General features: G+C 37.4%; 42 protein-coding genes and 1 riboswitch (1 of these 43 running past the window's edge). Of the genes, 22 read left to right on the forward strand and 20 right to left on the reverse strand.

The features are described 5' to 3' along the window. The 7 genes from rsgA to P256_RS07050 form a co-directional block, all read left to right on the forward strand. Positions 1-158: the end of a ribosome small subunit-dependent GTPase A gene (gene rsgA, locus P256_RS07020; protein WP_023272992.1), read on the forward strand. It extends 901 nt beyond the left edge of the window; only the last 158 of its 1059 coding nucleotides appear in the window; the start codon falls outside the window, past its left edge; it ends in the stop codon at positions 156-158. A 93-nt stretch (positions 159-251) separates the two neighbouring features. Continuing rightward, positions 252-659, forward strand: a complete 408-nt coding sequence (locus P256_RS07025; RefSeq protein ID WP_023272993.1) for a rhodanese-like domain-containing protein — start codon at positions 252-254, stop codon at positions 657-659. A gap of 15 nt (positions 660-674) precedes the next feature. Next, positions 675-932, forward strand: coding sequence for a glutaredoxin 3 (gene grxC, locus P256_RS07030; RefSeq protein WP_155756750.1), 258 nt, complete (start codon positions 675-677; stop codon positions 930-932). Positions 933-963: 31 nt separating this feature from the next. Then, positions 964-1422 (forward strand): protein-export chaperone SecB, encoded by a 459-nt coding sequence (gene secB, locus P256_RS07035; RefSeq protein WP_023272995.1) that lies wholly within the window; start codon positions 964-966, stop codon positions 1420-1422. Positions 1423-1612: 190 nt separating this feature from the next. Further along, positions 1613-2971 carry a sensor domain-containing diguanylate cyclase gene (locus P256_RS07040; protein WP_023272996.1) on the forward strand — a complete coding sequence of 453 codons (1359 nt, stop codon included), beginning with the start codon at positions 1613-1615 and terminating at the stop codon, positions 2969-2971. Positions 2972-3065: 94 nt separating this feature from the next. After that, on the forward strand, positions 3066-4370 hold the full coding sequence (locus P256_RS07045) for an ABC1 kinase family protein (protein WP_023272997.1): 1305 nt from the start codon (positions 3066-3068) through the stop codon (positions 4368-4370). Between the two features lie 65 nt (positions 4371-4435). After that, positions 4436-4771, forward strand: a complete 336-nt coding sequence (locus tag P256_RS07050) for a HopJ type III effector protein (protein ID WP_023272998.1) — start codon at positions 4436-4438, stop codon at positions 4769-4771. 48 nt (positions 4772-4819) lie between these two features. Here P256_RS07050 and crcB read toward each other — a convergent pair whose 3' ends face one another. The 3 genes from crcB to P256_RS07065 form a co-directional block, all read right to left on the reverse strand. After that, a complete protein-coding gene (gene crcB, locus P256_RS07055) occupies positions 4820-5200 on the reverse strand; it encodes a fluoride efflux transporter CrcB (protein WP_023272999.1) in 381 nt (126 codons plus the stop codon). A 69-nt stretch (positions 5201-5269) separates the two neighbouring features. Next, positions 5270-5335, reverse strand: a riboswitch (Fluoride riboswitch). 32 nt (positions 5336-5367) lie between these two features. Next, positions 5368-6561, reverse strand: coding sequence for a TIGR03862 family flavoprotein (locus P256_RS07060; RefSeq protein WP_023273000.1), 1194 nt, complete (start codon positions 6559-6561; stop codon positions 5368-5370). Then, on the reverse strand, positions 6558-7187 hold the full coding sequence (locus tag P256_RS07065) for a class I SAM-dependent methyltransferase (protein ID WP_023273001.1): 630 nt from the start codon (positions 7185-7187) through the stop codon (positions 6558-6560). Before P256_RS07065 ends, P256_RS07060 begins: the two co-directional genes overlap by 4 nt. An 88-nt stretch (positions 7188-7275) precedes the next feature. Between P256_RS07065 and P256_RS07070 the strand changes: the two genes are divergently transcribed. Further along, positions 7276-7458 carry a DNA gyrase inhibitor YacG gene (locus tag P256_RS07070; protein ID WP_023273002.1) on the forward strand — a complete coding sequence of 61 codons (183 nt, stop codon included), beginning with the start codon at positions 7276-7278 and terminating at the stop codon, positions 7456-7458. Position 7459: 1 nt separating this feature from the next. Here the strand turns inward: P256_RS07070 and P256_RS07075 are convergent, their stop codons facing one another. The 5 genes from P256_RS07075 to P256_RS07095 all read right to left on the reverse strand — a co-directional run bounded on the left by P256_RS07075 (position 7460) and on the right by P256_RS07095 (position 11806). Continuing rightward, positions 7460-8104 (reverse strand): MBL fold metallo-hydrolase, encoded by a 645-nt coding sequence (locus tag P256_RS07075; RefSeq protein WP_023273003.1) that lies wholly within the window; start codon positions 8102-8104, stop codon positions 7460-7462. A 16-nt stretch (positions 8105-8120) separates the two neighbouring features. After that, positions 8121-9137, reverse strand: a complete 1017-nt coding sequence (gene hemH / locus P256_RS07080) for a ferrochelatase (protein WP_023273004.1) — start codon at positions 9135-9137, stop codon at positions 8121-8123. 127 nt (positions 9138-9264) lie between these two features. After that, positions 9265-10245 carry a DUF4062 domain-containing protein gene (locus P256_RS07085; RefSeq protein WP_040331944.1) on the reverse strand — a complete coding sequence of 327 codons (981 nt, stop codon included), beginning with the start codon at positions 10243-10245 and terminating at the stop codon, positions 9265-9267. Between the two features lie 39 nt (positions 10246-10284). Beyond that, positions 10285-11130 carry a glutamate racemase gene (gene murI / locus P256_RS07090; RefSeq protein ID WP_023273006.1) on the reverse strand — a complete coding sequence of 282 codons (846 nt, stop codon included), beginning with the start codon at positions 11128-11130 and terminating at the stop codon, positions 10285-10287. A gap of 64 nt (positions 11131-11194) precedes the next feature. Beyond that, positions 11195-11806 carry a DUF1285 domain-containing protein gene (locus P256_RS07095; RefSeq protein WP_023273007.1) on the reverse strand — a complete coding sequence of 204 codons (612 nt, stop codon included), beginning with the start codon at positions 11804-11806 and terminating at the stop codon, positions 11195-11197. A gap of 188 nt (positions 11807-11994) precedes the next feature. Here P256_RS07095 and P256_RS07100 point away from each other — a divergent pair, with 188 nt between their 5' ends. Next, positions 11995-13704: an electron transfer flavoprotein-ubiquinone oxidoreductase gene (locus P256_RS07100; protein ID WP_023273008.1), complete on the forward strand. Its 1710-nt coding sequence runs from the start codon at positions 11995-11997 to the stop codon at positions 13702-13704. Positions 13705-13739: 35 nt separating this feature from the next. Here P256_RS07100 and tusA read toward each other — a convergent pair whose 3' ends face one another. After that, positions 13740-13997 (reverse strand): sulfurtransferase TusA, encoded by a 258-nt coding sequence (gene tusA / locus P256_RS07105; RefSeq protein ID WP_023273009.1) that lies wholly within the window; start codon positions 13995-13997, stop codon positions 13740-13742. 165 nt (positions 13998-14162) lie between these two features. Between tusA and P256_RS07110 the strand changes: the two genes are divergently transcribed. The 6 genes from P256_RS07110 (at position 14163) to hslO (ending at position 22675) form a co-directional block, all read left to right on the forward strand. After that, positions 14163-14942, forward strand: a complete 780-nt coding sequence (locus P256_RS07110) for a hypothetical protein (RefSeq protein ID WP_023273010.1) — start codon at positions 14163-14165, stop codon at positions 14940-14942. Between the two features lie 161 nt (positions 14943-15103). Further along, positions 15104-15943 carry an HlyC/CorC family transporter gene (locus P256_RS07115; protein ID WP_023273011.1) on the forward strand — a complete coding sequence of 280 codons (840 nt, stop codon included), beginning with the start codon at positions 15104-15106 and terminating at the stop codon, positions 15941-15943. Beyond that, positions 15940-17487 (forward strand): apolipoprotein N-acyltransferase, encoded by a 1548-nt coding sequence (gene lnt, locus P256_RS07120; RefSeq protein ID WP_023273012.1) that lies wholly within the window; start codon positions 15940-15942, stop codon positions 17485-17487. The genes P256_RS07115 and lnt overlap by 4 nt, the downstream gene beginning before the upstream one ends. 92 nt (positions 17488-17579) lie before the next feature. Then, positions 17580-19802: a primosomal protein N' gene (locus tag P256_RS07125; protein WP_023273013.1), complete on the forward strand. Its 2223-nt coding sequence runs from the start codon at positions 17580-17582 to the stop codon at positions 19800-19802. A gap of 108 nt (positions 19803-19910) precedes the next feature. Further along, a complete protein-coding gene (locus P256_RS07130; RefSeq protein WP_023273014.1) occupies positions 19911-21752 on the forward strand; it encodes a monovalent cation:proton antiporter-2 (CPA2) family protein in 1842 nt (613 codons plus the stop codon). Positions 21753-21802: 50 nt separating this feature from the next. Then, positions 21803-22675, forward strand: a complete 873-nt coding sequence (gene hslO / locus P256_RS07135) for an Hsp33 family molecular chaperone HslO (protein ID WP_023273015.1) — start codon at positions 21803-21805, stop codon at positions 22673-22675. Positions 22676-22716: 41 nt separating this feature from the next. On the opposite strand, the gene P256_RS07140 is transcribed toward hslO, so the two are convergent. Continuing rightward, positions 22717-24081 carry a hypothetical protein gene (locus P256_RS07140; protein ID WP_155756751.1) on the reverse strand — a complete coding sequence of 455 codons (1365 nt, stop codon included), beginning with the start codon at positions 24079-24081 and terminating at the stop codon, positions 22717-22719. Between the two features lie 383 nt (positions 24082-24464). Between P256_RS07140 and P256_RS07145 the strand changes: the two genes are divergently transcribed. From P256_RS07145 to P256_RS07160, 4 genes are all read left to right on the forward strand, one after another. Beyond that, positions 24465-25217 (forward strand): MipA/OmpV family protein, encoded by a 753-nt coding sequence (locus P256_RS07145; protein ID WP_023273017.1) that lies wholly within the window; start codon positions 24465-24467, stop codon positions 25215-25217. A gap of 105 nt (positions 25218-25322) precedes the next feature. After that, positions 25323-26702 (forward strand): aspartate aminotransferase family protein, encoded by a 1380-nt coding sequence (locus P256_RS07150; protein ID WP_023273018.1) that lies wholly within the window; start codon positions 25323-25325, stop codon positions 26700-26702. A 9-nt stretch (positions 26703-26711) separates the two neighbouring features. Next, positions 26712-27785, forward strand: coding sequence for a GNAT family N-acetyltransferase (locus tag P256_RS07155; RefSeq protein ID WP_023273019.1), 1074 nt, complete (start codon positions 26712-26714; stop codon positions 27783-27785). Continuing rightward, positions 27782-28672, forward strand: a complete 891-nt coding sequence (locus tag P256_RS07160; protein ID WP_023273020.1) for a hypothetical protein — start codon at positions 27782-27784, stop codon at positions 28670-28672. The genes P256_RS07155 and P256_RS07160 overlap by 4 nt, the downstream gene beginning before the upstream one ends. Before the next feature lie 7 nt (positions 28673-28679). Here P256_RS07160 and P256_RS07165 read toward each other — a convergent pair whose 3' ends face one another. The 4 genes from P256_RS07165 to P256_RS07180 are packed head-to-tail and all read right to left on the reverse strand — an operon-like array spanning position 28680 to position 30986. Beyond that, positions 28680-29084, reverse strand: coding sequence for a DMT family transporter (locus tag P256_RS07165; RefSeq protein WP_040331946.1), 405 nt, complete (start codon positions 29082-29084; stop codon positions 28680-28682). Beyond that, the gene (locus P256_RS07170) at positions 29081-29440 is read right to left on the reverse strand and encodes an EamA family transporter (RefSeq protein ID WP_023273022.1); all 360 of its coding nucleotides are present in this window, start codon (positions 29438-29440) and stop codon (positions 29081-29083) included. The genes P256_RS07165 and P256_RS07170 overlap by 4 nt, the downstream gene beginning before the upstream one ends. An 8-nt stretch (positions 29441-29448) precedes the next feature. Beyond that, positions 29449-30282 (reverse strand): alpha/beta hydrolase, encoded by an 834-nt coding sequence (locus P256_RS07175; protein ID WP_023273023.1) that lies wholly within the window; start codon positions 30280-30282, stop codon positions 29449-29451. After that, complete coding sequence (locus P256_RS07180; protein ID WP_023273024.1) at positions 30279-30986, reverse strand: MtnX-like HAD-IB family phosphatase; 708 nt, start codon at positions 30984-30986, stop codon at positions 30279-30281. The genes P256_RS07175 and P256_RS07180 overlap by 4 nt, the downstream gene beginning before the upstream one ends. 345 nt (positions 30987-31331) lie before the next feature. Here P256_RS07180 and P256_RS07185 point away from each other — a divergent pair, with 345 nt between their 5' ends. Together P256_RS07185 and P256_RS07190 are read left to right on the forward strand one after the other, a co-directional pair. Then, positions 31332-32252 (forward strand): DnaJ C-terminal domain-containing protein, encoded by a 921-nt coding sequence (locus P256_RS07185; protein ID WP_023273025.1) that lies wholly within the window; start codon positions 31332-31334, stop codon positions 32250-32252. 11 nt (positions 32253-32263) lie between these two features. Next, positions 32264-32590 (forward strand): chaperone modulator CbpM, encoded by a 327-nt coding sequence (locus tag P256_RS07190; protein ID WP_023273026.1) that lies wholly within the window; start codon positions 32264-32266, stop codon positions 32588-32590. Positions 32591-32608: 18 nt separating this feature from the next. Here P256_RS07190 and P256_RS07195 read toward each other — a convergent pair whose 3' ends face one another. Next, a complete protein-coding gene (locus P256_RS07195; RefSeq protein ID WP_023273027.1) occupies positions 32609-33460 on the reverse strand; it encodes a Cof-type HAD-IIB family hydrolase in 852 nt (283 codons plus the stop codon). A gap of 240 nt (positions 33461-33700) precedes the next feature. Here P256_RS07195 and P256_RS07200 point away from each other — a divergent pair, with 240 nt between their 5' ends. Then, a complete protein-coding gene (locus tag P256_RS07200; protein WP_023273028.1) occupies positions 33701-35881 on the forward strand; it encodes a TonB-dependent siderophore receptor in 2181 nt (726 codons plus the stop codon). Between the two features lie 56 nt (positions 35882-35937). Here the strand turns inward: P256_RS07200 and P256_RS07205 are convergent, their stop codons facing one another. The 5 genes from P256_RS07205 to P256_RS13375 form a co-directional block, all read right to left on the reverse strand. After that, positions 35938-37161, reverse strand: coding sequence for a magnesium transporter CorA family protein (locus P256_RS07205; RefSeq protein ID WP_023273029.1), 1224 nt, complete (start codon positions 37159-37161; stop codon positions 35938-35940). Positions 37162-37243: 82 nt separating this feature from the next. Then, positions 37244-39334 (reverse strand): polyribonucleotide nucleotidyltransferase, encoded by a 2091-nt coding sequence (pnp, locus tag P256_RS07210; RefSeq protein WP_171068518.1) that lies wholly within the window; start codon positions 39332-39334, stop codon positions 37244-37246. A 241-nt stretch (positions 39335-39575) separates the two neighbouring features. Beyond that, positions 39576-39845 carry a 30S ribosomal protein S15 gene (gene rpsO / locus P256_RS07215; protein WP_023273031.1) on the reverse strand — a complete coding sequence of 90 codons (270 nt, stop codon included), beginning with the start codon at positions 39843-39845 and terminating at the stop codon, positions 39576-39578. 1033 nt (positions 39846-40878) lie between these two features. Beyond that, positions 40879-42657, reverse strand: coding sequence for an exodeoxyribonuclease V subunit alpha (gene recD, locus P256_RS07220; RefSeq protein WP_407637987.1), 1779 nt, complete (start codon positions 42655-42657; stop codon positions 40879-40881). Between the two features lie 109 nt (positions 42658-42766). Beyond that, a partial coding sequence (locus tag P256_RS13375) for a 3'-5' exonuclease (RefSeq protein WP_023273033.1) occupies positions 42767-44656 on the reverse strand: 1890 nt, incomplete at its 5' end.

A 44656-nucleotide genomic window follows, 5' to 3' on the forward strand; every position in this document is an offset into this window, starting at 1 on the left:
CACTCATTGGGTCATGCCAATTTAGAAACTGTACGCATAAAAATGCAAAAAACTGCGCACTCGAAAAGGCTGCTCAAACAGGTGAAATTCTACCAAGACGCCTAGAAAGTTTCTTACGTTTATGCGATGAAATTCAGACAGCAAACCAAAAAACTTAATTTTATTCACAATTACCCTTGAACCGCGCTTTTTGATCACTATTAATATAAGCTATACTCTAGCTCAATTTTTGATGGTTAATAAGGTGAATTGTGGAACGTTGGTTCGAATTCATGGGGCATCACCCCTTTTTATTTGGTCTGCTTGCGGTTCTTATCGTACTGTTTTTCGTAATTGAAGGAAAACGCAATGGCCGCAAAATTTCCCCACAATCCCTTGGTATTTTGGTGAAAGCACAAAATGCAATGCTGATTGATTTAAGAGATGCGAAAGACTACCGAGAAGGTCATATTAGTGGTAGCCGCAATATTCCATACAGCAGCTTGGCAAATCATACTGAAGAACTACAAACAGCAGGCCGACCGCTTGTTTTCATTTGTAATCTTGGTCAAGTTGCAGGCAGTGCAATTGCACAGGTGGGATATGCCGACAGCTACCGCTTAGATGGTGGTGTCTCAAATTGGAAAGCTCAAGGCTTACCATTAATTAAAGCAAAATAACGTTTAGCGAGAAGCATTATGGCAAATGTCGTCATTTATTCTACAACAGTATGTCCTTACTGCGTTCGTGCAAAACAACTTCTAGAACGCAAAGGGATTTCATATAAAGAAGTTAACCTTTCAAATGAAGCACCAGATGTACGTATTGAACTGATGCAACGTACAAACCACCGTACAGTGCCACAAATTTTTATTAATGATCAATTCATTGGTGGATTTGATCAGCTTTATGCATTAGATCGCGAAAGCAAACTTGATGAATTAATTGATTAATTAGTTCTATACATTAAAGAAGGATTTAATAATGAGTGAAGAAAAACAACCGCAATTAGCTTTGGAACGCCTTTATACTAAAGACGTTTCTTTTGAAGTTCCTGGGGCACACGTTTTTACAAAAGAATGGCAACCTGAGTTAAATATCAACCTATCTTCAAATGCAGATAAAGTTGATCCAACTCACTTTGAAGTTGCTTTAAAAGTTGTTGTAGAAGCAAAAAATGCAGGTGAAACTGCATTTATCGTTGATATTACACAAGCAGGTGTATTCCTTGTAGATGGTATCGAAGAAGATCGTTTACCATATATTTTAGGTGCGTACTGCCCAAATATTTTATTCCCATTCTTACGCGAAGCGGTAAATGATTTAGTAACAAAAGGAAGTTTCCCTCAGTTACTACTTACACCAATCAACTTTGATGCTGAATTTGAAGCAAACTTACAACGTGCTCAAATGGAATCTGCTGAAGCTGAAGGCAAAGCATAAATATATTAAAGTGGAATAGTAGATATACTGTTCCACTTTCTTCTCTTTTTAATATAATAAAATACAACAGCATTTAATATCATTTAAAAAAACTTTCATTTATAATTACCCTTATTAAAAATAATTACACATTAATATCTGTATAAAATTATTTTAATTTATATAAATTTCCTTGAAAAAGGGTAAGTAAATGAATAATACATCACACTTTAACCTATCAGGTGAAAAATTACTCACATTATCTCAGGAAATAGATAAACATAATCTTCCTCAAGAAATTATTAATACATGTAAACATTTACTCATATGTGAGAATATTAGTTTTTTAGAGTCATTTCATCAGGATTCATATTTTCACTACCAAGATATTGACCATGGTATGTTTTCAAAAAACGAAGCTATTCAATATATTCAGGAAATACCTCGATTTAATCAATTAGAAAATTTCTCTTTCTACGTTAGAAATAATAAAGAACCATTAAATTACCTAAATAACTGCCTTACTATTAAAATTGAAAATAGTCATCTATCTCAGGAAATATTTATTTTTATAAAAGGGAGTTTTTTTACTTCTCAAATTATTCACAATACCCACTTCTTAATTTTATTAAATCTAATTAAGCTTTATTTTGCAAATACTGCATATTTACAGAAAAACTTAATAGATATTATTAATCTAAACCCATTTTATAAAAATTTAGCTGAACAGGCACCTATTCTTATCAATATTATTGGTCCAGACTTAAAATTTACACTTTGGAATCAGGAGTGTGAGCAAGTTTTTGGTTGGAAACATACCGACCTACAAAAAATGCCGAATGAACTAATTTGCTTATTCTCTAATGATTTAGACTATCAAAAAATTAAGAAATTCTTTTCAAATAAACCTCAAAAGCATTCCAAACTTTATGAAGTCAATCCTATTTGTAAAGATGGCTCAATACTGAATACATTATGGACAAGTATTCTTTTGCCTAATCAGTCCTATATTAATATTGGTATCAATATCACTGAACAACGTAAGTCTGAAAAGCTTTTACAAGAGCGGGCAAATATAGATACATTGACCCAATGTTTTAATCGAGTTGCTATTTTTGATGCCTTAGATGTTCAACTGAAACAATGCAGAGATATTAATCGTAAGTTTTGTGTATTTCTCATTGATATTGATCATTTTAAGTTGGTAAATGATACATGGGGACATATGGTTGGTGACAAAGCATTACAACACTTTTCTCGCCTACTCCAACTTGATCAAACAAGAAAAATACATGTTGGTCGTTTCGGAGGAGAAGAATTCATTGTTATTTTAGAAACCAACTCCATTGCTGATGCTTTTGCATTTGATGAGCAAATACGTCGTACTTTGTCTACCCACCCTCTGTATGAAAAACATGAGAAAATAAAGCTCAATTATAGTAGTGGTTTCACAATGATTGAGAAAGGTTTTTGCTCAAGAAACTCTCTACTTTCGAGTATAGACAATGCTTTATACCGTGCAAAAAAACAAGGGCGTGGTCGTACATATCAATCACATACCTCATATTAAAAAGTAACAATTATCTGGCACAATTCTTATGTAAAGGTCGTTATTATCAAAACATATTTTGATTTTTTAGCATTTCTCATAGGCGAAATAGCACATGGCACAGTCAGTCAATTCTCCAAGTAAACGTTTTTTAAAACTTGCAAGTATGACCGCCAGCATTGCAACAAAAACAGTATCTAACTCTATTCGTAGTTTTACAGCAGACGAACAACACAAAGATCAAGCTCGACAAAAACTCTTTCAAGATATTGGTATGCAAATTGCCAATACCTTAGGTGAAATGAAAGGTGCAGCCATGAAAGTCGGGCAAATTGCATCGCAATATAAAGATATTTTTCCACCTGAAGTATCTAAAGCAATAGAAAAACTACAACGCCAAGCACCACCAATGCCATTCAAAGAAATAAAATTACAAATTGAAAAAGAACTTAAACAACCTTTAAATCAAGCATTTTTATCCTTTGAGGAAAAGCCCTTTGCTGCTGCATCAATTGGGCAAGTACATAAAGCTCAACTCAAGACAGGTGAACATGTGGTGGTTAAAATTCAATACCCTGGTGTAGATGAAGCCTGTGAAAGTGACTTAAAACAAATTCGTTTAGCCCTAAAGATGATGGGTTTACTTAAAATTGATAAAAAACTTCAAGATAAGCTCTTTGGTGAAATTCAAGAAAGTTTAGCCAATGAGCTTAACTATGAAATTGAAGCACAAAATTTAGAGATTGCACGTTCATTCCATCGAACCCTAGACCCTCAAATTATTATTCCGAAAGTATTTAAAAATTATTCTACACGCCATTTACTCACACTCAGTCTTGAAGTTGGAGATGACATTTCAACAGCAAGTACTTGGAACCAAGAGGTTCGTAACACTCTAGGTAGACGACTTGTGAAAGCCATGGGACAGGAAATATTCTATTTGAAGCGTTTCCATTGTGATCCTCATCCCGGTAACTTTTCATTTCGAGAAAATGGTGATGTCATTGTATATGACTACGGCGGTGTAAAGATAATTTCCTCTTATGTGATTCAACAGTTTAAAGACCTTATTCAAGCCTCCCGCGATCGGAACATTCCACAATTAGAAACAGCCTTATTTGACTTGCAAGCACTGACAGAAAAAGGAAAATTCCCTTCAAACTTATATCATGAATGGCTTGATGTCTTGCTGCGACCACTTACTCAACAATATGACTTTAAAGAAAACTCAGCTCACCATGACAGTGTAAAACTGGCAAAACAATCTTTAAAATATTGGGACTTATTTAAACCATCACCTGATACACTTATGATTAATCGAACGATTTCAGGTCATTATTGGAATATGATCCATTTGCAAGTGAATGATAACTTAAGTGATATATTTGAGGAAATTATACCTGATCAACATCAGAACTAAGTATTTGTATATGATGCCATTTGTTGTAGGATAAGATTTTATCACTTACTTATATAGGGCAGAAAATGGCACAGCATCTATTAGCACAATTAAATGCAAATACAATCAAATTTATAGATGTGATTTCTTACATTGACCGTCACTATACACATACCCCAACAGCTTTCGTCAATGGCGCTCAGAAAAACCAAGCCACAGAAAACCAAGGCAGTGCAAAAGTCCTATCATTTGCAAAATTACACGGCTTAAATGAACAAGAAACACTTCAACTATTTGCAGAACATTATGCAAAAGTTCAAGCAACGCCAAATGAAGAAGACCACCAAAATATTCGCCAGTTCATGAAAACAGGATGGCAAGGTGTTTCTTTTGACGCAAATGTACTTCAACCAAGAACTTAAAATATGCGTTTCCGATATGCTTGTAAGCATATCGGAAATCACTTGTATTTAAGCACCATGCCACCATTGAAAAACAGCCATCCCTGCCATCGTACATAGCAATGCGCCAATCACATGAATAGAAATAACCAGCATAGCAGTAGAAATTCGCCCTTGCTGTAACAAGGTAACAACCTCTAAAGAAAAGGTAGAAAAGGTTGTTAAACCACCACAAAAACCTGTAATTACAAATAATTTATAATTTTGACTAAGTTGACTTTGTGCAAAAAATGCAATTGCAAAGCCAATAATAAACCCACCTATCAAGTTTACGGCAACTGTTCCTATAGGAATAGATGGATGCAGGCTATTCATTTTTAGACCAACCCACCATCTAGACCAACCACCTAAAATTGAGCCTAAGGCAATCGCAGCTAATGAATAATACATATACTCTTCCTATTTATTCTGATTTTATATAAACAGAGTACGCACACCTACGTACCCTGCATTCGTCAAGGTTACGTAGGCATCATTAGCCATATTGGCGGTTTTTAAAAGGAAGATGCCATTTCCTATATCTCAGATGACTATATAATGATAGTTGAATAAAAATTTCAACTCTTTTCACATAAAAATAGATGAACACCCTCACCTGCTATACGTCCTGTAGCAAAACAAGCCGTCAGTAAATAGCCGCCCGTTGGTGCATCCCAGTCAAGCATCTCACCACAGCAGAAAATACCTGATTGTGATTTTAAAGCGAGCATTGGTGAAAGTGCGCCTTTTTTTACCCCACCTGCACAGCTAATGGCTTCCTCTATCGGTCGAAAACCTTGAATAGAAATCTCTAGATTTTTAATCTGATATGCCATTTTCTCAGGCTGTTGCCAGAGGTCTTTCTCAACCATTTCACGCAATAATGCAGTTTTTGTCTGATCTAGGCCTGCTTTCCGCCAAATATTGGCAAGTGATTGCTTTTTATTTTGACTCAGTTTCAATACCAATTCATCTTCTGAAAGATGAGGCAGTAAATCTAAATAGAGTGTCTTTGATACACGTAATGTACGATTGAGACGGTAAATCACACCACTTTCAAAACCGTAATGTGTAATCACAATATCACCATCTACTTTATGTTGAGATGATGTCCATGCCTGAATACGCTTTAATGGCTGACCAAAAATAGGTTCCATATACTTCGACCAAGAAAACTCAATCCCGACATTACTTGCGACAAAAGGATTAATTTCTTGTTGCTGTAACCAAGTTTGCCATCGACCATCACTCCCAAGTTTTGGCCAAGATACCGCACCACATGCCAAGACAATTGCATCAAATACTTTTTCAGATTCGATGGTTTCTTTTGATGATGTATCGATATACCTTAGTTTTTTTTGTTCGATACCTATACATTTATGCCGATAATGAAACTGAACACCTGTATTGGCTAATCTTTTCAGCCATGCACGCAATAACGGCGCAGCCTTCATTTCTAATGGGAAGATACGCCCTGAACTTCCCACATAGGACGTTACACCTAAACCATCCATCCATGCACGTATCCACTGTGCATTAAATCGAGTAATCCACGGCTTCAACCATTCGACTTGATCATAACGGTGAATAAATTTTGAAAGATCTTCTGCATGAGAAATATTTAGACCTGTTTTACCTGCCATTAAAAACTTTCTTGCAGCTGAAGGCATTTGTTCAAATACATGAATATCGTAGTCATATTGACTCAAAACTTCTGCTGCCATTAAACCAGCAGGCCCTGCACCTACAATTGCAACAGACTTTTTACTCATACATGACCCTGACCGTTTAAAGGTTCAAAATCATCAAACCGCGTTTTATAACCTTGTGGTTTGCGAATAATGAGTTGCTGACACAGCTCACCACGTTGTAAGTATTTCAGTTCGAAATGTGTTCTTTCCGAGTCACTTGGAATAATTTGCTTTTCATATGGCAGTTGCCATAGCTCTTTTAACTGTTGCTCTGCTTCTTCAATATAACTTTCAATATTACTTGCAAGTGTAATTGTGCCCTCATCTGCCAAACGAGAAAGTAAAAACTCAAAAAATGGCATATTTAACCAACGCTGCGCAGAATTATGAGGCTCAGGGTTTGGGTAAAGTAAAAAGAATTGTGTAACCTGTTTCGGATACAGTGCGTGTGTCACCCACGGCAATGCATCTGCGTGAATATCGACTAAGTTTTCTGTTGGGTGTAGCTGAGCCTGTTTATGCATTGCATCGAATTTCTCACGAGTACGTTCAATGGCATAAAGGATCTGTGTTGGATGCAACGTACAAAATTGTAATGCATGTTTTCCTTTTCCTGCCCCAATTTCCACCGCAATCGGTTTATTTTCAATAGGTTGAAATTGACGAGGGGCAACCATCCGTTGTGCCTGAAATTGACGAATTTGCATAATCAGATCAAACTAGTAAAAATTGGCATAAGTCTAACAAGCAGAAGACTTATTGCCTACTTTTACTCTCATATTTGGATGTTTTTTTATGACACGCTATATCCCATGTCCGCGCTGTGGTGAGCCTGCGAAATGGCAAGACAATGCATTTCGTCCATTTTGCTCAGAACGTTGTAAGATGATTGATCTTGGCGCATGGGCAAATGAAACATACCGTTTACCCACACAAGATGCACCACAATCTGAACTCTCAAGAGAAGAAGATTTCTAAACTAACCTATTCGACCCGATACAAAGGGATTGAGTTTTTTCTCATGACCAATGGTACTCATTTCACCATGTCCGGGAATAAATTGCGTTTCATCAGGCAACGTAAAACATGTGCTATGAATGGAGTCGATAAGTTGCTGATGATTCCCTCTTGGAAAATCTGTACGACCAATCGATTCTTTAAATAGCACATCTCCTGCCCACAATAAATTATGTTCAGCATTATAAAAAATAACATGCCCCGGTGTGTGCCCCGGTGCAAATCTCACTTCAAACTGATGCTGACCTAGTGTGAGTACTTCATTGCCCTCAAGCCAAGTCGATACATGAACAGGTTCAGGAATCGGGAAACCATATTGTGCAGAGACATCTTGAAGCATATCTAACCAAAACTGATCTTCCTTATGTGGGCCAATCACAGGAATGTTCCACACACGTGCAAGCTCACCAACTGCCCCTGCATGGTCAAGATGCCCATGTGTCAGCCACAATTGCTTAACCTGAATTCCAAGGGCTTGTACCTCTTGTTGAATTCTTTGTGCATCGCCACCCGCATCAATAATAATGGCTTCTTTACTTTTACTGTCCCAAACAATTGAACAGTTTTGTGCAAATGGCGTCACAGGTACAATCTTAACTTGTAGCATGGGCATCCCTTCTTATTTATTCGTATTGCGCCAATGTTACCTTGATCGCGTCTAAATGTGCGGTCAATAATGTTTGGAAAAGTGTTAAATGCATTTCATCTGTATTCAATGCAGGAATATAGGCATAAGATTCACCACCTGCTTTTTTGAAGTTTTCCGCATTTTCAACAGCCAACTCTTCTAAAGTTTCCAAACAATCTGCCGAAAAGGCAGGACTCATAATTTGAACAGATTTAATACCGCTTTTACCCCATTCATCTAACAACTCATCGGTATAAGGACGCACCCATTCTTGCGCACCAAAACGTGATTGGAAGCTAATTGCCCACTCACTCTCTTGTAAACCAAGCTCTTGTGCTACCAATTTAGCAGTTGTACGACAACGCTCTGGGTATGGATCGCCTTTATCTGCGAATGGCTGTGGAATACCATGGAAAGACATTAAAAGTTTATCGGCTGTACCATGTTCGGCACGAAACCGTTTTACACTTTCTGCAAGCGCACGAATATATAACGGGTGCTGGTAATAATCACGAATAATACTAATACCCGGTAAATTACGCTGTTTTAATGCCCACTTTGAAAGCAAGTCATACTGTGGTGCAGTAGATGTTGCAGAGTATTGCGGATAAAGTGGGAACAATAAAATATGATCCGTTTTACTGCCATCTAAATCTGCAAGCAATGCTTTCATACCCGGATTACCATAGGTCATGAGTGGGACAATATTTAAGTCAAACTCAGGATATTTCTCAGGTAACGATTTTTTTAAATAATCTGCTTGATCAAATAAGATTTCACGCATTGGCGAATCTTTCCACCAAATTGAAGCATATGCTTCTGCCACACGCTTCGGACGGCGTGGCAGTACAAAAAGGCGTAAAATAATTTGCCAAATCACTTTAGGAATTTCAACAACGCGTTGATCTGACAAAAACTCTTTTAAATATCGACTAACAGCAGGTGCTGTTGGTTCATCTGGCGTGCCAAGGTTAGCGAGAATTACTGTGATTTTTGGTTTATCTTGTTTCATTTTCACTCATACGCTCGAAATATTTTTATCTACTTTAACGGTTTTGAATTTTAATTAAAATAATATGGTTACTGGTTTTTTTTGCTAAAACTTATCGTTATTCACAATCATTCAATAAATTTATATTTTATATAATTTTTTTCAAAATATTCTGAATATCTTTACTCACTTGCCAAAGAATACGCTGTCTATGATCTCGACCAACAGGCATAATCCAGTGGCTTTGTTTCACGTGGAGCTTAATTAAATATAAAGCACGCATATGAATTGCAACATTTGTAATATGGCTTAAATGTGGGTTTTCTTTGCTCAATATTGGCCATGCAACTTGCATTAAGTGCTTATTCAAACACTGGGAAAATACCTCTTCAGTTTGGGGTTTAAAAAAAGAACGTCCTAATATTTGAACTATTTCCAACCATGTTAAACATACTGTTCTTACAATCACTTCAAATGAATCATTTTCATAGGCATAAACCTGATAATCCAATGCAAAAATATCCGACAGTTGTGCAGATTGATGACCATGCATCGGCTGCTGCTGACTTTCAAAGTGAAGTTCAAATTGTGCCACCTTGCTTTTAAGGCGCTGTATCTCATCTTGTAAAAGCCTTGTATTATATGCACGTACCCAACCTTGAGTTGGATAACGATTTGACATCATAGGTATATATTTTTTTACTTGTTCAGTAAGCTGATCTAATGTGTCATATTCAAATATATCTTTGACTTCTTGCTTAATGAGTTCACGAAAATTATTAAACTTTTTATGTACTTCATTCACCAAAGATGCACTATTTTCTTGTTCTATATTTTTATGTATAAAAACCATCATCGGTTTTTGTCTTGCCAAGGCATAAATATATTCTAGTTGCACATAACTTACACCTGAAGCCGACTGCTGACCATATTCATCACCAAGCAATAAAATAACATAATCACATTCATCTATTTGGCGACGTGCTAAAGTCGTTGTTATTTCACATCGTTTTTCCACACCCCAAACAAAATACCCCATTGCGACAAGCGTCTGACAAATCAGTCGATTTTCAGCAGACATCTCTTCTCCAGAGGTTGAGATAAATATCTGATATCGCTTATCGACCATGTGTGAACTCAATTGTTAATCACTGCTAAAAGAAAGAAATTAATCCGATAAGTAACTTACTTTCCAATCAATATCTTCCGCAATTAAATGTTGTAACACTATTTTGATTTGAGGTGTATACCCACCTGTAAAATAGCAGGTCATTTGTGGGCTTTTTGTTATTGGAACAACTTCATTTATTAAATGATGATGCGAAAGCACATGACTTAATTGCCTTGCAACAGCTTGACCTGAGTCGACCAATTCAAACTGATTGGGAAAAACATACTCGATACTTGCTTTTAAAAAAGGATAATGGGTACAACCTAAAACCAATTGATCTGCTTTTTTATCTACCGCAGGCTGTAGAATTTCTTTTAACAATCTATGCATTTTAGGACTGTTTTGCTGACCTGCTTCTACAAGTGGCACTAGCTCTAAAGAAGTAATCGGTAAAACACTTACCCCCAAAGGTTCAGCAAAACGTAGCATCACATCTTTAATCAATTTGCCACGAAATGTTGCAGGTGTCGCAAGCACAGCCACGACTTTATTCTTCGTATTTAAAACAGCAGGTTTTAGGGCAGGAACTAAACCTATAATTGGAAAATCACTGCCATAGTATTCTCGTAAGTAATCTAAACTAAAGGCAGATGCGGTATTACATGCCACCACAACAGCTTTACATCCTTGTTGGTATAACCAATCTACTGCTTGTGCTGTTAAATGACGAATGTCATCATCTTCCCGTGCGCCATAGGGCACATGGGCAGTATCTGCAAGGTATTTTATATGTTCATGTGGCAAATGCTTTAAAATATCATTTGCAATAGACAGCCCACCTACCCCTGAATCAAACACACCTATCGGTGCATCAGCAGATGCCTTTTTTCGGTTCATTTGCATATGTAATGTGGCTCATTCATGGGATATTTATTTTAAAAGTTCATTATCATGTAAATGTTAAACCTCAAGCCATTAAATGCAAGCGAAAATCTCCACTTTGCAGGATAAGCTCCGTCTGTCCTTGTTCGTTTTCTACTAACTCACCTGCATCAATCAGGTGGAAAAATGCAGACCGTTGGATTAGAGCATACAAGCCATATCGAATATAAATATATGGGCGTACTTCACCTTCAAAATCCTTCATCACAATACTATTTTTTTCATTTAAAACAACAATATCATCATCTGTTGTATACGCATAAATCCATACGCTGTCATTCTCGACAACTTGCTCAATGCGATTCACAAAAAGTGGTGCATCTTCAACTTGAATTTCTACTTTCTCAGCAGGTGTTTTAAGGTAATACTTATTTTCTTCCTTACATAAAATATGCGAAAACAACTGAATCATAGATGCTCGCTGAATTGGTACACCCTCATGCCACCATGTACCATTGGCACGAATACATAAATCCATTTTCCCACAACTTTGGGGATTCCATTGATCAAGAGGTGGAATTTGTTTTTTTTGTGAGGTCTGCTCTGCTTTTACACTTTGTAAAATTGAATCTAAACTTTTATTGTTTAAATTTGACTGTTTTTTATACATACTGAGAGAAATATCACCTTTTCCCATCGCTTTTATCCCCCATTTGACAGAAAATACACACATATCAGCCAATAGGCTATTCTATACATCTAAATTGATTATATCTCAGGCATATCATTTCATATATGTCTTAGGTTTGTGTCTATAGAAAACACTCATGGCAGCACCACAATGTACCGTTTGGTTGCCACCCTTTTCAATATGAGGAGTCCTACATGGAACACATCGAACGCGAATCGATGGAGTTTGACGTTGTTATTGTTGGTGCAGGGCCTGCTGGTCTTTCTGCTGCAATAAAAATTCGTCAGTTAGCAATTGAACATGACTTATCCGATTTAACCGTTTGTGTCGTAGAAAAGGGCTCCGAAGTCGGTGCACATATTCTTTCTGGTGCTGTCCTTGAACCACGTGCATTAAATGAACTTTTTCCAAATTGGAAAGAGGAAGGTGCACCACTTAACGTACCTGTTACAGAAGACAAAACTTTCTTCTTAATGTCGGATACAAAACATCAAGAAGCACCTCACTGGATGGTTCCAAAAACCATGCACAATGACGGAAACTATGTCGTTTCACTCGGTAATGTTGTTCGTTGGTTAGGTGAAAAGGCCGAAGAATTAGAAGTTGCGGTTTTTCCGGGGTTTGCTGCCTCTGAAATTTTGTATCATGAAAATGGCACAGTAAAAGGCATTCAAACGGGTGACATGGGTGTAGGTAAAGATGGTGAACCGACAGCTCACTTTACGCCTGGTTATGAGCTGCATGCAAAATATACCATTTTTGCAGAAGGCTGCCGTGGGCATCTTGGTAAACGTCTTATCGAAAACTTTAAACTAGACAAAGATGCAGATCCTCAACACTACGGCATTGGAATTAAAGAGCTTTGGGAAATTGACCCTGAAAAGCATAAAGAAGGTTTAGTTATGCATGGTGCAGGTTGGCCATTGTCTGAAACAGCATCTTCAGGCGGTTGGTGGTTATACCATGCAGAAAATAATCAAGTGACTTTAGGCATGATTATTGACCTTTCTTATACCAACCCAAATATGTATCCATTTATGGAAATGCAACGTTGGAAAACTCACCCTCTTATTAAACAATATTTAGAAGGTGGTAAACGTATTTCTTACGGCGCACGCGCAGTGGTTAAAGGCGGTTTTAATGCTTTACCAAAACTCACTTTCCCGGGTGGTTGCCTTATTGGTGATGATGCAGGCTTCCTAAACTTCGCCAAAATTAAAGGCTCTCATACCGCAATGAAATCTGGCATGCTGTGTGCAGAGGCGGTCTTTGAAGCGATTGCAAATGGTGTAGAAAAAGGCGGCGAAATTGGTATTGCACGCACGACAGAAGATGAAGATCACTTCATTACTGAAGTCACTGCATATACAGAAAAATATAACCAAAGCTGGTTAAAAGAGGAACTTTATAATTCTCGTAACTTTGGCCCTGCCATGCATAAGTTTGGTCAATGGTTTGGTGGCGCATTTAACTTTGTTGACCAAAACATCTTTAAAGTACCATTTACACTGCATGACACTGTTCCAGACTTTGCTGCCTTAAAAACAATAGATGCCGAGAACTTTAAGCCAAACTATCCAAAACCCGATGGTACGCTTACATTTGACCGTTTATCTTCTGTCTTTATTTCAAATACAGTACACGAAGAAAACCAACCATCTCATTTGAAATTGACAGATGCGACTATTCCTGTAAATGTGAATTTGCCAAAATGGGATGAGCCAGCACAGCGTTATTGCCCTGCTGGGGTTTATGAAATTATTGAGGAAGACAACACCAAACGCTTCCAAATTAATGCTGCAAACTGCGTGCATTGCAAAACATGTGATATTAAAGATCCATCACAAAATATTACATGGGTGACACCTGAAGGTGGCGGTGGTCCAAACTATCCAAATATGTAATTAAGATAAGCCTCTAACTTTTAGGGGCTTATTTTTTATCCTTTTTTTATGAGATAACGGTACTCTTTATGCCCCTTATCATCTAAATATTCTTCTTTTAATACTAACTCATGGTTCATGTGTACACAAAAACGAGGGATATCCCAAGACGTTGAAATATCTGTTGCAAACACCTCCACAACCTCACCTGACTGTATTTTACGTATCGCCTGACGTAGCTTCATAATCGGATCGGGGCAATACAAGCCTTTGGTATCTAATTGAACATGCACAGTCATTGACGAATCAGACATAGCTTTCTCTTTACACATAAATAATCATCATTTTACCATAAACTCTATTCATGCATCACATTGAACAGGGCTAACAAGATTAAAAATGCCAAATAAGTCACATTTTATTAAGAATCTTAAGCTATAATTTGTTTTAAATATCAATGATCTGACATTTAAACCTTCATGCAACTTAATAAAAATTTCTTAACCTCTCAAACACTCGGTAAATATGATGCCGAAATTGATGCCTTAAAGAATATTGTCCACTATGGCATTGGACTCGACCGTACCGATGCTGCATTTGATCTAACGCTAGATAAATGGTTAGGAAAAATTCCCTATGGCTCAAATGCTAGTGAGTTTTCCACCCGAAAACGTTTAATTTTAATACAATTACGTTCAAACTTAATGCTCTCCATTGCCTCAATCTTTTCTTGTAGCCTTCTTACTCTCATTGTGGGAACCTTTACATTCTTTGCTGCTTGGTACTTTGCTTTTGCTTTATTACTATTTTTATATTTTACCTACAAAAATATTCAATCATTTAAACGATTCAAAGCGCTCTATCAAGCTATTAAGCCCTTACAACAAATTATTCCCGATATAGAAAAACCGCAAACCTGTATCAACGAAGCTGAAATAGCACAAACGTTTTCAAAAGACCGCTTAAAAAGCAGGTGTATAGGAATAGCCATCATGGCATTTACAGGCTATATGTGCCATTCAATCTACTATAGTACAAATAGTAAAATTCCCGTATTGGCACTTTTACTTCCACTAGGTTTTATGTCCGGTCTAGGTACTTTTATTACAGGAATGAATAAACCTGAAATTTTTCATCGTCATGGCTATGCTCAAGCACGTTGGAGAGACCTTCCTCTTGTTATGAAAATTTGTATCGTAATAGGCAGTATTGCATCTATCTCTAGTTTCGCTTGGGCAAAAGGCTTACTCATTTTATAATAAATTCACAATTTCCACATTGTTCACACCTCCATATACTCAGCGTATTGTGATTTGTTATTTTTACATATTTGACATGGTTTTATTAATGCATGAACCCTTTTTCTTAGGTATGATGACTCCTCTACTTTGATAACAAATACACCTATTTAGGAAGGATCATGCAAGAGGAATCAGGCTCATCGTGGGGTATGCGCGGCTTAAGAAAATGGTTAGGCACCGCACCAGAAACCAGAGATGAGTTACTCAAACTTGTACAAGACTCTCGTCGTTTTTTAGAACCTGATACTGTTGCAATGCTTGAGGGCGTACTCGACCTCCCTGCAACAAAAATACGTGAGGTCATGACACCACGTACTGCAATGGTCAGCTTACAAGAGGATGATCAACTACTAGACATCCTCCATGTGCTTATCGACTCTGCACACTCTCGTTTTCCAGTTTTCTCTGCCGACCAACCTGACACTGTGGTAGGTGTACTTCTTGCAAAAGATTTACTGCCATTTTTATCTGAACCTACGGCAAAAGTAGATATTCGTGCACTGATGCGTCAGCCTCTATTTATTCCTGAAAGTGCACGCTCAGACCAACTATTGCGTATGCTTAAAAATACACAAACGCATATTGCAATGGTCATTGATGAATATGGTGCAACTTCAGGACTTGTAACCCTTGAAGACATCTTAGAAGAGATTGTCGGTGAGATTGAAGATGAACATGATAAAGCAGATGAAGAAGGACAACTTATTCTTCCAGATGCAAAGCATGACACTGCACATGCTTGGATTGTACAAGCGCTCACACCTATAGAATACTTTAATGAATTGTTAGACGCAGATTTTTCTGATGACGAGGTAGAAACTGTAGGTGGTTTACTTCTTCAAGAAATTGGCCTCGTAAATGATTTAAAAGGTCAAACTATAGAAATTAAAGATTGGAAATTTACCATTATTGAAGCAGATACACGAACCATTCAACTGATTCGGGCTGTTCGTCAATGAGCCAAGTAACATCTACGGCTCATAAAAATTTCAAACTTCCTACCTTTGTGATCTGCATTATTGCTTTAATCTCAGGTGGGATTTTTAGTCTATCCTTAGCACCATATCACTATTGGTGGATTGCTCTACTTTCACCTGCATTACTGTATGCATGTCTAATACAACGTAAGCCAAGACAAGCATTTCTTATTGGTTGGAGTTTCGGTTTTGGCTTATGGTTTACAGGCGCTTTTTGGCTATTTGCATCGATTCATAACTATGGAAATATAAGTACGCCCATTGGTGTACTTCTTATTGCTCTGCTCGCCATGACAATGGGACTATTTAGTGCCGTTCAAACATGGACATATAAGCGATTTTTTCCTGAAACACCACTGATATTTGCTCCCATTTGGATTTTATTTGAATGGCTAAAAACATGGTTATTTACAGGGTTCCCATGGTTATTTGTTGGTTATGCATTTACAGGTGCTTTTTTAGATGACTATGCACCACTTTTTGGTGTTTTAAGTGTTTCTTTTGTTGCTGTACTCATTGCTGCAGCTTGTGTTGAGATTATACGTAAACGTATTTTTTGGGTTTTTCCAATTTTTACATTACTTATAGGCGCTTGGGGTGCATCTTATTTACAGTTTGTACAACCTAAAAATGAAAGACCGCTAAGTGTTTCACTAGTTCAAGGAAATATTCCTCAAGACTTAAAGTGGTTAAGTACATACCAAGACCGTACCTTAGAAATCTATCAGAACCTAAGCGCAACTGAATGGGGACGCGACCTAATTGTATGGCCTGAGTCTGCAATACCTATGACACAAACAGCCGTTGCGCCGTTTATAGAAGAGATTGCTCAAACAGCCAAAATTCATCATTCAGCTTGGCTGAGTGGTATTCCATACTACGATGAAAATGCATCTATACATGCAGGTAAAAGCATTTTTTATAACAGTTTAATGGCCTTAGGCGACCAAACATCAGGGTTATATGAAAAGCAACGCCTTGTTCCTTTTGGAGAATATGTCCCATTTGCAGGACTGTTAAAATGGGTTTTACCTGCCCTCCAAGATGACATTACCGAAGGTAGTCTTTCAGCAGGGCCTTCTAGACAAAAAGCATTAAATGTAAAACAACATGACTTAGGTACAGCAATTTGCTATGAAGTTGCTTACCCAAATCTTACCCGTACTAATGCACAGCATAGTGACTTTATGGTGACGGTATCTAATGATGCTTGGTTCTCTGGTACAGCGGGCCCATGGCAACATTTGCAAATGGTTCAAATGAGAGCCAAAGAAAATGGTCGATGGTTTATCCGCGCAACCAATACAGGGGTAACTGCATTTATCAATGAAAAAGGACAAATCGTTTCACAAGCCCCGATTGATCGACCGTTTGTATTACGACATGACCTTCCTGCATTCTCAGGACAAACCCTATATAACCGTTTAGGTGATCTACCAATCCTTATTTTTTCAGTGCTTTTACTTGGTTTAGGTATTTATTATCGACCAAAGCAAATTGATGTATCGTTTAAATCACGGCGTTAAAAAACAACCTCCATATGGAGGTTGTTTTTTTATATGAGATCTAAAATAGCATGCTAAAATCTTTCAAAATATAGAAAACACGCTTAAGTCCTATGGTATTAAACACAGTAACTTCTAGTCATCCACTTCGTATTCGTGTTGCTGTGCCATTGCCACTTCATGACTGCTTTGACTACTTAGTAACTGCTGAGCAATACACCAACCTTGAAATTGGTTCACGCGTGAAAGTACCTTTTGGTCGTCAGCAATGTATTGCCGTTGTTATGGAAAAGGTGCCACCCAATACTCCACAAGAAACCAAATTTAAGCTTAAACATATTTTAGAAGTCTTAGACCCTTCATCGCTAATCACTCAAAAAGTAATATCCTTATTAAAATGGTCAGCTCAATACTATCTGTTTCCGATTGGTGAGGTTGTACAAAGTGCCTTTCCTACACGTTTACGACAAGGCTACGCTTATGCACGAACAGCGCCTGCTTGGAAAGTTATTGACTTTGATGCGAACGAGAAGCTTAAACGCTCAGAAAAACAGCGCACGGCATATACCCATTTACTTAGACAAATAGAACCTTGCTTTGAAACAAGCCTTATTAATGAGGGTTTTTCGCTACCGACTCTTCGTGCTTTAGAAAAAAAGCAAATCATCCAAGAAACTGAAAAAAATATCGACTTTTCTGCAAAGCCTATACAATTGGCACAAATCCCTTTAACGGCAAATGAAGACCAGAAAAATGCGATTGATCAAATCTTAGAAAAACAAGACACTTATCAAGCCTTTTTACTCGATGGCATTACAGGCAGTGGAAAGACAGAAGTCTACTTGCAAGTCATGTATGACGTACTAAAACAAGGAAAACAAGTTCTTGTTTTAGTCCCTGAAATTGGACTGACCTCTCAAACAATTTCTCGCTTTAGAGCAAGGTTTGATTGTCATATCACCCTACTTCATTCAGGGCTAACAGATGTACAGCGCTTACATGCATGGCAGCAAGCACAAACAGGACAAGCCTCAATTATTTTAGGCACACGCTCTGCCATTTATACACCATTACCGCATCTTGGTCTCATTATTTTAGATGAAGAACATGACTTATCTTTTAAACAACAAGATGGCTTTCGCTACCATGCTAGAGACGTTGCTTTATATCGGGCTTATCTTGAAAAATGCCCAATTATCTTAGGCTCAGCAACCCCAAGCATAGACAGCTTTGCATTGGTTGAGCAAAAGAAAATTCAGCACCTCACTTTAAATACACGTACAGGCAATGCTGTCCTGCCCAAAATGCATCTGATCGACCTCAAAGTGAGTCCAAAAGTCCATGGGCTTAGTCAATATTTGATTGGCCACATCAAGCAACGCTTGCAACAACAAGAACAAGTACTTATTTTTTTAAATAGACGTGGCTACGCACCTGTGCTGATGTGTGAGCACTGCGGATGGCAAGCCAACTGTCCAAATTGTGATGCACACTTTACGCTACATACACAGCCTTACCAGCATTTACATTGCCATCACTGTGGGCTTATTCAAGTTTTACCCCCAAGCTGTCCCGAGTGTAAACAAGAAACATTAAAGCCCATTGGCTTAGGCACAGTAAAAGTCGAAGATGGTCTTAAAGAACTATTTCCCGATACAGAAATTATTCGAGTAGACCGTGACAGTACAAGCCGCGTAGGCAGCCTCGAAAAAATATATGAAAAAATACACCAAAATAAACCACTGATTTTACTCGGCACACAGATGCTTGCTAAAGGGCATCATTTTCCTTATGTCACCTTAGTGGCTATTTTAGATATAGATGCAGGGTTGCTCAGTGTAGACTTTCGTGCACCCGAGCGAACGGCGCAAATGATTGTTCAGGTCTCAGGTCGTGCAGGTCGTGGAGAGAAAAAAGGAGAGGTTTTTTTACAAACACTTCGCCCCGACCATCCCACATTAAACACACTTATTTCTAAAGACTATCGTGTATTTGCACAGCAAACATTAAAAGAACGCCAGACTGCATTACTGCCACCTTATCGCTACACTGTTTTAGTTCGTAGTGAGTCTAAAGACGAGCAGAAAAACTTACAGTTCCTCACTGAAATTTCTAAAAATTTACAAGAAATATCGGCACAACACCTAGAAATATGGGGACCTATTCCCGCACCTATGCAACGCAAAGCAGGAAAATACCAAGCACATTTGGTCATTTTAGGAAAAGAACGCGCACATCTACATTATTACGTCAGACATTGGTGGTCATTTGTACTTTCTCAATGTCCTACACATATCAGACTTTCTATTGATGTAGACCCACAAGAGCTGAACTAAGTAATAATTTGATACAGTTTCAAATTATTGTGATCTTCACATGGCATAATTCATTTTCAATTACATACTAACAAAGACCTTAGACGGTCTATGATTTAGGACACTTGCATGTCACTTTTACTACAAATGACTATCTTCTTAGGTGCATGTCTTATTATTGTACCTCTAGGCAAACGGTTAGGTATTGCCACCGTTCTAGGTTACTTATTTACAGGTATTATTTTAGGGCCAAGTGTGCTCAATGTTGCCAATGACCCTCAGTCTATTATGGAGTTAGCAGAGTTTGGCGTTATTCTACTGATGTTTCTTATTGGACTAGAATTACGCCCTCAACGACTGTGGCAAATGCGACAAGCTATTTTTGCTATGGGGAGCTTGCAAGTCGGTGTGACTGGTTTTATTTTCATGGCAATTCTTTGGTTTTTCTTCCAACAAAGTATTCCTACAAGTTTTGCTGTTGGATTTGCGCTCGCGCTTTCATCTACAGCATTTGTTTTACAATTACTCAATGAAAAACAAGAACTCAACACCACGTATGGTCAAAAGTCATTTTCAATTCTTCTCTTTCAAGATATCGCTGCCATTCCTTTACTTGCCGTCATTCCTTTACTTGCAGGTACATCTTCTGCACATCATGGCATTGCCTATTTTGCAGCGATTATTGCAACATTTAGTGGTTTATTTTTATTTAGTCGTTTCGTCATGCGCCCATTTTTTAGGTTTGTTGCAAAAAGTGGTGCAAGTGAGCTTATTACAGCAGTCGCCCTTTTTATTGTACTTGGGGTGGTTCTACTCATGGAAACACTCGGTATAAGCACAACCTTAGGTGCATTCTTAACAGGCGTCTTGCTGGCAGACTCCGAATTCCGACACGAGCTTGAAGCAAGTATTGCACCATTTAAAGGACTCTTATTGGGGCTCTTCTTTATGACCGTGGGGATGACAACTCAACTCTCCACCCTATTTAATAATCCCTTGCTTATTATTGGTGGTGCAATCGCACTTTTACTCATCAAGCTTATTTCCATCACACTCATTGGCAAATACTACAAAAATACATGGAAAAATAGCCTGATGCTTGGTACATGCCTTGCACAAGGTGGCGAATTTGCTTTTGTTGTTTTTAATGTCGCGCATAGCGAACAATTACTCTCTCAAAGCTTACTTGAGCCTGTCACACTCATTGTTACTCTTTCCATGGTCTTTACACCAATTTTATATTGGTTCATGACACGCTTTGTCATTCCTCGCCTTGAAAAAAACAATCAACAAGATTTTGATGAAATCCCAAGCCATGAAAGTCCAATGATGATTGCAGGCTTCGGTCGTTTCGGACAAATTATTGCTCGTATTGCACGCTTACAGCACATTCCATTTATTGCTATAGACTCAAGCCTAAAACAAATTGACTTTGTACGTCGCTACGGCGGAAAAATTTACTATGGTGATGTCACACAACCTGAGTTGTTAAGATCGGCAGGAATCGAGCATGTCAAAGTTTTTGTACTTGCAATTGATGATGTTGAAGACTCACTCAACACTGCACGGCACATCACACTCAACTATCCTCATGTAAAATTATTGGTTCGTGCACGTGACCGTCATCATGTACATTTATTGCGTGATATTGGTGTTACTCATATTTGGCGAGAAACCTACCTTTCTTCTTTAGGCCTTGCTTATCGTGCACTTCGAGAGTTGGGTATGGAAGATCAAGAGGCTTATGAAAAAATAGAACTTTTCCGTGATTATGATGAAAAGCTACTGGCAGAACAGCAAAGTATTTATAACGATGAACAAAAAGTATTTGAAACACACCGCAATGCACTGGCAGAGCTTGAGCATTTATTTGAAAGTGACACCAAGGTTGAGCCCAAAGAAAATGAAGTCAACTTACGCCGTGGTCTTGAACAACAACGCATCAATGTCTCACGAAATGAAAACGAATAGCTTGTGTTTTTTTATGATGCCACCATTAACTAAAGGGATTGGAGAAATATATGTCTAACTTACGTCAACGTTTTTATATTGAAAACTGCCCTGTTCGTGGTGAGGTTGTTCATTTAGATGAAGCCCTGCAAACCATTTTATCTCAACGTGTTTACCCTAAGGCGATTCAAGTACTACTTGGGGAAATGCTCAGTGCAACTGCATTACTTGCAAGTACCTTAAAAATTAAAGGTCGAATTAGCTTACAAATTCAGGCGAAAGGTACACTCAAGTGGGCAATGGCTGAATGCAACCACCTTGGTGAAATACGTGCGTTAGCAGATTTTTCAGATGATGATCGCTTTGCTCAAGCAACCGACAGCAGTGCCGTACTCTCTACCTTAGAACAACCTGTGTTGTTCATTAATATTGAGCCTGAGATGGGCGAACGCTATCAAGGGATTGTACCTTTAGATAAACCAACGCTTGCACAATGTCTCATGCAGTATTATGACCTATCTGCACAGATACCAACACATATTGTACTTGCCAGTACCACAGAAGCATCGGGTGGTTTACTTATACAGCTACTTCCACGTACCGAAGAAGAGCAAGAAACCATTGATGAAGATCTATGGCCTCGCCTCATTATGCTGACAAACACACTCAAAGCAGATGAACTGACAGGACTTGATGCCCAAGAAATCTTATTCCGCCTATACCATGAAGAAGATGTCACATTACCTGAGCAAGAGTCACTTCAGTTTGCATGTACCTGCTCTCGTGAGAAATGTGTCAATGCACTCATACAAATTGGTGAAAATGCTGTAAAAGAAACACTTGAAACACAGAATCCAATTGAAATGGATTGCCAATTCTGTAATTCACGCTACACCTTTAATGCAGAAGAGGCACTTTCTCTTTTTGGCAAACATTTAAGCTAAACATAGTGTTAGGAGGATAGATACTATCCTCCTAACAATAATTAATGAACAGTTCCAATTAAATCCCACCATGTATTGCTCGTAGCACCATTGTCTGGAAAGTACCAATATTGAGACGTTGTTTTTAAACGAAATAATGAATTACCCGACCTAAAAACCTCACCAACTTGTCCATAACGATTATTCGCACCCCAAGTAGAGTAAGTCTGTGTCTTTAAAGGTTCTCCCCTAATAAAGTGTCTACCGATATACTCCCAATCCTCATTGCTTGTTTTATTGATTGGAAAATAGTGTGCTGGCTTTCTTTTAATTTTGAAATATTCAACATCATTCGTATATGGGTTTTCATACACAAAATAATCACCAACAACGACATCGCTATTATTACGTTGTTCCCACTTAAATAATGGACGATTGCTTAAGTACAAATCATTAATAATTGGATAACCTAAACCAATAAAGCGCCAGTCACTATTTGATTGTTCTCCTGTTGGAATATTTCCTAAGTTACCTGTACGTTTTGCTTGCCATAATATTGGATACTTTGCATTCGGGTCTTTAGAATAGAAAATTCCCTGTCTAGCATAGCCTGTTGAAACATCCCATTTTTGAACACCACGATACTGATTTCCTATTCCCTCAATAGAATTATCTTTCTCTAAATAGGAATTCGACCCCATGCTTTCCTTAGATGAGTTCGGTAAAAGTATGTTGTCAGCACACTCATGTGCATCGCCATAAGCTCGACTATCTTTTGATGCCAATCTAGTAGACTTACCCCAATTACCTTGTATTGGGTAGTATGTCGTATCCGCATGCCTTAAGGTATCACAGCGGTAAGGGCCCCAAAAATACTCTAAAAAGAGAGAGTTAGATTTTTTTAGTCCCCCAAAACTCAATGGTGTTTCTAACTGACCTAACACATCTGTACGATTGACCGTCAGATCTGTAAGCGTTATTTGCCACCATTGACCATCTTTCGCTTTTAACGTTGGACTCTTTTCAAACCTGAAACGATACTGATGTCCTACTTTCCAAGAGTATGGCCCCTGTATAGATGAACACCCACCAAACTCATTACAATCTGCTAGTTTCGGAATTACACCACTTACAGCATTAAAATATTTTTTTTCTTCAGGTTTATCACCTGTCCAAATCGAAACCAATGCACGTTTTTGTCCACCACTTCTTTGTAGCCCTAAATATCCTCCATTGGCCTGCGTAAAAGTAACATATTGAGAAAAATATACCGATGAGGGGGATGTCTTTTCAGATGGAATATTATTATATTCCTCACCAGGATCGACATTAATTCGAAAAAAATAGTCTTTAACATCAGGGGTTTCATCAACCAAAGTCCAAGATCCTGATGGTGTTAAGCTGTATCCTACAATAGGATAAGCCATGAATAGCAAAAGCAAAGATAATTGTTTTTTTATACGCATTAGAAACCTATACATTTAATATTAATTACTTTTAACCTATTATTTTTAATAACCTAATATTCTCAATGGTAATAACCATCTCACTTAGGCCAACTTAGCTAGAAAAGTATGTTTCTCTCCATGTCTTAATTATTAACGTAAAATTAACGCTTTAATAAATATATTAAACTCCTTGTAAACGAGATAAAAGGACATCGTGCTTACCTAGATTACTTAAAATTTTATGAATATATTTATTTTTATTGTTAAATTTTAAGTTTAATATAATAATTAACTCTTAGATTACTTCTGTTTTTTGAATGTATTGGCTTAGAATATGAATTCTAAACCTATGGAAGCTTTGCATGAAGATGAAATTAGCCGCTACAAAAATAATAATACTCCCATTACTCATGGTAAATAGTTTCTCTTTAGCAAATGCAGATGAACCTTCTAAACTACAGGTTGGCTTAACTGATACCTACGACTTTCAAGCTTATAAAAATCAAAACAACCCGAATACAATTCTTCCTGCTATTTTCTACGACTCTCAACACTTCTATATAGATGGTGATGAAGTTGGTATCTATGGCATAAATCAGCCAAACCATAAACTTAAACTCAACTTATATTACGACTCTAGCGAGTTTAAACCGTCAGACCAACTCAATAATTTGAATAAAAGAAAACCTTCTGTCATGGCAGGTGGTAGCTATACTTACATTACACAATATGGCGGCTTTCAAGTTCAAGCCGAACAAGACATCTTATCTAGAAGCCACGGCGCATTTACAACATTTGCATATCTTGCACAGCTCAACTACAACAAATGGACTTTTGCACCTGAGCTTGGTGTACAGTGGAATAGTAAAAAATATAATAACTACTACTATGGCGTAAGCACAGCCGAGGCCCAAGCCACTGGCTTAAAAGAGTACCATCCAAAACAAAGCCTACAACCCTATCTTAGCTTAGATACAGCTTATCAATTAAACTCGCGATGGACACTTTACGGCGGACTACAAATTACTGGATTATCAAATCAGCAATACCATAGCCCAATGGTAAACAAACAAACGGATATTTCAACATCTCTTGGATTTTTATACCAATTTTAAGAATAATTTAAATACTTTCTCACATTCTTTAATGTTTTGTTCAAAATAGTATGTTATTTAACTGCAAAACATTCTAGACTAAATCAGCACAATAAGGACTGACTTATGGCAATTAACGAAAAGCAACTGTTGCTTGATGAAGCAAAATACTGTTCGCATGGTGACACTGTACACTATGTTGAACCACCAAAAATCTTTACAAACTGTGAAGGCAGCTACCTCTACGACGATCAAGATATTCCTTATTTAGATCTTCAAATGTGGTATTCAGCAGTTAACTTTGGCTATAAAAATCCTCGTTTAGATAAAGCGCTGATTGACCAAATTAACACACTGCCACAAGTTGCGAGCCAATACTTACACCCTACAAAAATTCAGCTAAGTAAAGCGATCGCAGAAGACATCTTCAAAAAAACAGGTGAAGCGGGCCGTATTCACTACAACGTTGGTGGTTCACAAGCCATTGAAGATTCACTTAAAGTTGTACGTAACTTTACTGGCGGTAAAAGCCGTATGTTTGCCTTTGAAGGCGGTTACCATGGTCGTACTTTAGCGGCTTCATCAATCACTTCAAGCTACCGCTACCGTCGTCGTTATGGTCACTTTGGTGATCGCGCACACTTTATTCCATTTCCATACCCATTCCGTCGTCCAAAAGGCATGACTGCTGAAGAGTATGGCGACAAACTGATTGCAGAATTTGCACGTTTATTTGAAACTGAATACCACGGTGTTTGGGATCCTAAAGTAGGCGAAAGTGAATTTGCTGCCTTTTATATGGAAACCATTCAAGGTACAGGTGGTTACGTTATCCCACCGAAGAACTTCTTCACAGGCTTGAAAAAAGTACTTGATGATCATGGTATTTTATTGGTAGTCGATGAAGTTCAAATGGGCTTTTACCGTACAGGTAAACTATGGTCATGGGAACACTTCGGCATTACACCAGACATTACCGTATTTGGTAAAGCACTCACCAATGGTCTAAACCCACTGGCAGGTATTTGGGCAAAAGAAGCTCTTATTAACCCTGAAGTATTCCCAGTTGGTTCTACGCACTCAACGTTTGCATCTAACCCACTCGGTACTGCTGTTGGTTTAGAACTGATGACCATGCTTGCTGAAAAAGACTATGAAAAGCAAATTATGGAAAGTGGTGCATACTTCCTAGAAGGCTTAAAAGATCTTCAAACACGTCACCCAGAAATTGGTGATGTTGATGGTCTAGGTCTTGCTCTGCGTGCCGAAATCTGTGAAATCGATGGCTTTACACCAAACAAAGCATTGCTTGATAAGATGGTAGATATTGGCCTATCAGGTACTCTAGAGTACAACGGTCAAAAATGTGGTCTTGTTCTTGATGTGGGCGGTTATTACAAAAACGTAATTACTTTTGCACCATCACTCGAAATTTCACGCGCTGAAATTGATCAAGCACTTGTACTACTTGAGCAATTGCTTAACCGTGCGAAAAAGGAAATCTAAACATTTCTTATGGACAATGGTTTAAATCATGTAGAACCAAATCGTCTAGTGGATGCTTTTTTAAAGCATCCACCTCAAGATTTTCAGGCATCTACCCTACATAGCTCTCTTTATTACTTCGTCACCAACTTCAATTTACTCACGACACTTGATGCACCAGTACGTCAAAAAATTGAGTCATTGGTTGGCTATCGCTATTGGAAAAAAATTGTTCATTTTCCAACACGCTTTATTGGCACAACAGTCACAGAATATACGCCATTACCTAAAAACATTTCATCAGAAACACTTATAAATACCATAAAGAAGAACAGTCACGAGCATAGTCTTACGATTATTAAAGACCTTCCGCTGTCTTCACCTTTACTCACACAAGAAGAAAATACAGCAAGTGCAGCACTGATTGCACAAGCAAAAAAAGCAGGCTTCTTAGCCGTTGAAGGACAAGCATTGGCTTATGTCGATATCGACTTTAATGATCGAGATGACTACCTCTCTAGACTTTCAAAAAGTAGACGTAAGAATTTAAAACGTAAACTACGCAGCTTAGATGAATTGAAGGTAGAAGTTCACCACACAGGTGAACATTACTTTAGCGGTGCAAATCGTCTTGAGCAATTATATGCGCTTTATCTTGCTGTATATGAGCAAAGTGAAATTCATTTTGACTTACTTAGTAAAGCATTCTTTCAAGAAATTTTACAAGATAGCCAAAGTAATGGTCGTGTTTTCATGTATTGGAAAGATGACATATTGGTTGGCTATAACATCTGCTATGTCTATGAAGATAAACTCGTAGATAAATATATTGGTCTTAACTACCCTCTCGCACTCGATTATAACCTCTATTTCATTAGCTGGTTTGTTAACCTCGACTATGCAAAGAGCCAACACTTAAAATATTATGTTGCTGGTTGGACAGACCCCGATGTAAAAGCACAGCTTGGTGCAAAATTTACTTTCACTCAACATCTTGTATGGGTAAAGTCACCATTGCTTCGTTTTATTTTAAAAAGATTTAGACATTTATTTGAAGCAGATGCGCATTGGCATCAACAACAAGAAGAGAAAACTGCTAAATGAGTACCTCTCCACGCCATCCAGTCGTTTTAAACTTTGATGATTCAGCAATGGCATCAAACCAAACATGGACAAACATTCCTCTCCAAAGTGAACAAGAAACCATTCGCTTTGGTTGTAAATGGCAAGTCTTTGAAGCATTAGGACAAAAACTTGCAAATGAGCTTCCATCAACTGAAGCAATGGGTTGTGTCCTGTTAGGTAGTGGCGATTACCATCACCTCAGTTATTTATTATTATCTCGTCTTCATAAAGAACAACCCATACACCTTATTATCTGTGACAACCATCCAGATAACATGCGCTACCCTTTTGGTATCCATTGTGGTTCGTGGGTATACTGGGCAAGTCAGCTACCACACGTTGCACGTATAGATGTGCTCGGCATTGGCTCAAGCGATATTGGCTTAGCACATGCATGGGAAAACCATTGGTCACCACTACGTCAAGGCAAATTGCATTATTGGAGTATTCAACAAAATGCGAGTTGGCTAAATAAAGTCGGTGCTAAATCTGCGTGGCATTCATTTGATGAACCTGATTCACTCATGAAAGCATTTTTAGCTGAAATGGAAAAAATAAACTTACCTGTTTATTTATCTATAGATAAAGATGTACTTTCTGAAGATGTTGTGCAAACCAATTGGGATCAGGGTTACTTTGCAGAAGATCACTTAAACGCACTCATAGATGCATGTGACCAAAAACTCATGGGTGCAGATATCACTGGAGATATTTCACTGTATCAATATAAACAATGGTTTAAGCGCCTTCTTAGCTCATTAGATGACCAAGAAATACCAAGTGAAAGTCAACTTACAGAGTGGCAGGAAGAACAACAAGCACTCAATGTGAGACTCATTGAGCGCATGCAAAATAAATGGAAATAGCTTGTTTTTAGGAAGTCTTTTTAGCAGCTTCTTCTGCTTTAAATTCTTCCGCTTCACCTTTGGCTAAGAACAAGACACCTAAAACAATGAGTGCCATGCCACATACTTTTACAGCGGTCAGCGGTTCATTAAAAAGCCAAACGGAAAGCAATGTCACACTAATCAATTCAATATGAGAAGCTGCAACCGCAGGGCCAATCGGTGCACGTTCAAGCAATGTCATCCATGTAAAGAATGAGGCGATATAGCCTAAAAGTGCACCATAAATCCAAATATTACTAAAAATACGAATAAGCCAAGGCAAGTCAAATGTAAGAGGCATTGCATGATTTGAAGCCATTTTAAAACTTACTTGAGCCAAAGTATCAAATAGCATCAAAATGGAGAATCCTACCAAATAAAACAGTCTCATATACTCATTCCAATCACTGCGACACCTGCTGTAATAAGCAATACACCAATTAAACGATACTTGGTTATTTTCTCTTTAAAAAACAAGCGTCCTGCTACCATAATTACAACAATATTAATGCAACCAAGCATCACACCATCAGAGAGTGGTACTAAAGATAAAAATGCAAGCCAAACAATAAATTCAACAACATAACAACCAATGCCTAGCCACATCATTGGCATTTTAGCAAGTGCAACCCAACGCTCCATCCCTTCATAGCCTGCACCTCTCAGAGCAATGGCTTTAAAAGCCAATTGTCCAACAGTATCTACAGCAATGGTGAGTAACCATACGATAAAAACAATGGGTTCCATAAAATACCTTAGGTTTTTTCTTCTGAATTTACAGTGCTATATGTATTTATAAAACTTAAAGACTCATCAATGACCTGTTGACGATCATTATCAATAGTAATCATATGATAGCTTTTCTTTAGCCAAACCAATTTTTTAGGGCCTTGTACACGGTCGTAAATAAGCTGACTATTTTTACGATGTGCTATGTCATCTTCATATGCATGTAAACATAGCGTTGCCGCTTTAATTTTATGCAGATTTTTTCGAACATGTGCCGATAAACGTTGCATATGATATAGCGAATGCCAAGGGTTACCAGGTAGTCCTGCTTCACTACTGTCGCCATGATTCATAGAGTTAACAATACGTTTTCTCAGTGTTTCATTATAAATACCGTATGGTTCTGCTTCATGAAGAATATTAGAGCGTAAGATATTTAAGTGAAAAACTAGAGGCAATATCCATGGTGCTGAAAGCTTCCCCCATAAAGGTACACTCCAACCATCATATTTAAATGTTGGGCTATAACACAGCACACCCTTAACTTCTGGATGCTCAATTGTATAATTGAGTGCAAGTAATGACCCCATAGACAAACCACCAACAAAGATTTCATCGGTATATTGTTTGAGCTTCTCTGCACCTGCACACACACTTGCATACCAGTCTTTCCAGCTGGTTTCTACAAGGTCTTCAACTGTACCGCAATGTCCTGCTAACTGTACTGAATAAACGGTATAACCCTGTTGATTAAATTTACGTGCCAATCCACGCATTTCATTAGGTGTACCCGTTAGTCCATGAATAAGTAAAATACCTGTGCGATTTCCTTCCAACAAAAATGAGTGATCTGTGATCATACATGAACCTTAGCATTTAAATGTGGTACACCAACAAATTGGTCTAGTGTTTTCGTTAGCTCTTTAAATGTAGAAAATGGCACATGTTTAATATTATTTTCTTGGCAGTGCTTTAGTAAAGATTTTTTGGCATACACATAATCTGTCTCTTCAGACAAACAAAAATCTGAGCGGCCATCACCAATAAGAATAGTTTTATATTGTTTATGCTGAGTCTGAGATACTTTGCATTTGCATGTACCAGACTGTGACTTACATGTTGTTGTTGCATTTGGGAAGTGCAACTGCCAACGATGCTCGCTTACTTGTTCAAGCTGATTCGCAATGACAGGAACATGGCGTAAATTATATTTTGCTAAAATATGACGAATAACCATATCTAGACCATCACTTACGATGGTCAATGGAATGCCTAGTCTTTTAGCAGTTTTCACAAAATCGATAAAGCTTTCATCAATTTCAATTTGCTGAACATGTGCTTCTAGCTGTTCTTTTGTAATATTGAGCAATGCAATTTGGCGTTGCATACACTCTTTAGAGCCTATTTCGCCTTGCTCCCATAAATGTTCAATCTCTTCCCATCCTTGATCTGCAAAATTTTCCAACAAGACATCCGTTGTATCTTGCAAACTAATCGTACCATCAAAATCACATAGAATTTTCCAGCTATTTTCTTGGTACTGTTCAACATTCATGAGAAGCATAGGTTTTCTCTCAGCATATTTCCTAAAGTTCTCTGCTTACATTTAGGTAACAGAAACCGCTTAGTATAACCATTTTTGATTAAACATTGCTTATATCTTAAAAAAATAATGTAACTTCTATGCGTTTTACAGGAGAAATTCAAACTATTTACTTACTTATTGTACTCAAAAACCGTATTTTCTATCGCTAATCTTTTTTGCTTTTATTTAGCTTATTTTTATAAAATACTACCAGAAACTGTAGGCAACAATAATAAAACACTCCCACACTACTGATTTATTTTCATACAGAACATAATATAAACAGAAATAAAAAAACTATATCTCTAATTATGTTGAACAATTATGGCTAAAAACTACTATGAACAGTTAGGCATAAGCAGAAGTGCAACGCCTGAAGAAATAAAAAAAGCATATCGTAAACTTGCTAAAAAATACCACCCCGACATTAGTAAGGAATCTGATGCAGAAGCACGTATGCAAGAAATTAATACTGCGTACGACACATTAAGTCATGCAGAGCGTAAAACTGAGTATGACTACGCTCTAGATCATCCTGAAAGTGCATTTCAAGATGGACAAAGCAACTATGATTTCTCAGGGCAGCAAGGCTTTCACCAAGGGCATGAGTTTCATGGCTTTGAAGATTTATTTGGAAGTTTCGGTTCAGGATTTGGTGGAGGTTCTTTTCAAGAAAGACATTTTAAAGGCGAAGACCAACATACATCTATCGAAGTTCCTGTAGATGTGGCTTTTCATGGCTCAGTTCAAAAGATTACCTTACAAATTCCAACATATACTGCACAAGGTAAACCTGAAGTTCAAAGAAAAACTTTAGAAATAAAAATACCTAAAGGAATGAAGTCTGGTCAGCAAATTCGCTTAGCCAAACAAGGACAGTCAGGTATTAATGGCGGTGAAAATGGCGACCTTTATATTGAAATTACTTACCAAAATTCAAAACAACTCTATGTAGAAGGTACTGACATTTACCTTGAAATACCTATTAGCCCATGGGAAGCAGGTTTAGGTCAGCGCATTCAAGTCAAAATTCCTTCTGGATCAATCATTGAAATTAACATTCCTAAGAATGTAAAAAATGGTCAGAAGCTACGTATTAAAGATAAAGGGATTCCAAGCTCACCTGCGGGTCATTTATACCTCATACTCAACATTGAAGCCCCTCAAGCACTAAGCCCCGAGCAGCAACAAGCCTATGAAAAACTTTCAGAAGCTTTTCCTCAATTTAAACCAAGAAAAATTTAAAGGATTGAATTATGAAACATCATATACAGTATTCTGAAGTCATCAGTCAGTCCTACCATGAAGTAGAAATTATTGATGAAGTATTCCCATTAGAAAAATTTGCAGAAATTTGTGGGCATCAACCAGATTGGATTATTCAACTCATTGAATATGATATTTTACCTGAAAGGGCGACACAGCATGAATCGCCTTCTTTTCTACAAGAAGATATTCAACGTGTTCGAAAAGCATATCGCTTACAAAGAGATTTTGAAGCGTCATTACCGGCTGTATCGGTCATGTTAGACCTTATTGATGAAGTAAACATGCTTCGTAAGCGTACTACAAAGCATGTTTAATTTTTTGGTTCGTCTAGTCTATAGACTTTCAGCCTGACATAGACGAACTAGTTCTTCCTCACTTGTTGCATTAAGGACGATATCAATCACATCTAAAACAGCTTCTTGCTCATTATGCTTGGCTTGATATTTCGCTACCTGTTTCAACTCAGGAATCGCATTTTCTACAGCAAAGCCATAACCTGCTTTCTTAACCATCTCAATATCATTGTTATTGTCACCAATAGCTAGAATTTCATGGTCTTGCACCTGCCATTTCTTTTGCAAGAAATCTAAACCATATGCTTTATGCTTATGCGGTACAATTAAATCGATAAAACCAAATCCACTCGAGACCATTTTTACATCGCCTGATTGGATATATGATTTTGTCTTTAGATCATTTGTTAATGTTTCAAAATCATAATAGGTTGTATTAATGGTGACTTTACAAATCAAGTCATCAACTTTCTTTAAGTCATCAACTTGCTGTAAGCGCTTAAAGTATTTATTTAACTTTGGCATTGCCTCAGGTTTTACTTCAGGGCCAATATATGCGCCCTGCTTCCCACAGAGAATGACTCCATCGGCGTAACGTTGTAATAAGTCATCAACCATTGTATTTACAACATTTTGGCTAAAGTGGGAAAAACTAACCTCCTCTACACCATCCATAACATAAGCGCCATTTTCAGCAACATATGCAATTTCATCTTGAATTTCGGAGAAGTAATTTTTAAGTGTCCAAAGTTGGTTTCCACTTGCTGCTACAAAGTGGATGTTACGTGCTTGTAACTGAAGAAATTGTGCAAGAAAACGCTGTTTATTGTACTTTTTTTCTCCATTTAGAAATGTACCATCCATATCTACAGCGATTAATTTAATTGACATTTGCACCTCGTAGGCTAAGACAAACTATTTCACATCATTTCTTTTAATTTCACTTTCCTTTCAAATTATCTTAGCAAGAGATGACATGCTTATGAATGATATTGCCTTAAATATTACAAAATTCTAATATTTTTATTTTCTTTCATTATCGGAAAAAACCACATATTAAAATATAATAATATTGATAATTATTATCATTTATATAAAATAGTGTCATATTTTTGTAATTATTTTATTGCCATGTTTATATTCAGTCAGCAGAATTTTCTACATCACCCGCTTAGCTTCAGTATTCTTATTGTTTTAAGCATTACTTCTTTGCATGCGGAAACGGTAAATACGCAGCTTGAAACAATTACTGTCAAGTCAGAGCCTTCATCTACCTTAGAAGCTGCCACAGGGCTTAAACTCAAGCCAAAAGAAACACCTCAATCCATCTCTGTAATTACTCAAGAGCAGCTTAAAGACCAAGGTATTTCTAGTTTAAGTAAAGCCTTAAAGCAAACTACAGGCATCAATGTTATTCGTGAGTCTGGGGTATCTCGCTTTCAATCTCGGGGTTTTTATATCGATCAAATTGAAGAAGATGGTTTAAGTAGTACTGTTCCAGGATCTTCATCCAACCCTTATAACACTTCGTCAAGCTCTTCAGATTTAGATATTTATGAACATATCGAAGTCGTTCGTGGCGCTACGGGCTTAACTCAAGCCAATGCAGAGCCTGGTGGTACCATCAATGCTGTAAGAAAACAGCCAACCAAAGAGTTTCAAATGCATGGATATGTGCAGGCTGGTCAATGGAATAATGTTCGCTCAATGGTTGATACTTCTGGTGCTTTAAATAATAGTAAAACAGTCCGAGGTCGCCTTGTTGCAATCAGTGGTACTCAAGACTCATTTAAGAATAGTGTCAATAGTGATACCAGAACGCTATACAGCGTATTAGATTTTGATTTAACACCATCAACCCTACTACGCCTTGGTGCAATTTACCAAAAAACACATGATGTTCCAGATTACTTTGGTATACCTATGGCAGTAGGAGGAATAGATTCAGGTTTACCAGCAAATACTTACTTAGGCTCAAGCTGGTCAACTTTAGACTTTGAGAAATATAATGCTTTTGCAGAGTTAGAGCATCAATTTAATGATGACTGGAAAATATCAGCAAATATCAATAGTAATTGGAACAAGTCTCTAAAAAAACTCGGCGGACTAGCACAACTTACAACCAGTTATAGTGGATTAACAAATACTAATCCCAACATAAAAATGAATGACTTCCAAAAATACAACAATTCAAGCGATGAACTGACAGCAAGAATTGCTTTAAGCGGAAAATATTCATTATTTCATGCAACACATGAGCTATTTGCGACACTTGACTATAGCAGCTTATATGAACTGTCTGAACGAAAATATATTACGAATCGAACAGCCTATAATGTTTGGAGTTTTTCACCCTCACAAATTTCAGAACCAGATTGGAATAAAAATTTAACACATCATATTTTTTATAATAATTATGTTGTACAACAGGCAGCATCGCTAGGTACTCGATTGAATTTTCCTAAAGACTTCCATCTAATTCTAGGTGGTCGTTATACACAATCTACTACTAATGGTTCTGTATATTATGAAACTTATAATGGTAAGCCTGATGGTGAATATGCTAAAAATCGTGAGGTTAAGAAAAACAAACTTATTCCTTATATTGGTTTAACTTACGATCTCACACCAAATACAAGTCTTTATGCAAGCCATACTGAAATCTTCAAGCCACAATCTTTTCGTAATATCAAAGGTGAAATTTTAGATCCTATTGTTGGCAAGAATCAGGAAATCGGAATTAAGTCTGAACTATTCGATCATCGTTTAAATGCATCACTTGCACTATTTAATATTGAACAGCAAAACAGACCACTTACTGACTCTCGAAATATTAATTACTATATTGCTGAAGGTAAAGTGCGTAGCCGTGGTATCGATGTCGAGCTATCTGGAAAAGTGACTGATGATTTAGCAATATTTGCAAGTTATACCTTTAATAAAAGCAAATATTTACAAACTGAAAGCTCACGTTACCTAGCAGGTAGTAATTTTAGTAAACATACACCTGAGCATATATTCCGAATGTATACCCAGTATCAACTGCCTGGCATATTTGATAAATGGTCAACGGGTATGGGTGTAAGTACACAAACAGAGACCAGTAGTTTATATGACATTCACCAAGGTGGTTACACTTTATGGAATGCCAATTTACGCTATACCTACTCTGAAAACCTATCCTTTAATTTAATTGGTGAGAACCTTACCAACAAACGCTATTACGAAAATAATAGAATGCGCATGAATGGCGGAAACAACTTCCTTGGTGAACCAAGAAGTATGCTATTTCGTGTAGATTGGAAATACTAATCCTTTAAAATTTTCAGGTGTAGATCAATCATTTAGATCTACACCTGAGCATTTGTTTACTTCCTCTTAGCAAACTGCTCTACTTCTTTAATTTTCTGTTTAATTGGATCCATATCTAACAATGAAAGGAAATTCGCTCCTTTTTGCTCATGAGATTGAGACAATAAATCCAAAACACTTTTCTCACTACGTCCAACCAAATGACGACGATAAAAATAATAAATTAGTAAAATTGTACATACAAGCATTGCCACAAGCATCATCCAAAACCCTTGAGGGGATTTCAAGCCCGGAATAAACTCAAAGTTCATTCCATAAATACCTGTAAGTAATGTCAATGGTGCAAAAACTGCCGTAATGATTGCAAGAATTCGCATATTCTCATTGGTTTGGTTCGAAATTGCCGAGAAGTGTAAATCTATTGCAGCCTGAATAGAACTTCTTAACCGTGCAGTATGCTTTTGAATACGCTCAATATGACTGGCCAAATCATTAATACGTACCAAAACCAAATCTAAAGACTCAAAATGCTTTTCTTGCGATAAGTGGTGGTAGTTCTCTACCGTTTCATCCCTTAACTCTTGTAATGTCTCTATTTGCTCTTCACATAAGTTTTCAACTTGCTGAAAAGCCATATTTTCATCAAGGAGCTGTTGCCATTGGTGGAAGTAGTGCTTCCCTTGTAGTAATTCTTTCTGCCAATATTCAACACGGCGCGTTAAAGGCGCTCTTAAACCTAAGTAATCATCAATCATGCTATTAAGCACTCTCAATGCAAGATTAATTGAAGTAACTGGAAGTTTTCTTTGCTTATTTTGCTCATTTGGTTTTTTATCAAATAAGCCCACAAGACGATCTATATAGTTTTGAATCGCTTTATTGCCTTGCTCTCTAACAGTAATGAGAGCTTTAGGTGCAATAATAAAGTTAACAGGTGTCGTAATTAAACCAAACTCACTTTGATGTTGCTCAGATTCTATTTCACCTGAACCTATTTGGTCATTTGGTGTAACTAACTTACGAAAAATAAGAAAGTCATACTCTTCCATCACATCAAAACCACATGGGTGTTCAATATTTAAAATATCAGACGTATGTAACTCATTAATTGTAATATTTGTCTGCTCAAAGATATCTCTTTGCCATTGCTCAATATTACCTACAACTTCCGACCTTAAACTATCGACCCACATAAAGTTTAAAACACAATTGTCATGCTTTTGTTGAGAAACAAAAATCGTATTGTCATCTGGACGGTGGTAGAAATAATAAACTTGCATAAATAATTATAAATTTTTCATCGTTATATACATGATGCCTATAAAAAAAGCCCGCATCAAGCGGGCTTTTTTATAAATATACTTATGCTTGTTCGATATCTTTCATCGTAAGCTTAATACGACCGCGATTATCAACGTCTTGTACTTGTACTTTCAGCTCTTGGCCTTCAGTCAATACATCCGTCACATTTGCAATACGTTCATTCGAAATTTGCGAAATATGAAGTAAACCATCTGTACCAGGCATAATGTTTACAAACGCACCAAATTCAACGATACGAATTACTTTACCTTGGTAAATTGTACCTGGTTCAATTTCAGCAGTTAATGCTTGAATCTTAGCAATCGCTGCTTTCGCTGCTGCTTTAGTTTCACCAAACACACGTACTGTACCATTGTCTTCAATATCAATCGCTGCTTTGGTTTCTTCAGTAATTTGGCGAATTGTCGCACCGCCTTTACCAATAACATCACGAATCTTATCTGGATTAATGCTAATTACTTCAAACGTTGGCGCGTGTGCTGAAATTTCAGGACGTGCACGAGAAATGACTTTATTCATTTCATTCAAGATATGCATACGACCTGCATACGCTTGATTCAATGCAACTTCCATAATCTCTTCAGTGATACCTTCAATTTTGATATCCATCTGAAGTGCAGTAATACCGTTTTCAGAACCTGCTACTTTAAAGTCCATATCACCAAGATGATCCTCATCACCTAAGATGTCAGAAAGTACAGCAAAACGCTCACCCTCTTTTACTAGACCCATCGCAATACCTGCAACTGGTGCTTTTAATGGTACACCTGCATCCATAAGTGATAATGAAGCACCACATACAGAAGCCATAGATGAAGAACCATTCGATTCTGTAATGTCAGATACGATACGAATCACGTATGGGAAACGGTCAATTGGAGGAAGAACTGCTTGTACACCACGACGAGCCAAACGGCCATGACCAATTTCACGACGTTTCGGGCCAGTTTCACGACCAGTTTCGCCTACAGAGTATGCAGGGAAGTTATAGTGCAACATGAAGTTATCTGTTTTTGTACCAGATAATGTATCTACCATAAGTGCATCACGTGTATTACCAAGCGTAGTTGTCACAATTGCTTGTGTCTCACCACGTGTAAACAATGCTGAACCATGCGCACGATCAAGTACACCTGCTTGTACATCTAGTGCACGTACAGTTTTCGTATCACGACCATCAATACGTGGTTTACCTGACAAGATGTTGTCACGTACTGTACGGTATTTTAAGTCTTCAAATAGGAAGTTAACTTCATCAGCGATTTTTCCGCCTTCGTCTTCTTCTGGTACGAACTGAGCAACAGCTTCTTCATATAAAGCACCAAGCGCCGCATAACGGTCTTGTTTTACAGCAATGGTATATGCTTCTGAGATTTTTGCTTCAAATGCTTCTTTTAGCTTTGTACGAAGTGCTTCATCATTCGTTGGCGCAGCCCATTCAGACTTCGTTGTACCTACGGCAGCTGCAAACTCATTAATTGCTTGAATCGCAATTTGCATTTCATCATGGCCATAAAGTACTGCACCAAGCATTTGGTCTTCTGAAAGCTCTTTCGCTTCAGATTCAACCATTAATACAGCAGATTCAGTACCAGCAACAACAAGGTCTAAATCCGATTGAGCCATTTGCTCAAAGTTAGGGTTTAGAATGTATTCGCCATTGACTAAACCAACACGCGCACCAGCAATTGGGCCACGGAATGGTGTATCTGCAATTGCAAGCGCTGCAGATGTACCAATCATTGCTGCAATATCAGCTTCCATTGTCTTATCAGAAGAAACAACAGTTGCTGTTACTTGTACTTCGTTGTAATAACCTTCTGGGAACAACGGACGAATTGGACGGTCAATTAAACGAGATGTTAATGTTTCTGCTTCTGAAGCACGACCTTCACGCTTACCATAGCCACCCGGAATACGACCAGCAGCATATTGCTTTTCTTGATAATTTACAGTTAGAGGGAAAAAGTCAGTACCTGCTTTTGCAGTTGGCTGTGCAACAACAGCAACTAATACTGAAACACCGCCCATTGTCACTAAAACAGAATTTGCTTGACGTGCAATACGACCAGTTTCTAAAACAACTTGGTATTGTCCATATTGAAATTCTTTACGAGTAACATTAAACATCGACATATATTTTTATTTCCTGATTTTATTCTAGTGGAGACCCCTAAGGTTTGGCATTCACACTACTTTCTTATTTTGTAATTATAAATGACAAAGCTTAGAAGCCGACCTCACTAGAGTTTAAACACAAAGAAGGAGCGAACATTCGCCCCTTCCTTCCGCTTAGAAAACTAAGCGTTGCTTTCCAGTCACGAAGTTGGTTTCAACATTCGGTATTCCGAAAAAACACTTTTTCATCGAATTAACGACGTAGACCTAATGCACCAATTAATGCAACATAACGACCGTGGTCTTTACCATTTAAGTAGTCTAGTAACTTACGACGTTGGTTAACCATACGGATTAGACCACGACGGCTGTGGTGATCTTGTTTGTGTGCTTTAAAGTGGCTTTGTAAATCGTTGATTTGCGCGCTTAATAAAGCAACTTGTACTTCTGGTGAACCAGTGTCGTTTTCTGCACGAGCAAATTTAGCAACGATTTCTGCGCGATCTTGTGTAGTTAAAGCCATTCGATTTCTCCGAGATGCTTAAAAATTTAAAAACTGATAGAAAACAATTCTAGTAACTAAAACTGTCTGCCGTGCATCACTACAGCAAGCATATATTTTAAGTGAAAAAGACTAGAATTGCAAAATGCTTTCTATACTTAGTTATTTAAAAATCGAAATAGCTAAATATTTTCCTAATAATTTTTTATAAATTAGATATCGTTATAATGCTCCACAGCATCTATAAATAAAAAAGTAAACTACTTCGCTTATTTCAGAGGTTAATTTGCTTTTAGATATGGTTTTAGCATTGAAAATATCATCACTAAACCACTTAGAACTGTTCATGCTGTTTGAAGTGTGAGTAATTGATACTTAATGAGAAACCTAATAGACCAAATGTCATGTGCTAAAATATAAGGTGCTAGCTCATACAATCCAAAATTATATTTTGAATCATTATTCATATAAAGGGTTAATAGGTTTACTCATTACACTATTGATCATGCTCTATCAACATTGCAGTTTAATAATCCAAATAATAGAAGGCCCAAGTCTCCTTGGGCCTTTAATATGCGCTGTGTTGCTTAGGTTATTGTTTTATGCTTTTATTTTTATCAGAAGTCCTTATCTTCGTTACTTTACCGCGTCCTTATATTCTCTATATTGACAGATATTTTTTTTGTTCATAGTGGTTTTTTCTTCAGATTCTGTACGCCATCACGTACAAACAGAATATTCTGTCTAACTGCCATATATATCTATAGAAAACAGTGCTGTAGTTTTAATCATTCATTTAAATTTTGCCATAGAAAAAGCCTTGTAGTCTCTCCCAAAACTACAAGGCCTAAGGTCATGCTTGCTTCTTTATATCACTTACAGATCATTGTAAGTTCGCTGTCATTCGACTCTTTCTCTTATTGTGCGATTTATTGCTTAATCTTCCTAACTAAGCTTATTTAATGAACTCATCATCTCAAAAATATAGGTGAAGCTCTATCCGTTAATTTCTGTAATTTATGTACGCAATGACTGACAAAGTGTCAAAATATCACTAAACATCAACTGCTTTAACGAAACTATCTATTTTAGAACACAACCCACTTTGACGTACTGTTTTTACAGATAATGCAGTTGTAAGTGATTGAGGATCAACAAATAAACTAACAACACGCTTCGCTCGTGTAATTGCTGTATATAACAACTCTCTACTCAACAGCCTTTGGGGACTTTCTTCAAGAACAACAGCAACATGCTCAAACTCTGAACCTTGTGACTTATGAATTGTCATTGCAAAAGCCGTATGAATTGTTTGAGGTAATCGTGTCGCAACAACCCATTTATTTAAACTTGGAAAAAACACTTCATATTGTTTATGATCTTGTCGATGTCTAAAACAGATCCCAATATCACCATTTGAAATGCCCAATTGATAGTCATTTTCCATCACCATGACAGGCCGACCAACATACCAATCTATTTCACGCTTTGAATAACCCAAAACTTCTTGTTTAAACTGCTGCTCGATATATTGGTTCATTCGATTGACACCGAATACACCAACATTCATTGCTGTTAAAATACGATAGTCATTAAAGCAATCTAGAACTTTTTGCCTTAACAAGGCTAAATCACTCTCTTCCTCACCTTCCACTGAGTTATATGCTTTAACAGCTTTGATATAATCTGTGTAGCCCAAACAAAGCTGATCTAAGTTTTTTTCAAGTTCAGCCTCTGTTATTTTCTTAGGTAAATAAGTAAGTTGAAGATGATCTTCTACAATGGTATTTAAATCGATATATTCAATATGAGAAACACGCACAACCTCTTCATTAAAGCGCTTTAAGAGTTGCTCATGATCAAATGATGTAGATGTGCTCACTTGCTGAATAAATTTTGCCATCTTTCCAATTTGTGCATCATCATTAAAACGACGGCTATGTACAAGATGAGTTCTGTAAGCTTGTAAGGCCTCTATTTGCTGTAAATCTGCCAAAACAGATCCCACACCAACAGAAGCAAGTTGATTCGCATCGCCCAATAAAATAAGTTTTGCCCCATCTGCAACTGCCTCAAAAAGTGCAGTTGCAAGGTTTAAGTCAAGCATTGAGGCTTCATCTACAACAATGACATCAAAAGGTAATGGTTGCTTCAAATTAAATTTTGCAATGCCTCTATTTCCCATTGCAAGTAGACGATGTAACGTCACAGGTTGAACCATTTGCAATGCTGGTGTAACAAGGCCTTTGTCATTAAGTAGCTTATCTTGAAATGCGCTTTGTAATGCCTCTTGCATTCGCTGTGCTGCTTTTCCTGTGGGTGCTGCCATTGCAATACGTAAGTCAGGAGTTTCTTTATTCAATACAGCAATAATACGAGCAAGCGTATAGGTTTTCCCTGTACCTGGTCCCCCTGTAATTATTCCCAAATAATGCTTCGCAACCATTTTCAATGCGAGTTGCTGATATTCGTCAACAAGTAAGTCCTTATAAGCGCTTATATCTAAATTTATCGAAGGTTGTTCGGTCAAACGCTTTACTTGCGTTGCCAGTCGTTGCTCTAATGCATAATATCTATACAAATAAACCCTTTTACCATCATAAATAAAAGGGCAAGTATGGCTTTTATCCCCAAAAGCCACTAGACTACGCAACCTCTCGACAGTCGCTCGGTTTATAGATAAACAACTATTGCCCTGAGCATTGGACAGCAAAATGTTTTGTATGACTTCTTGCATGTTCGCTTTTTCACTGACTGCAGTAAAAGCGAGTGTATCGGTCAAATACTCAGACCACAGCACCATCCATTCTTCATATTTTTCCAACTTATCCAACAGCTTACCCACAGAGTTATCCTCAAACTTATTCACACAGATATCAACAGAGTTATACTCACGATTATCCACAATTTAACATTTTGTTTTTTAGTAACTTATACTTAATCTAAGCCAATTTCTGCACAGCATAGTAGCCCAACATCGCATCTAAACGCTGAATAAACTCTGGACTTGGTTGCCAATGACATACACCCATATTTTCTTGTCCTGTCATACCACGCAAATATAAATATGTTGCCCCACCTAAGTGTTGCTCTATGTCATAGCCATGTAAACGCTCTTTTAAATAACGATGCAACGCCACAAGATATAAACTTGCCTGTAACCAATAACTACTTTGCGACATATTTTTAGCAATTTCATTTTGCGTATAGCTCTGAACTGTTTCACCTAAAAAGTTACTTTTATAATCTGCAATATAATATTTGCCTTCAGACTGATATACCAAGTCAATTGATCCATTCAAGAAGCGTGCTGACTCTGCGCTATTCAGGGTAGGAATAAATATATCGTACTCTTGAAAAAGCTGATGGATACGCTGACTCGCAAATACCTGATCTGAAAGTGCCAAATAGAAAGGAAATTCTGACAGATATGTATTCGGTTCAAGCTGACCAAGCATAAACTCATTTCCAAATGGTGTAGACAGAATATCGTTTAACCAAGATTTCACATCTGCAATTAAACGCTCTTCACAATCCTGCTCACGAATACCATCACCGAGTAATGCTTGGTACTTTTCAAAAACTTGTTTCTTGAGTGTGCTGTAGTCATTTTTAAAACGGCGATAAATTTCTAAGTCCCATGAGCTTTGGTCTTGAAAATCGAGATGTTCAAAAATTTCATGTAAAAAATTACCTGCATGTGTTCCCATTGGGAAATTGCGTGCAATCCATGGTATTTTTTCCGCTTCATTTGATAGATCATCTATATCATTAATAGATTCGACTACCAAAACTTCATCATCTGCTGCGGTTTCATTATTTGTATATGTTGCCAAAACATCTAAAGCTTGTTGCTTGGTTAAATGCTGTGCCAATGCAGAAAAACTGGTTTTTAATCTTGGATATAGCTTCAGTTGAGGCTGTGGTATTGCCAATAATTCAACAACCACTTCACGATCTTCTTTATAGGGTAAAGGTTTACTTGTCAGTAGTGGCTCATCTGTTGCCGAAATATGACTAAACAGCGTCGGCTGTACTCTCCAAAAATTAACCCCACTTGTTGTTTCAGTTTTGCCCTTATTCAGCACAGTATAAATTCGATGGCTTGCACGCGTAAGTGCCACATACCATAGGCGGTTTTGTTCTGCTTGCGCACGTGACTGATGCTGCTGTACCTCAATTTCACTCAAAGCTGTTTTATCATCTATTGCAATCACACGTTGTTGTTCAACTTGCTTGGTCATTTCATTTATTGTTTCTTTAGTAGAGAAATTCAGCGTTTTATTAATTTCTCGGAATGACCCATTGGCATTGAGTAGAAAAACTATTTTGAATTCTAGACCTTTCGATTGATGAATCGTCATCAACTGTATGCCTGCATCGGTAGATAGACTTCGCTCTAGTTCCCACTCTCGGTCACTCGGTGAAGCGACTTGTTTTAAGTACCAATTCAGTAGGTTTTTGGGCCCTTGATACTTCCCACTATGCTGACTGAGTAGGTCTGATAAATGTCTTAAGTTAACAACACTTCTTTCATTGTCTCGACTATCAAAGCGAACTAAATTACGCCATACATCAAAATACCGTAAACAATATTGCCATGCTGCTAAAAAGTGGCGTTCAAACCAAATTTCACGAATTTCACTAAAGACCGAAATAAACTGCCCTAAACCATCTGTTTGTCGTTCAAACTGATTTAAATTTGTAAGTGTGTAGCCCAACATTCGGCTAAGCAAAGCACGTTTTACCTTCTTTTCATCATAAGGGTTCATTATTGCTATGAGCACTGCTGCAACATCTTGTGCAAGTAAGCCATCAAAAACACTTCTTTT

This window comes from Acinetobacter nectaris CIP 110549 (assembly GCF_000488215.1).
Lineage (GTDB): Bacteria > Pseudomonadota > Gammaproteobacteria > Pseudomonadales > Moraxellaceae > Acinetobacter > Acinetobacter nectaris.

Bases quoted from the DNA above. Each gene is read 5' to 3' on its own strand.
- P256_RS07165 (WP_040331946.1), bottom strand. From the start codon at position 29,084: ATGAGACTGTTTTATTTGGTAGGATTCTCCATTTTGATGCTATTTGAT.
- P256_RS07200 (WP_023273028.1), top strand. From the start codon at position 33,701: ATGTTTATATTCAGTCAGCAGAATTTTCTACATCACCCGCTTAGCTTC.
- P256_RS07190 (WP_023273026.1), top strand. From the start codon at position 32,264: ATGAAACATCATATACAGTATTCTGAAGTCATCAGTCAGTCCTACCAT.
- P256_RS07185 (WP_023273025.1), top strand. From the start codon at position 31,332: ATGGCTAAAAACTACTATGAACAGTTAGGCATAAGCAGAAGTGCAACG.
- tusA (WP_023273009.1), bottom strand. From the start codon at position 13,997: ATGTCTGATTCGTCAATGACTGTGCATGTTCAATTAGATACCAAAGGC.
- P256_RS07070 (WP_023273002.1), top strand. From the start codon at position 7,276: ATGACACGCTATATCCCATGTCCGCGCTGTGGTGAGCCTGCGAAATGG.
- hslO (WP_023273015.1), top strand. From the start codon at position 21,803: ATGTCTAACTTACGTCAACGTTTTTATATTGAAAACTGCCCTGTTCGT.
- secB (WP_023272995.1), top strand. From the start codon at position 964: ATGAGTGAAGAAAAACAACCGCAATTAGCTTTGGAACGCCTTTATACT.
- P256_RS07110 (WP_023273010.1), top strand. From the start codon at position 14,163: ATGCAACTTAATAAAAATTTCTTAACCTCTCAAACACTCGGTAAATAT.
- P256_RS07195 (WP_023273027.1), bottom strand. From the start codon at position 33,460: ATGTCAATTAAATTAATCGCTGTAGATATGGATGGTACATTTCTAAAT.
- P256_RS07160 (WP_023273020.1), top strand. From the start codon at position 27,782: ATGAGTACCTCTCCACGCCATCCAGTCGTTTTAAACTTTGATGATTCA.
- hemH (WP_023273004.1), bottom strand. From the start codon at position 9,137: ATGAAACAAGATAAACCAAAAATCACAGTAATTCTCGCTAACCTTGGC.
- P256_RS07150 (WP_023273018.1), top strand. From the start codon at position 25,323: ATGGCAATTAACGAAAAGCAACTGTTGCTTGATGAAGCAAAATACTGT.
- murI (WP_023273006.1), bottom strand. From the start codon at position 11,130: ATGCAAATGAACCGAAAAAAGGCATCTGCTGATGCACCGATAGGTGTG.
- P256_RS07050 (WP_023272998.1), top strand. From the start codon at position 4,436: ATGGCACAGCATCTATTAGCACAATTAAATGCAAATACAATCAAATTT.
- P256_RS07100 (WP_023273008.1), top strand. From the start codon at position 11,995: ATGGAACACATCGAACGCGAATCGATGGAGTTTGACGTTGTTATTGTT.
- P256_RS07175 (WP_023273023.1), bottom strand. From the start codon at position 30,282: ATGATCACAGATCACTCATTTTTGTTGGAAGGAAATCGCACAGGTATT.
- P256_RS07170 (WP_023273022.1), bottom strand. From the start codon at position 29,440: ATGGAACCCATTGTTTTTATCGTATGGTTACTCACCATTGCTGTAGAT.
- P256_RS07180 (WP_023273024.1), bottom strand. From the start codon at position 30,986: ATGCTTCTCATGAATGTTGAACAGTACCAAGAAAATAGCTGGAAAATT.
- P256_RS07145 (WP_023273017.1), top strand. From the start codon at position 24,465: ATGAAGATGAAATTAGCCGCTACAAAAATAATAATACTCCCATTACTC.
- P256_RS07065 (WP_023273001.1), bottom strand. From the start codon at position 7,187: ATGCAAATTCGTCAATTTCAGGCACAACGGATGGTTGCCCCTCGTCAA.
- P256_RS07095 (WP_023273007.1), bottom strand. From the start codon at position 11,806: ATGGGAAAAGGTGATATTTCTCTCAGTATGTATAAAAAACAGTCAAAT.
- P256_RS07140 (WP_155756751.1), bottom strand. From the start codon at position 24,081: ATGGCTTATCCTATTGTAGGATACAGCTTAACACCATCAGGATCTTGG.
- P256_RS07045 (WP_023272997.1), top strand. From the start codon at position 3,066: ATGGCACAGTCAGTCAATTCTCCAAGTAAACGTTTTTTAAAACTTGCA.
- P256_RS07115 (WP_023273011.1), top strand. From the start codon at position 15,104: ATGCAAGAGGAATCAGGCTCATCGTGGGGTATGCGCGGCTTAAGAAAA.
- rpsO (WP_023273031.1), bottom strand. From the start codon at position 39,845: ATGGCTTTAACTACACAAGATCGCGCAGAAATCGTTGCTAAATTTGCT.
- crcB (WP_023272999.1), bottom strand. From the start codon at position 5,200: ATGTATTATTCATTAGCTGCGATTGCCTTAGGCTCAATTTTAGGTGGT.
- lnt (WP_023273012.1), top strand. From the start codon at position 15,940: ATGAGCCAAGTAACATCTACGGCTCATAAAAATTTCAAACTTCCTACC.
- P256_RS07205 (WP_023273029.1), bottom strand. From the start codon at position 37,161: ATGCAAGTTTATTATTTCTACCACCGTCCAGATGACAATACGATTTTT.
- P256_RS07125 (WP_023273013.1), top strand. From the start codon at position 17,580: ATGGTATTAAACACAGTAACTTCTAGTCATCCACTTCGTATTCGTGTT.
- P256_RS07040 (WP_023272996.1), top strand. From the start codon at position 1,613: ATGAATAATACATCACACTTTAACCTATCAGGTGAAAAATTACTCACA.
- P256_RS07060 (WP_023273000.1), bottom strand. From the start codon at position 6,561: ATGAGTAAAAAGTCTGTTGCAATTGTAGGTGCAGGGCCTGCTGGTTTA.
- P256_RS07155 (WP_023273019.1), top strand. From the start codon at position 26,712: ATGGACAATGGTTTAAATCATGTAGAACCAAATCGTCTAGTGGATGCT.
- pnp (WP_171068518.1), bottom strand. From the start codon at position 39,334: ATGTTTAATGTTACTCGTAAAGAATTTCAATATGGACAATACCAAGTT.
- P256_RS07130 (WP_023273014.1), top strand. From the start codon at position 19,911: ATGTCACTTTTACTACAAATGACTATCTTCTTAGGTGCATGTCTTATT.
- P256_RS07085 (WP_040331944.1), bottom strand. From the start codon at position 10,245: ATGGTCGATAAGCGATATCAGATATTTATCTCAACCTCTGGAGAAGAG.
- P256_RS07075 (WP_023273003.1), bottom strand. From the start codon at position 8,104: ATGCTACAAGTTAAGATTGTACCTGTGACGCCATTTGCACAAAACTGT.